This is a genomic window from Micromonospora sp. NPDC049275, assembly GCF_043197115.1.
GTDB lineage: Bacteria > Actinomycetota > Actinomycetes > Mycobacteriales > Micromonosporaceae > Micromonospora.
In genome coordinates this window covers 1-56,049 of record NZ_JBICSN010000015.1, presented here as the reverse complement: position 1 = coordinate 56,049, position 56,049 = coordinate 1, and the positions used below count along the sequence as shown (strand labels likewise).

The following is a 56,049-nucleotide window of genomic DNA, read 5'->3' as shown; positions in this document are numbered from 1 at the left end:
ATTGCGCTCGCGGCTTCCGGCGCGATCGCGAGCCCGGTCGCCGATCGGCGCTACGTGTTCAAGCTGGGCCCGAACGCGGCGGACAGCGCCGCCGCGCTCACCACCGAACTGCGTCGTAAGAACGTCCGCAAGGTGGGCCTGCTCGCCAGCAACGACGACTACGGCCGCGAGGGTGTGCTCGCGTTGCGCCGCGAGTTGACCAAGGCCAACATCAAGGTCGCCGGAGAGGAGTCGGTGAAGACCACCGACACCGAGGTCGCCCAACAGGTCGGCAAGCTCACCAAGCTCAAGCTCGACGCGCTTGTCGTCTGGACCCCGCCGGAGCAGGCCGCGCTGGCCGCGACCAGCGCCCAGCAGGCCGCGTTCCGGGGATCGCTCTTCTTCGACGCGGGAGCGGCCGGCGATCTCTTCCTCGGCGCCGCCGCCCGGGCCACCGAAAAGGCCACGATGATCTTCACCCAGACCATGGTGATCGATGACGTGATCGCCACCACGCCGGCGAAGGCGGCCCGACGGCAGTGGTTCCAGGACTACACGGCGCGCTTCGGCGGCTACAACGGATCCTCGTCCTTCGCCGCCGACGCCATCCAACTGATCGCCGACGCCGAACTGCGTGCCGGCGGGCCGGCCGGGAAGGTCGACCGGGACGGCATCCGCGACGTGCTGGAGACGTCCCAGATCGACGGCCTCTCCGGCCCGATCCGCATGACGCCCGACAACCACTCCGGCCTCATGCCGCAGGCGCTCACCACGCTCGTCGCCCGCAACGGTCGTTGGCGTCTGGCGGGCTGACGGCTCCTTCCGTCGTGCTCCCGGTTGGGGGTTGTGGCCTACCGTGCCCGGCTCCGGGCGGTCAGGCTTGATCCCTCCGCCGGGCACGGTAGGCCACAACCCCTCGGCGTCACTGTCAGTGGAAAGGGCCGGCCTCCTTGTGGGGGCCGGCCCTTTGCGTTGCCTTTGTTCGCTCTGCTCTGCCGATCGGGTTAGCGGCTGCTTGTGGTTTCGCGCACCCAGGGCAGTGCGATCCGCTCGATGAGCACGAGCGTGGAGTAGAGCAGGATGCTCACAAGCGCCACCAGCATGATCGCCGCCCAGGCCGTGGCGGTGTCGCCGACGCCCGCGTACTGGGTGATCACGTAGCCCAGGCCGCTCTCCCCGGCCTGGAACTCACCGATCACCGCGCCGATGGCCGCCAGCGGCATGGCCACCTTGAGCCCCACGAAGATCTGCGGCAACGCCGCCGGGAAGCGCACCTTGCGGAACGCCTGCCAACGGGAGGCGTTCCACGATCGGACCAGCTCGGCCAGGTCGGCAGGCGTGGTGGTCAACCCCGTCGCAGTGGACAGCACGATGGGGAAGAAGCAGAGCAGGAACACCATCGTCAGGATCGGCTTCTGGCCCCAGCCCAGCGCCACCACCAGCAGCGGGCCCAGGGTGATCTTCGGCACGGCGTTCACCGCGACCAGCAGCGGGGTGAACATCCGCTCGACCGTGTGGGAGCTCGCCAGAGACAGTCCGATCAGGACACCGGCGGCGACTGACAGGACGAAGCCGACCAGGATCTCCAGCAGGGTGGCCCAGGTGTGCTCCAGCATCTGGGCGGGCTTGTCGACGAACGCGGTGAGCACGTCACCCGGCGGCGGCAGGGCGGCCGGGTGGACCAGCTCCAGCCGGGCGATCAGCCACCAGGCGGCCAGGGCCACCACGAGGCCGGCCGCGGGCAGCAGCGCCGCCCCGGTCCCCGCGCGCAGGCCGGCGCCCCGACCCGCCCGACGCGCCTCCCGGCCGGCGCCCGGGGGTGGGGGCGCCGTCACCGCCGGCTCGGCTGAGCGGACGTCGGTCATCTTGTCCTCCTCGTGATTCGCCGGCCGCGGGGGCCGACGAGCGACGGGGGTACGCCCCACCGGATCCGGCGGGACGTACCCCCTGGTGACGACCGGACGATCAGGCCTTCGGCGCGAGGCTGAAGTCGATGATCTGCTCGGGGGTGATGTTCTGCTTGAGCGCGCCCGCGCCCTGCAGGATCGCGATGCTCTTCGCGACCCGGCCGCTGTCCAGAGTGCCGATGGCGGTGCCGGAGTTGCCGGAACGCACGTACGCGGCCATCAGGTCCAGCTCGGCGGCAGCAGCAACCGGGTTGGCGGCGTCGACGTTCTTCTTCAGGATCTCGCCGGCCTCCTTGGAGTTCGCCAGGCTGTACTCCAGGCCCTTGAGCAGCGCCGCGGTGAACCGCTTCACCATCTCGGGCTTCTCCTTGGCGGTCTTCGAGGAGGTGATCAGCACGTTGCCGTAGAGGTCCTGCATCACGTTGCTGTACGGCAGCATGACGGCCTTCTTCTGGGCCACGGCCTCGATGGTCGGCTGGCCGACGACGAACTGGCCGATGCCGTCCACCGACCCGCTGGCCAGGGTGCCGATCAGCGCCTGCGCCTCACCGTTTACCCAGGTCACCTTGCTGGCGTCCACACCGGCGAGCCGGGCGTACGTCGGGAACAGGTTGCGGACCACGGAGCCGGGGGTGTCGGCGAGCTTCTTGCCCTCCAGGTCCTTGGGCGAGTTGATGTTCTTGCCCTCGACCGTGGCGATGCCGGCCATCGTGCGCTGCTGGATCGCGGCCACGGCCGTGAAGTCCTTGGCCTGGCCGTTGCCGAGCTGGAGCAGACCACCGGTGAGGTCGATCGGCCCGAAGTCCGCCTTGCCGCCGACGACGGTCTGGATCACACCACCGGTGCCCTGACCGGCCTTGATGTCGACCTCGAAGCCGGCCTCCTTGAAGAAGCCCTTGTCCTTCGCCACCCAGGCGTAGGAGTCACGGCCGAAGTTGCCGAAGGAGGTGAGGTAGGTCACCTTCTCCATCTTCTTGCCGTCGCCGCCCTTGGCATCGTCGGCCGAGTCCGACCCGCTGCTGCAGGCGGAAACAAGGGCGAGGGCAGTGGCCAGCGCGGCCGTAGCGACCGTACGGGTCAGCCTTCTCATCAGTAGCACCATGTCCTTTCCGACCGGGGCCGCAGGCCACCGGAGGGGGTTGTCGCGACGGGACCGGCGGGAGGGGTCGAAGCCGGGCACCGCCATCGTGAGGGGACTCTTCGCGGGCACAGCGTACGAGAAACCCACAGTTGCGACGCCAGGCGTATCGGGTTGCGGAACGGAAACAACCTGACGACCACCCCGGACGGTGCGAGATGTCAACGGTGCAGCTAGCCTTTGTCGGATTCCTGACCGTCCACTCAGCGGAGGTACGCCGCAGATGATCCGACTGTCCGGGGTGTCGCGTACCTTCGAGGGCCGATCCGGCCAGGTCGAGGCCCTCCGCGGCCTCGACCTCGACGTCACCGAGGGCGAGTTCGTCGCCGTGCTCGGGCGCTCCGGTTGCGGCAAGTCGACCCTGCTGCGGTTGATCGCCGGGCTGCTTCCGCTGACGTCCGGCGAGATCACCGTGGCCGGTACGCCGATCACCCGGCCCCGCCGCGACATCGCCATGCTGTTCCAGAAGCCTGCGCTGCTGCCGTGGCGCAGCGTGCTGGACAACGTGTTGCTGCCGGTGGAGATCTTCGGCTGGAGCCGCGCCAAGCACCGCGAGCGGGCCCGGCAACTCCTCGACGTGGCCGGGCTGGCCGGGTTCGAGAAGCGGCTGCCGCACGAACTCTCCGGCGGCATGCAGCAGCGGGTGTCGCTGTGCCGGTCGCTCATCGGCGAACCCCGGGTGATGCTGATGGACGAGCCGTTCTCCGCGCTCGACGCGCTCACCCGCGAGGAACTCTCCGGCGAACTGCAGCGCGTGCACATGGAGAACAAGCCGACAATCGTCTTCGTCACCCACTCGATCGACGAGGCGGTGCTGCTCGCCGACCGGGTGGTCGTGCTGAGCCCTCGCCCCGGGCGGATCCGCAAGGTCGTCGAGGTGGCCATCCCCCGACCCCGCACCCTGGGCCGCAACGCGCACCTCGCCGACGTCGCCCGGGTCAGCGCCGACCTGCACGAGCTGTTGATGGAACGCGACCAGCCGGCCGTGGCCGGCATGGAGGGACGATGACCATGCGGGTGTCGGTCTTCACCGAGCCGCACCGGGGCGCCGACTACGACACGCAACTCCGGTTCGCCCGACTGGTCGAGGATGGCGGTTACGAGGGCTTCCTCCGCGCCGACCACTACCAGTCGATGGGCGCCGACCCGGGCCTGCCCGGCCCGACGGACGCCTGGCTGACCCTCGCCGCGCTGGCCCGCGAGACCCGACGGATCCGGCTCGGCACCCTGGTCACGTCGGCGACCTTCCGACTGCCCGGCCCGCTCGCCGTGCTCGTCGCGCAGGTCGACCAGATGAGCGGCGGTCGGGTCGACCTCGGCATCGGCGCCGGCTGGTACGAGCGTGAGCACACCTCGTACGGCATCCCGTTCCCGGCCGTCGGCGAGCGCTTCGACCGACTGGCCGAGCAGCTTGAGGTGATCACCGGGCTGTGGGCCACCCCGGTGGGTGAGACGTACAGCTTCACCGGTGACCACTACCGACTGGTGGACGCGCCCGCGCTGCCCAAGCCGGCGCAGGTGCCCGGACCGCCGATCATCGTCGGCGGGCGCGGTCCCAAGCGGACCCCCGAACTGGCCGCCCGCTACGCCGACGAGTTCAACATGCCGTTCAAGTCCGTGGCCGAGACCGCTGCGGCGTACGACCGGGTGCGGGAGGCGTGCGACCGCGTGGGTCGGACCGAGGCCGGCCGGGCGCCGCTGGTCCTCTCCGCCGGGATCGTGGTGGCCATCGGCCGTACCGACGCCGAGGCGCAGCTCCGGGCCGCGCCCCTGCACGAGAAGAGCGCGCTGCCACCGGAGGACCCGGTGGTCGGTTCGCCCGCGCAGCTCGTGCAGCGGATCGGCGAGTTCGCCGAGATCGGCGCCACCCGGGTGCACCTGCGCATGACCGACCTCGACGACCTCGACCACCTCGAACTGATCGCCGCAGAGGTGCTCCCCCAACTGGAGGCTGGACGATGACCGACGTGATCGACGGCACCGAGCTCGGGCCGGTGGGCCAGGAGATCGTGTACGAGAACGACCGGGTCCGGGTCTGGCACATCCGGCTCGAACCGGGCGAGCGGCAGCCCCTGCACCGGCACGACCACCCCTACCTGGTGGTGGCGATCCAGGGCGCGAAGAACGTCGTACAGACCATCGACGGCACCCGGATCGACGCCGACGAGCCAACCGGTGGGGTCGTCTACCGGGACCCCGGTGCAGTACACATGCTCACCAATGTCGGGGACACGACATACCTGGCCCGGCTGGTCGAACTCAAGTAGACGCGCCGGGGGCCGGCCACCGCGCCGCGCGGCGCGCCGGTGGCGATCGGGTGTACCAGGTGCGTAACGTGCCGGACATGGCCTTTCGGACCTGGGGCAGACTACTGCTCACGGCGCTCGGGGTGAGCGTGCTGGCCGGAGCCGGCCAGCTCGGTGTCGCGTACGGCTTCGGCATCGTCCGACTCACCGGCGCCTTCACCGGCACGACAGTCAACCAGTGGCCCGCCCAGCTCGTCTGGGTGGGCTGGTTCGCCGCGAACGCCGCCGTCGCCGGCGCCGTCCTGACCGGGCGCCTGGCCCGCCGGGACACCCCGCCGGCCAGCACCGGCCGGCAACTGGCCATCGGCGGCGCGGCCGCGCTCGGCGCCACCGCCGTGGCCCCCCTCTGCATGCAGCCAGCCCGCGCCGCCGAGTTGATCTCGGTGGACCCGGTCTGGGCGGTCGGTATCTGCGCCATCCTCGGGGCGGTCATCGGAGCGGGCGCGGCCATCGCCGTGCTGTTCCGACCGGAACTGGGCTGGAACATGGCGGCCGTGGCCGGGGCGGTCTGGCTACTGGCGCTGATCTCCGTCCTGCCGTCGCTCGGCACGGCCGGCCCGCTGCCCACCGTCCGACTCGGCGTACTCGAACCGAACTGGCTGGACGACGCCGCCGCCCAGCGCCTGGCGCTGCTCCTGCTGCCCATGGTGGCGCTGCTCGCGGGCGCGGCTACCGCCGGGCTTGCCCGCTGGCGCGGCCAGATCCCGCTGGTCAGCGCAGCGACCGGGGTGGCCGGTCCGGTGCTGCTGGCATTCGCCTACCTGACCGCCGGCCCCGGCGACGCGGTGGACCGCTACCAGACCACCCCCTACTACGGCGCGCTGATCGCGATCCTCGCCGGCGCCCTCGGCGCCGCTGCCGCCGCCCTGCTGCGCTGGCCCGTCAGCGCGCGCAGCGCCGATTCCCAGGCGATCGAGCCGAGCGACATCCTGCGCCCGCTGCCGGCCGGCCCGCCGCTGCCGGGCACCGAAGCGGCAGCGTCGACGGGTGACGACCACCGCGACACCGAGCCCACCACCGACGCGACCCGCACCGGAGGGCAACTGGCGACGACCGGTCCGGGTCCGCGCGCCGCCGACGACACCGCCACCGTACGCACCGTCCCCGCCCACTGGGACTGGCCGGCGACCACGGCGAGCGGCCAGCACGGCCCGGTCCCCGCCGACGCGGCGCGCCCGCGCGAGGCTTCCCGTCCGACCGGCCGCCGCCAGCACGCCGACACCACCGGGGCCCTGCCGACGACGGTTGCCCCGACCCAGGACGCGCTTCTCCCGAGCGGGCAGGACGACCGCGCGGCCAACCCGCCGGCCCCCGCCTCCTGGCTGACCGACCCGACGGGCGAGTTCACCGCCGGGCGACAGTCGGCCCCGTCGAGCCGGGACGGGGACACCATCGGTGCCGCCAACCCGCCACCCGTCGCGCAGGCCGACGACCCGACCGGCAGCACGACGACGACCACGGCCGGTGGCGACAAGCCGGGCAGCGACGACACGACAAGCGGCCCGACGGCCCAGGTCACCCCCGAAACGGTCACGGACACGCCGAGCACTGGCAGCGCGGGCACGCCGAGCGCGAGCACGCCGGTCGCGTTCGGCGCGGACACGCCGAGCGCGAGCACGCCGAGCGCGAGCACGCCGAGCGCGAGCACGCCGAGCGCGAGCACGCCGAGCGCGAGCACGCCGAGCGCGAGCACGCCGAGCGCGAGCAGCGCACGCAGCGCGGGCACGTCGAGCACGGACAGCGCGGGCACGTCGAGCACGGACAGCGCGAGCACGTCGAGCACGGACAGCGCGGGCACGTCGAGCACGGGCAGCGCGGGTGACGGCACGGCCGACGCACCCGCACCCAAGCCACGCCGTACGCGCAAATCGAAGTCCACGCCGGTCGAGCCGAGCACGCCGGGACCGCAGGCGCCCGCGACCGGCGCGGGCCTTCCGATCCCCGTCGGCTCGGAACCGAACCTCGCCGACGGCGGCGCCCACGCCCCGGCTGAGGCCACCGCTGACGGTGCGCCAACACCCGGACCGACCGCCGACCGCACAGCAGCAGCCGCCGGGCCGACCGGTGGGCGCACCAGGCGGCCGGCCCGCTCCGGCACGGCCAACGACGTCACCGGCGTTGACTTCGCAGGACCCGTCGACCAGGATGCTGCACTGCCCGGCCAGGGCACCGAGCCCGGCCAGAAGCAGACCGGCGGGAAAGATCCGCAGGATCAGGCCATCGGACGCGGCGGGGCCGCCAGCGCGGAGCCGGCGGCAGAGCCGGAGGAAACCGTCGTCCCGGCCGCTGATCCCGCACCTGTCGACGCGTTCGGGACGGGCCGCGCCGAACCGGCCGCGACCGAGGGCGATGGCGACGCTTCGTTGTTCGGCGAGGCGACTGCCGACGGCCCGGCGACCGACCGGTGGACTCCAGCGGCACCGGCCTGGCCGGTCACCTCGGCGTGGACCACCGCACCGGCGACGGGGACTACCGAACCCGAACCGGCCGCTCCCGTCGTCGCGGAGGAGTCGGACTGGACGCCCCGCTTCCGGCACCGGGCGCCGCTGCCGGACCTGAGCCGCGCCAGCACCTGGGACGCCTTCAACACCAGTCGGCGCGCCGAATCGGATCGGACCACCAGCACGCCGGAACAGAGCGCCAGCACACCGGACCAGAGCGGGCCGACAGGTCAGCCCATCAGCGGGGCAGACCGGGGCGGGCCGACCGACCAGGTTGCCAGCATGCCGGACCAGGGCAGCCCGACCGCCGCCAAACTCGGCCGGGGCCGGTGGAGAGACCGCGCCTCAAGCACGACCGACCGGGACAATGGCACGACCGACCAGGGCGTCGGCACGACCGACCAGGGCGTCGGCACGACCGACCAGGGCGTCGGCACGACCGACCAAGGCGTCGGCACGACCGACCGGGGCGTCGGCCGGCGCGGTCGGGTCGGCGAGGCTACCGGCGCGTCCGCCGTGGTGGGATCTGTCCTGCCGGCGTCGGCTGGTCCGGGCATACCTGAGCAGGGCGGCGCATCGGGCACCACCGACAGGGGCGCGTCCGGCGCCGCCGACAGTGACGGGACGGACAGCGCTGCTCGACGGGCCGCGCCGGCGTCCATGGACGACGCGGAGCAGTCCTCCCGGCGGGGACGACTCGGTGGCCTGTTCCGGCGTAACAGGGCTCGGGCCGACGAGGAGAAGCGGCCCGCAGCGGATGAGACGGAGCCGCTGCCCACGCAGGACGAGGAGTTCGTCGACTGGGTCGCCGGGCTCGGCAAGCCGATCGCGGACAACGAGCCGGAGCAGGAGAACGGCCGTCGCTCGCTGCGCTCCACCGGCCGTCACCACCGCGACTGACCACCCGATCCCGGATGATCGACTCGGGTTCCTGGAACCCGGGCTGTCCACCGCTCCCGGACACCCCGACTTCCGTGAACCCGAGTCGATCATGCTGCTCGAGGTCAGGCGAGCGGCAGATAGACCTTGCCGCCCCCGGAGACGAACTCCTCCGACTTGTCCTTCATGCCGCGGGCCGCGTACTCCTTGAGCTCTTGGGTGATCTTCATGGAGCAGAACTTCGGGCCGCACATCGAGCAGAAGTGCGCCGTCTTCGCCGGCTCGGCGGGCAGCGTCGCGTCGTGGTACGACCGCGCCGTCTCCGGGTCCAGCGAGAGGTTGAACTGGTCCTCCCAGCGGAACTCGAACCGCGCCTTCGACAGCGCGTCGTCCCACTCCTGCGCGCCGGGGTGGCCCTTGGCCAGGTCCGCCGCGTGCGCCGCGATCTTGTACGCGATCACGCCCGCCTTCACGTCGTCCCGGTCCGGCAGGCCGAGGTGCTCCTTCGGCGTGACGTAGCAGAGCATCGCGGTGCCGAACATGCCGATCATCGCGGCGCCGATCGCCGACGTGATGTGGTCGTACGCGGGCGCGATGTCGGTGGTCAGCGGACCGAGCGTGTAGAACGGCGCCTCGTGGCACCACTCCTGCTGGAGGTCCACGTTCTCCTTGATCTTGTGCATGGGCACGTGGCCGGGGCCCTCGATCATCACCTGGACGTCGTACTCCCAGGCGATCTTCGTCAGTTCGCCGAGCGTACGCAGCTCGGCGAACTGCGCCTCGTCGTTGGCGTCCGCGATGGAGCCGGGGCGCAGCCCGTCACCCAGGGAGAACGTCACGTCGTACTTCGCCAGCAGTGCACACAGCTCGGCGAAGTTGGTGTAGAGGAAGTTCTCCTCGTGATGCGCCAGGCACCACGCCGCCATGATCGAGCCGCCCCGGGAGACGATCCCGGTGACCCGGTCCACGGCCAGCGGCACGTACGGCAGCAGCACCCCCGCGTGCACAGTCATGTAGTCGACGCCCTGCTCGGCCTGCTCGATCACGGTCTCCCGGAAGACCTCCCAGCTCAGCTTCACCGGGTCGCCGCCGACCTTCTCCAGGGCCTGGTAGATGGGCACCGTACCGATCGGGACCGGCGAGTTCCGCACGATCGACTCGCGGGTCTCGTGGATCCGCTTGCCGGTGGACAGGTCCATCACGGTGTCGGCGCCCCAGCGGGTGGCCCAGGTGAGCTTCTCCACCTCCTCGGCGACCGACGAGCTGACCGCCGACGTGCCGATGTTGGCGTTCACCTTGACCAGGAACGCCTTGCCGATGATCGCCGGCTCGCACTCCGGGTGGTTGACGTTGAGCGGCAGCACCGCCCGACCGGCGGCGATCTCGGTCCGCACGAGTTCCGGGTCGACGTTCTCCCGGATCGCCACGAACTCCATCTCCGGCGTCACCACGCCGGCCCGCGCGTACGCGAGCTGCGTCGGACGACGTCCCTCCACACCGGCGAGCGGCGTACCCGCGCCCCGCACCGGCGCCACGTCACCCCGCTCGGCGATCCACGGGCCCCGCAGCGCGGGTAACCCCACCGACGGGTCCGATCCCGGGCCGGACGTGTCGTAGAGCCGCACCGGCGGATGGTCGCCGGTCAGCGCCACCTCGGCGAACGGCACCCGCACATCCGGCCGTGACCCCTCGACGTACACCTTGCCTCGTGCCTGCATGACAACCTCCCTGGTGATCAGGCGGACCAGCCGAAGTGATCCAGCGGCCCGCGCCCCGCGCCCAGCTCCCAACCCCGCGCACCGGACAGCGCGCCGAGCACGTACTCCTTGGCGGCCGCGACCGCCGCCGGCACCGGATCGCCCAGCGCGAGCCGCACCGCGATCGCCGCCGAGAACGAGCACCCGGTGCCGTGGGTGTGCCGGGTGTCCACCCGTGGCCCGCGCAGCACGGTCGTGACGCCGTCCCCGTGCAGCACGTCGACCGCTTCGTCCCCACCGAGGTCACCGCCGGTGACCACCACGTACTCCGGGCCGCCGGCGGCAAGCGCCTCCGCGGCGACGACCATCCCCGCCACGTCGTCCACTCCGCGTCCGGTGATGGCCGCGGCCTCCGCGCAGTTCGGCGTCGCCACCCGGGCGTACGGAAGCAGCCGCTCCACCGCGCCCACCACGCCGAGCCGGTGGCCGCTCGTGGCGACCAGCACCGGATCGACGACGAGGTGGGGCAGCCGGCCGTCCCGGGCGGCCTGGGCCACCGCGTCGGCGACGGCGGGAGTGCCGAGCATTCCCGTCTTGACCGCGCTCACTGTGAAGTCGGCGAGGACGCTGTCCAACTGCTCGGTGACCGTGCGCGGCGGCAGCGGCAGGACGGCGTCGACGCCCCGGGTGTTCTGCGCGGTGACCGCCGTGAGGACGCTGGTGCCGTACGCCCCGAGCGCCGCGAAGACCTTCAGGTCGGCCTGGATGCCAGCGCCGCCGCCGGAGTCGGAGCCGGCGATGGTGAGGATGGTCTTTGGGGTCACGGGCTTTCCTCGGTTGCGGCTGAGGGCTGCGAGACATTCATGCGCCCGTGCCAGCTTTCGGGCGGCTTCGGGGTGACCGACTCTTGGAAAGCGCTGCGTAGTTTGGCTGCTGTTTCGGCGGGATCGGTGGCTCGCATGAGTGCGCCCAGTACTGCTACTCCGGTGGCTCCCGCCCCTACACAGGCGGTTACGTGGTGCGGGGTTTCTATGCCGCCGAGCGCCAGGACGGGCACGGGGCTACGCCGGATCAGGCTCGCGAGACCGTCGGGTCGCAGGGGTGGGCCATAGCCGGGTTTGCTGCGGCTCGGGAAGACGGGCGACAGGGTCGCGTAGTCCTCGCTGGTGAGTCGGAGCAACTCCGCCTCGTCGTGGCAGGAGCGGCCGACGAGGCCGCATCGCGGTGGCGGGTAGGGGCCGGCGGCCGGCAGGTGCACGGCGTCGCCGTCGAGCGGATCCGGCCCGGCCACGATCAACGTCCCGCCCGCCTCCGTGAGGATCGGGCGCAGGTCGGCGGCGAGGGCGGCACGCTCCGCTCGGGGCAGGTCCTTCTCGCGCAGCAGAACGGCGCGCACTCCCCCGGCCACGGCGGCCGCCACGACGTCCACAAGTGGTCGCCGTGCCTGCCGGCGGCCGGTCAGCACGACGATCCCCCGGATCGCCGAGATCTTGGTGAGAAAGCGCCCCTCCGAGGGCCGTTTCGTACCAAGATCTGGAGTCACTGAGCCCGTCGGCGCCGCCGAGCCCGTCCGCCCGGTCACAGGTCTGGTCTTCCCTCGTCGGGGGTGGATCCGAGGGCGTGGAAGCGACGGGCGATCCGACCCGCACCGGCGGCCAGCCGACCGGCCTCGACCGCGTACCGCATCGCCGTCGCCATCGCCACCGGGTCAGCGGCCCGGGTCACCGCGCTGGCCAGCAGGACCGCGTCGCAGCCCAGCTCCATGGCCAGGGCCGCGTCGGAAGCCGTGCCGATGCCGGCGTCCAGGATCACGGGCACGTCCACGCCCTGACGGATCAGCCGGATGTGGTGCGGGTTGCCGATGCCGAGCCCCGAGCCGATCGGCGCGCCGGCCGGCATCACCGCGGCGCAGCCCACATCGGCGAGGCGGCGGGCGAGCACCGGGTCGTCACTTGTGTACGGCAAAACGGTGAAGCCGTCGGCGACCAGCTCCTCGGCGGCGCGGAGCAGTTCCACGCCATCGGGCAGCAGCGTCCGTTCGTCGCCGATCACCTCCAGCTTGACCCAGTCGGTGTCGAACGCGTCGCGCGCCAGCCGGGCCACCTTCACCGCCTCGGTGGCGGTGTGGCAGCCGGCGGTGTTCGGCAGCAGCCGCACCCCGCACCGGTCCAGCAGGTCGAGCAGCCCTCCGGCGGTGCCCGGAGCGGTGTCCACCCGGCGCAGCGCGAGCGTGACCAGCTCCGTGCCGGACGCCCGGATCGCCTGTTCCAGAACGTGCAGGTTCGCGGCGCCGCCGGTGCCGAGGATCAGCCGCGACGTGAAGGCCACCCCACCCAGGTCGAACGACACGCCGCTCACCCGCCCTGCGCGGCGGTGAGCACCTCGACGCGGTCGCCGTCGCGCAGCACAGTGACCGGCCAGCCGGCCCGGGGCACCACCTCGCCGTTGACCGCGACCGCGACGCCACGCTGGTGCGGGGCGACGTCACTGACGACGTCGGCCACCGACGCGCCGCCGGGGAAGCTGCGCCCGGTCCCGTTCACCGTCAACTCCACAGGTCCTCCTCGGTCGTCCGTCCAGTTCCGCCCAACGCGGCAGCGCCGAAACGGTCGGCGCGAAAGGGTGCGAGCAGCGGGTCGGGCACGCCTGTGGTCACCAGGTCGGCGATCGTCTCGGCGGTGATCGGGGTGAGCACGATGCCGTGCCGGTGGTGACCGGTGGCGACCAGCACATCCAGCCGACCGGGCAGCGGCCCGAGGATCGGCGCGTTGTCCGGAGTGCCGGGCCGCAGACCGGCGACCGCCTCGACCAGGTCGTACTCGCTCAGCTCGGGCAGCAGGTCGACGCCGGCACGCAGCAGCCGCTGCACGGCGCCGGCGGTGACAGTGGTGTCGGAGCGCTCCTCGACGGTCGCGCCGAGGACCACCTCGCCGTCGGCGCGGGGCACCAGGTACACGTGCTCGCCGTCGGCGTACCCCCGGATCACGTGCCGGAAGCCCGGCGCGACGCCGTCGGGCGCGCGCAGCCGCAGGATCTGGCCCTTCACCGGCCGCACGGGCAGGCCGGTGAGGGCGGCGGCCCCGCAACCGGCGGCGACCACGGTGCGTCGCGCATCCACATCGGACAGCCTCCGGACCGGCCGCGGCACGAACGCCGCGCCGGCCCGCTGTGCGGCCGTGCGCAGTGCCGGCACCAGCAGCCGGGGGTCGACCTGGTGGTCGGTGGGCGCGAACGCGCCGCCGCGCACCCGAGGGGCGAGCGCCGGTTCGCGGTCGCGCAGCTCGCTGGGGCGCAGCGGGGTCACCGGCAGACCCAACCCCTGTTGGTACGCCCACAGCCGGCGCGCCTCGGCCAGGTCGTCGCCGGTCAGCCCAACCATCAGGGTGCCCTCGGTCCGGTAGCCGATCTCGGTGCCGCTCGCCTCGGTCAGTTCGGCGGCGAACCCGGGCCAGCGGGCGGCGGACGCCACCAGCAGCTCGGTCAGCCGCCGCTCACCGAAGTACGCCTCGGCGACCGGGGAGAGCATTCCGGCGGCGACTGCCGACGCCCCCGACCCGGGGGCCGGGTCGTGCACCGCCACCCGTAGTCCGCGCGTGGCGCAGCGCCAGGCGATCGCGAGCCCGATCGGCCCCGCGCCCACCACCGCCACGTCGACGGCGGGGGCGGCCGATCCCGTCACGCCAGGGCCCGGAGCAGTTCGGCGGTGGCGCCGGCCGGGTCGGCGGCGGCGGAGAGCGCACCGACCACCGCCACCCCGTACGCCCCGGCGGCCCGCAGCGCCGGCACCCGGTCGGCGGTCACCCCGCCGATCGCGATGACCGGCACGTCGACGGCGTCGGCGACGGCGCGTACACCGGTGGGCCCGATGGGATCCGGCAGACCGTCCTTGGTGGTGGTGGCGTGGCACGGGCCGACGCCCAGGTAGGTGGCCCCGGCGGCGACAGCCGCGACCGCCGTCTGCGGTGCGCGTGCGGTGGCGCCGAGCACGCCGGTCGGGCCGAGCACGTGCCGGGCGGCGGCGACCGGCAGGTCGTCCGCTCCGACGTGCCCGCCGGCGGCGCCCACCGCGAGCGCCACGTGCAGCCGGTCGTTGACCAGGCAGGTCGCTCCGTACGGGGCGCAGAGCGCCAGCACCCGGCCGGCCAGGTCGTACGCCTCGCGGTCGGTCGCGGAGTCCTCCACCCGGACCTGCACGACGAGGTCGGCGCGGGCCGTCGCGAGGGCGGCCCGGACCACTGTGAGTGGATCGCGCCCGGGTCGGGTGTCGGTGATCAGATGCAGTCGTCCAAGGGACGGCACGGCAACGCTCCTCCCTGCGCCGGCATTACCCGGATCAGGTTCGACGGTCGGGGGCTGTCAGCCCCCCTCTCAGCCCGGTACACCGGGCTCCCGTGGGTTACTTGCGTGTCACCGTACGACAGTTCCGTGGGTCTGCCAAGGGAGGGGGACGCGGCGGAATCAGTTGGGCACTTTCTCCGGTCCTGTTCGGAATGTCGCCCGCCGTTGCAGAACCGTTACCCGCCGGCATCTTGCCCGACATCGATACACCAGAATTAATTTGTTCAGCGATTCGACAAAATGCCGGCGTGGACGCCCTGGCACGGCGTCCCCACCGGCTCCATCCGGGACGGTCTTCGGCGAGCCGGCCCCCGCGATTCCTGTCCACCGCGACATTGGAGGCGGCGTGTCCCGTTCTCGTCGTGCCCGTTTACCCCTCACCGCTACCCTGCTCTCCCTAGCACTCGCCTCGACGACCCTGCTCGGGTCGCCGGCGCAGGCCGCTCCGGCCGGAGCGCAGATCCCCGCGCGAGACGTGCCTGTCGCGGCTCCGCTCTCCCAAGTGGCGCCGAAGGCGCCGAAGGCCGCAGCGGCCGACCCCTACTCCGTCCTGGTCTTCTCGAAGACCGCCGGCTTCCGGCACGACGCCATCCCCACCGGCATCGCCGCCATCCAGCAACTCGGCGCGGCCAACGGATTCACTGTGGACACCACCGAGGACGGCGCCGCGTTCAACGACGCCAACCTCGCCAAGTACAAGGCCGTGATCTGGCTCTCCACCACCGGTGACGTCCTCGACGCCGACCAGCAGGCGGCCTTCGAGCGGTACGTGAAGGCCGGCGGCGGTTACGCAGGCGTCCACGCCGCCTCGGACACCGAGTACAGCTGGGCCTGGTACGGCGACCTGGTCGGCGCGTACTTCGCCAACCACCCCCAGAACCAGCAGGCCACCGTCAAGGTGGAGGACCACGCCCACCCGTCCACCGCCGGACTGCCGGACCGCTGGTCCCGGTTCGACGAGTGGTACAACTTCCAGACCAACCCCCGGCCGGACGTGCACGTGCTGGCCAGCCTGGACGAGAAGAGCTACACCCCGGGCGCCGGCGCGATGGGCGCCGACCACCCGACCGCGTGGTGCCAGGACTTCGACGGTGGCCGCTCCTGGTACACGGGCGGCGGGCACACCCGGGAGTCGTACGCCGAGCCCGAGTTCCTCAAGCACCTGCTCGGCGGCATCCAGACGGCGGCCGGCGTGGTCGACGCCGACTGCGGCGCCTCGAAGACCTCCAGCTTCGAGAAGATCACCCTGGACAGCAACACCAGTAATCCGATGGAGCTGGACATCGCGCCCGACGGCCGGGTCTTCTACATCGAGCGCGACGGCCGGGTGCAGATCATCAAGCCGGACACCGGTAGCACCGTCACCGCCGTCGACCTGGACGTCTTCACCGGCAACGAGGACGGCCTCATCGGCATCCGGCTCGACCCGGACTTCGCCACCAACAAGTGGGTGTATCTCTACTACGCCCCGAACGACGGCGTCACGCGCAACCTGCTGTCCCGGTTCACGGTGACCGGCGACACCATCGACCCGGCGAGCGAGAAGCAGGTGCTGCGGGTCGACACCCAGCGCAACACCTGCTGCCACGCGGGCGGCAGCATGACCTTCGACAGCGCCGGCAACCTCTACCTGGCCACCGGCGACAACACCAACCCGTTCGAGTCGAACGCGTACGCGCCGCTGGACGAGCGGGCGGGCCGTCAGGACTACGACTCGCAGCGCACCTCCGCGAACACGAACGACCTGCGCGGCAAGGTGATCCGGATCCACCCGGAGGACGACGGGACGTACTCCGTTCCGACGGGCAACCTCTTCGCGCCGGGCACCGCGAAGACCCGTCCCGAGATCTACGCGATGGGCTTCCGCAACCCGTTCCGCATCGGCACCGACCCGAAGACCGACACGCTGTACGTCGGGGACTACGGGCCGGACGCCAACGCGAACAACCCGGACCGGGGCCCCCGTGGCCTGGTCGAGTGGAACGTCGTCACCCCCGGCAACTACGGCTGGCCGTACTGCACCGGGACGAACGAGGCGTACAACGACTACACGTTCCCGTCCGGCCCGAGCGGCCCGAAGTTCGACTGCGCCGCGCCGGTGAACAACTCGCCCAACAACACGGGCCTGACCAACCTCCCGCCTGTCGTCCCGGCCACCGTCGACTACGGCTACGCCGGTGACGCGCGGTACCCGGAGATCGGTGGCGGTGGCGCCCCGATGGGCGGCCCGGCCTACCGCTACGACGCCGACCTCGACTCCCCCCGCAAGTGGCCGGCCTACTACGACGGCAAGGCGCTGCTCGGCGAGTGGAACCAGAACAAGATGTACACGATGCAGATGACCGCCGACGGCAAGTCGTTGGTGGACATCAACCAGCTGCTCACCGGCATGAAGATGATCCGGCCGATGGACTTCGAGTTCGGTCCGGACGGCGCGCTCTACCTGATCGAGTGGGGCACCGGGTTCGGCGGCAACAACGACGACTCCGGCATCTACCGGATCGACTACACCGCCGGTGACCTCGCACCGATCGCCGCGGCGGCCGCCAACCCGACCTCGGGGCCGGCGCCGCTGACTGTCACCTTCTCCAGCGCCGGCTCCCGGGACCCGGACGGCGGCGCGCTCACCTACTCCTGGACCTTCGGCGACGGGCAGACCTCCACCGAGGCCAACCCGACGCACACGTACGCCACGGCGGGGAACTACACCGCCCAGCTCACCGTGACCAACCCGAAGGGCCGTACCGCGGTGGCCAACGTGCCGGTCACCGTGGGCAACACCGCACCGACGGTGAGCATCGAGTTCCCGCCGGACGGTGGTTTCTTCAACTGGGGTGACCAGGTCCGCTACACGGTCAAGGTGACCGACCCCGAGGACGGGCAGATCGACTGCGACCGGGTGAACCTCCAGGTGCTGCTCGGTCACGACGAGCACGCCCACCCGCTGGAGCAGCACACCGGCTGCACCGGCACGGTCCAGACGTCGCTCGCCTCCGGGCACGGCGCCGAGGCGAACGTCTTCGCGGTCTTCGAGGCCACCTACACCGACGACGGTGGTGCCGGCGGCGCGGGCGCGCTCACCGGCCGGGACATCGAGATCCTGCAGCCCAAGCAGAAGCAGGCCGAGTACTTCACGGCCACCGGGCGGGTGCCGGGCGGCACCGGCGGCGGAGACGCAGGCGTGCAGCGCGAGGCCGGGGCCGACACCGCCGGTGGCGGCCAGAGCATCGCGTTCATCGAGGACGGCGACTGGTGGTCGGTCGTCCCGGCGGACCTGACGAACATCACCGAGATCCGGTTCCGGGCCGCCTCGGCTGCCGCCGGCGGTCGGATCGAGGTCCACGCGGGCGCAGTCGACGGACCGGTAGTGGCCACGGCCACCGTTCCGACGACCGGCGCGTGGCAGACGTACACCGACGTGAGCGCGCCTGTGACGGGTGCCGCGAGCGGATCGCTGTACTTCGTGGCCCGCGATCCGAACGGCGGAACGGGTTCGCTGTTCAACGTCAACTGGATGGACTTCGTCGGCCGCGGCGTCACCGAGAACGGGCCGCCGGTGGTCACCGCCACCGCGACCCCGGCCACCGGCACCGCGCCGGTCACCGTCGAGTTCGACGGCACGGCCACCGACGCCGAGGGCGACACCCCGCTGACGTACGCCTGGGACTTTGGTGACGGCGGCACGGCGTCCACCCTGGACGCCAGCCACACGTACACGAGCGTGGGTGCCTTCACGGCCACCCTCACGGTGACCGACGGCAAGGGCGCCAAGTCGTACGCCACGGTGCCGGTGCGGGTGAACGCACCGGACACGTCCTGCTTCGGGGCGCGTTCGGACGACTTCAACGGCACCAGCCTCGACAAGGGCCGGTGGACCAGCGTGGTCCGGGAGAACCAGCTCTACTCGGTGTCGGATGGCGCGCTGCGGCTGCCCACCGGGGTGGGCGACCTCTACGGCGCACGCAACGACGCCACCAACCTGGTGCTCCAGGCGGCGCCGACCGGCGCCTGGGAGATGACCACCAAGGTCACTCTGCCGGTGACGGCCAACTACCAGCAGGCGGGCCTGCTGGTGTACGGCGACGACGACAACTACGCCAAGGTGGACCTGCTCTACAACGGCAGCCGCCGGGTGGAGTTCATCCGGGAGACGGCCGCCACGCCGCGCAACGACGCCGCCGACGCCACCAACGCACCGGCGGGTGACACCGTGTACCTGCGGATCACCAGCGACGGGACGAACCTGACCGCGTCCGCCTCGGGCGACGGCCAGACGTTCACCCCGGTCGGCCGTTCGGCCGCGCTCGCCGGCATCACCAACCCGCGGATCGGGGTCTTCGCGCTCAACGGAGGCACCGAGGCGCCAGTGGTCGACGCCGCGTTCGACTCGTTCGTGGTCACGCCGGACGCACCGGCCGGCCCGGTCGACCCGTCGGACGAGTTCACGGGTGACTCGCTGGACAAGTGCCGGTGGGACGCCGTGACCCGGGAGGACCCGAACGGTTACCGGGTCACCGGTGGCGCGTTGCGGATCGACGTGCCGAACGGTGACATCTACGGCACCGACAACACCGGGCCGAAGAACTTCATCCTCCAGACCGCGCCCTCGGGCGACTGGACCCTGGAGACGAAGGTCGACGGCAGCCTGCTGAACGAGCAGTATCAGCAGGCGGGTCTGCTCGTGCAGGCGGACGACGACAACTACCTGAAGTTCGACTTCATCGCGGACAACCAGGCCGGCCAGACGGTGACGCGGCGGATCGAGTTCCGCAGCGAGGTCGGCGGCGTCGTCCAGAACCCGCAGCCGGAGGCGACGAGCCTCACCTCGGCGGTGTGGCACCTGCGGCTGGCCCGTACGGGCGACACCTTCACGGCGTCGTACTCGGCCGACGGGACGACCTGGACCACGCTGGAGGCGCTCACCAACAGCGCGGTCGGGGCCACCCCGAAGGTCGGTCTGTTCACCCTCGGCGCCAACCAGACGGCGTCGAAGACCGCCTCGTTCGACTACTTCCGGCTGAGCACCGAGGTGGTCACTGACGAGACCGCTCCGGTCACGACGGCTGCGGTGTCCGGCACCCCGACCGAGGGTTGGTACACCGGTCCGGTGACTGTCACCCTGACCGCCGCCGACGAGGCCGGCGGCAGCGGTCTGGCCGGTACGGAGTACCAGCTCGACGGGGCGACCACCTGGACGGCGTACACCGCCCCGGTGGCGGTGAGCGGCGACGGCGAGCACGAGCTGCGGTACCGCTCGAGCGACAAGGCCGGCAACGTGGAGTCGACGAAGACCGTCTCGGTCAAGATCGACGCCACCGCTCCGGTCACCACGGCGACGTTCGCTCCGGCGAACGACGCGGGCTGGCACAACGGGACCATCCCGGTGGTGCTGACCTCGACCGACGCCGGTTCCGGCGTCAAGACGGTCGAGTGGTCGCTGGATGGCGGCGCGTGGACGCCGTACACGGCGCCGGTCTCCGTGACCGGTGACGGGCAGCACGAGCTGCTGTTCCGTTCGACCGACAAGGCGGGCAACGCCGAGACGCTCAAGTCGGCGGTGCTGCGCATCGACGGCACCAAGCCGACGCTGCTGGTGTCCGGGATCGCCGACGGCCAGCTCTACGGGGACAGCCAGGACGTTCGGGTGTCCTGGCAGGCCGTCGACCCGACCTCGGGCATCGCGTCAGTGGTCGGCGACCTGGACGGCAAGGCGTACGCCAGCGGCACCCTGCAGGCCATGTACGAGCTCCCGCTCGGCCTGCACGAGCTGACCGTCACCGCGACCGACAAGGCGGGCAACACGACGACCTCGGCGGTCCGGTTCTTCGTCACCACCTCGTTCCGGGACATGCAGAACCTGCTGGACCGGTTCAAGGCGACGGGGCGGCTCTCGGCCAAGGCGCACAAGCAGTTGACGGCGAAGCTCGACGCGGCCCGTCAGGCCGAGGCTGCCGGCAACGACAACAAGGCGATCAAGCAGTTGACCGCATTCCGTGACCTCGCCGCCGACGCCACGCTGGTGCCGGAGGCCGAGGTTCGGGACGTCCTGATCCGGGACGCCGACGCCATGATCGTTCGGCTCGGCGGCACGGCCAGCAAGGCCGGGGTCAAGGCGAACGACGGCGAACCGGTCAAGGGCACCGGACGGCTCGGTGGCGACGCCACCCGGCTGGCACCCGGTCGCCAGCTCTGATCCGATCGAGGCCCCTCCCCGACGCTCAGGTGTCGGGGAGGGGCCTCCCTCATCAGTAGTGAGGAGATGTCCGTGACGGGTATCCGCAAGGTGGTGGCCGCCGTGTTCGCCGGACTGGTCCTGACCCTGCTCTCCGCTGCTCCGGCGGCCGCCCAGGCCGACAAGATCAAACTGACGGTGGCCGGTGACGGCGCGCAGGGGGTCACCATCCAGGCCACCTACGCCGATGGTCGCCGGCTGGACCAGGTGGTGCGGCTGGTGCTCACCGCCACCGGCCCGGACGGGCAGCGGGTCGGGCCGGTGCAGTTGGAGCCGCAGCCCGAGGGGCAGGGCTTCTACAGCAGCGGCCCGGTGCTCTCCACCGGCACGTGGAAGGTGACTGTGAACTCCCCCGCTCCCCTGGCGGGCAAGGCCACCGCCACGGTGCAGGCGAAGGCCGCACAGTCTCCCCCGGCGCCCAGGCCGGTCGCGGTGACCCGGCCCGCGGACGAGGGCGGGGCGGGCGGCTGGTGGCCGTTCGCGGCGGCCGGCCTCGTGGTCGTCGCCGCGGCGATGGGCGTGGCCATGCTGTGGGGCCGCCGCCGCCCCTCGACGCCTAACGACTGACCGACCGGCGCTTCGGCGCCATCCACCGACCGACCGGCGCTTCGGCGCCATCGACGATCGGGCCGGGCCGCCACGAGCGGCCCGGCCCGTTTGTCGTCCGGCCGGCTGGTGATCGACTCGCGTTCCTTGAAGTCGGGGCATCCCCGACCGCAGGTCACCCCGCTTTCAGGAAACGCGAGTGGATCACCACGCGGCCGACCGGCCACCGCGCCCACCGGCCGGCGCGCTCAGAGGACGGCGCGCAGCGCCGCCAGATCCTCGTCGCTGGGCTCCCAGGTGCCGGCTGCGGCGTTGGCGCGTACCTGCTCGGGCGTGGTGGCACCGGCGATCACCGAGGTCACCGCCGGCTGGGCGGCCAGCCCACCGATCGCCACCTGGAGCATGCTCACACCCCGCTCGGCCGCGTACGCCTCGATCGCCTCGATGGTGTCCCAGTCGGCCGCCGCGAGCCGCTCCGCGTACCGGCCACCGCCGGAGAGCCGGCTGCCGGCCGGCGGCTGACCGTCACGCTTGTACTTCCCGGTGAGCAGGCCGTTGGCGAGCGGGAAGAACGGCAGCATGCCGAGACCGAACCGCTCGCAGGCCGGGATGATCTCGGTCTCCACGGACCGCTCCAGCAGGCTGTAGTGGTTCTGCGCGCTGATGAAACGGGACCGGCCGTTGGACGAGGCGACCCAGTCGGCGTCGGCGATCTGCCAGCCGGCGAAGTTGGAGTTGCCCAGGTAGCGAACCTTGCCGTCGCGGACCAGGTCGTCCAGGGCGGCGAGGGTCTCGTCGATCGGGGTGCCCGGGTCGGGCTCGTGCATCTGGTACAGGTCGATGTGGTCGGTACCGAGCCGGCGCAGCGACGCCTCCACCGCGCGGGCGATGTAGCGCCGCGCACCCCGCGCGCCGTAGTCCGGCCCGTTCAGGCCGTTCATGTCCATCCCGAACTTGGTGGCCACCACCACGTCGTCCCGGCGGCCCTTGAGCGCCTGCCCGAGCAGCTCCTCGGAGCCGCCCTGCGGCTCGCCGTAGATGTCGGCGGTGTCGAACAGGTTGATCCCGGCGTCCAGGGCGGCGTCCACCACCGCGCGGGTGCCGTCGAGGTCGAGCTTGCGGCCGAAGTTGTTGCAGCCGATTCCGACGACGGACACCACGAGCCCGGAGTCGCCCAGCCGGCGATAGGTCATCTCAGTCACGAGATCCACCCTATGCCGGCCGGGCGCACCGCTGCCCGGTGACGGCTCAGCCCACGTCCCAGACCGGCTCCGGGGTCTCCACCACCTCGCTGTCGCCGCGGAAGAGCACGAACCGGTCGAACGATCGGGTGAACCAACGGTCGTGGGTGACGGCGATGACCGTCCCCTCGAACGCGTTCAGGCCCGCTTCGAGGGCCTCCGCGCTGGCCAGGTCGAGGTTGTCGGTGGGCTCGTCGAGCAGCAGCAGCGTCGCCCCGGACAGTTCCAGCAGCAGCACCAGGAAACGGGCCTGCTGCCCACCGGAGAGGGTGCCGAAGCGCTGGTCGCCCTGCGCGGCCAGCTCGTAGCGGCTGAGCACCCCCATCGCCGCGTGCCGGTCCATCCCCTGGCGATGTTCGTCACCCCGCCACAGGATCTCGACGAGCGTCTTCGCCATCAGCTCCGGCCGGTCGTGGGTCTGCGAGAAGTGCCCGGGTCGGACCCGGGCGCCGAGCCGGGCCGTGCCGTCGTGCGTCACCGGCGCTAGCGCGCCCGCTCCGTCGACAGGCCCGTTGGCCGGGTCGGGGTCGGTGCCACCCCGGGCCAGCAGCCGCAGGAAGTGCGACTTGCCGGTGCCGTTGGCACCGAGCACCGCCACCCGATCGCCGTACCAGATCTCCAGGTCGAAGGGGAATGTCAGGCCGTCGAGCTCCAGCTGCTCGCAGACGACCGAGCGCTTGCCGGTCCGCCCGCCACTGAGCCGCATCCGGATGTCCTGGTCCTTCGGGGGTACGGGCGGCGGCCCGGCCTCCTCGAACTTGCGCAACCGGGTCTGCGCGGCCTGGTAACGCGACGCCAACCCATCGTTGTACGCGGCCTTCTGCTTGTACATCAGCATCAGCTCGCGCAGCTTCTGGTGCTCCTCGTCCCAGCGTCGGCGCAGCTCGTCCAGGCGGGCGTGCCGGGTCACCCGCGCGGAGTGCCAGCTCGCGAAGCCGCCCGGGTGCACCCAGGCGCTGCCACCTTCGACGGCCACCACCCGGTCGGCGCTCTGGGCCAGCAACTCCCGGTCGTGCGAGACGTAGAGCACCGACTTCGTCGACTCGCGCAGTCGCGCCTCCAGCCAGCGTTTGCCGGGCACGTCGAGGAAGTTGTCCGGCTCGTCGAGCAGCAGCACCTCGTCCGGGCCGCGCAGCAGCAACTCCAACGCGAAGCGCTTCTGCTGGCCGCCGGAGAGGGTCCGCACCGGCCGGTCCCGGACGGCGTCCCAGGGCTGGTGGAGCACGATCGTGGCGACGGTGTCGAAGAGCACCTCGGCGTCGTACCCGCCGGCCTCGCCCCAGGCGCCGAGCGCGTCGGCGTACGCCAGTTGGGCCTTGCCGGCGGCGCTGCTGAACTTGCCGCGGACCTCGGCGGCCCGCATGGCCGTCTCGGTCTCGGCGAGCCGGCTGCCGGCCGCGCGCAGCGGCGGTGGGGCCAGTGACAGCGCCAGGTCGGCCAGTGTCGTCTCGTCGCCGATCATGCCGATGAACTGGCGCATCACGCCCAGCCCGCCGGCCCGAGCGACGGTGCCGGTACGCACCGGCAGGTCACCGGCGACCATCCGCAGCAGTGTCGTCTTTCCCGCGCCGTTCGGCCCGACCAGGGCGACCTTGCTGCCCTCCCCGACCCGGAACGACACGTCGGCGAAGAGTTCCCGACCGTCGGGCAGAATGTGCCCGACCGCTGCCACGTCCACGTATCCCACGCGGGGATCCTGCCCCAGCGAGGGCCGGGAGGGACATCCAATTACCGGGTGACCCGCAGCACCCGGAAGCCCTTCTGGCTGGCGTGCCGCTCGACCTGCCACCCCTTGTCGATGATCCAGCGCTGCAGCGAGTCGCCGCCGAGGTGGCGGGCGACGACGAGCCAGCCGACGCCGTCCGGGGCGAGTCGGGGCAGCCACCGCAGCAACAGCTCGTGCAGCTCGTCCTTGCCGATGCGGATCGGTGGGTTGGACCAGAGCTGGGCGAACCGGAGGTCCGCCGGCACGTCGTCCGGCGCGCTCACCCGGACCCGGTCGGCGGCGCCGATCCGCCTGGCGTTGGCGGCGGTCAGCTCGCGGGCGCGGGCGTTGACGTCGACCGCCCAGACCGTGCTCGTCGGCGCCACGTCGGCCAGCACGCAGGTGATCGGGCCGAACCCGCAGCCGAGGTCGAGGAGGTCACCGACGGTGTCGGCGGCGGGCAGCTCGGCCTTGCGCAGGAGTACGGCCGTGCCGGCGTCGAGGCGGCTGGCGGAGAAGACGCCGCCGGCCGAGACGAGCTGGTAGTCGCGGTCGGCGACGGAGAACTCGACCTCGCGCGCCGGTGCGTCGCTGGCGGGTTGAGCGGTGAAGTAGTGGTCGCCGGTCACGCCGGCAATTCTCGCACCGGCCGGGTCAGGCCACGACACGGCCCGTAGCCGCATTTCCCAATATTACCCCCTAAAGGGACAACGGCTCCTACTCTGGGCGACATGGTGTATCGGTACGAGTCCGATGAGGACGATTTCGAGGACCCGGAGCCCGGGTCCGACCTGGCCGTGCTCGGCGCCGGTCCGCCTCCGCCGGCCGGCCCCTCACCGTCACGCTTCCCCGCCCCGTCGCTACCCCGGCCCAACCAGCTGCTGCTGCCGTCGACCCAGGCGCCACGGAACCAGCAGTCACGGAACCAGGCGCCACCGACCCAGGTGCCACCGGTCACCCGCGTCAGCACCCCGGTCGCGGCCCCGCGCAGCCAGGTCTACACGACGGCTGAAGCCGTAACGTCGCCCACACGGCGCGGCGGCGGTCGGCTCTGGCAGGTGCTGATCGGCGGCGCTGCCGTCCTCGTCCTACTGGCGCTCTGCGGCCTGGGCGCGGCCGCGCTGCTCGTGGACGACGACCCGGCGCCACAGGCCACCGCCACGAGCCAGCCCAACGTCGGCGCGTCCGCTCCCGCGCAACGGCAGGACCTCGACTCGCGGGACACCGACCAGGCGCCGCTCACCGCGAAGGAGCTCTTTCCCGGCAAGGAGTTGAAGCTCGCCGACGGCCAGCCCGCCTACCAGGTGCTCAAGACGCACTCCAGCGGCAGTTGCGCCGTCGCCGCCACCGACGAGGTGGCCGACCTGCTCCTCCGGCTCGGCTGCAACCAGGTCGTCCGGGCGACGCTTCGGGCACCCGGCGGCGACTACCTGGTCACTGCCGGCCTGTTCAACCTCACCGACAAGGTCAGCGCCGAACGGGTCCGGGACCAGATCCGGCACATCCTCGACGACCGGCAGGGCCGGTTCCGGGGTCTGAGCGCCGGTGACGACGCTGACGTCCTGACCAGCGCCCCGGCTCGGGTCGGCTGGCAGGCCCGGGGCCACTACCTGGCGTACGCGCTTGTGGTCCGCGCGGACGGCGCCGCGGTCAAGTCCGGCGACGCGAAGATCCGGGACGTCCTGTACGACATGATCGAGATACACCTCAGTCGAGGCGTGCTGCAACGGCGGGCCGACACCGCCACGGCTGGACAACCAACGGCGGCGCCGACCAAGGGCAGCGGCACCCAGAACGACAGCACCGACGACGGCGACCTGCCGGGCGACTGATCCGCGACTCTGCCCGCCGGGTGTGCCGCCGAAGGGTGGCACACCCGTCGTCGTCCGCGACCGCCGCCGTCAGCCCACGACGAGGCCGCCGCCGTCAGCCCACGACGGGGCCGCCATCGTCAGCCCTCGACGGGGCCGCCATCGTCAGCCCTCGACGGGCACGCGCAGGCGGCGCGTCAGGTCCGCGCGGCGGGCGTAGTCGGCCGGGTCGTCCGGATAGCCGACCGCGACCAGGGTGAGGCCGTGCGCCGGGGCCACAGTCACCTCACTGGAGCGTTCCTGCCGGTCGAGCAGGCTGCCCGGCCACTCGACCGGCCGGCGACCGTCGCCGGCCGCCAGCAACGCTCCTACGAGGCTGCGGACCATCGCCTGGCAGAACGCGTCCGCCTGCACGGTGGCGACCAGGATGCCGTCCGGGTCGCGTCGCCAGTCCAGCCGGGTCACCTCGCGCAGCGTCGTCGCGTTCTCCTTGCGCCGGCAGTACGCGGCGAAGTCGTGCTCCCCCACCAGACCCGCCGCGGCGGCGTCCAGGGCGGCCAGGTCCAGCGGTCGCGGCCAGGCCAGCACCTCGTGTCGGCGCAACGGCTCGGCGCCGTACGGGGCGTCGGTCACCCGGTACTCGTAGCGCCGGAACGTGGCCGAGAAGCGGGCGTCGAAGTCGGCAGGCACCTCGGACATCGCCCGTACCCGCACGTCGGTGGGGAGCAGCCGCGCGAGACGGCGCAGCAACCGTCCCTCGTGCTCGCGCCACACCTCGGCGGGAAGGTCCAGGTGGCAGACCTGCCCGGTGGCGTGCACCCCCGCGTCGGTGCGACCCGCGACGGTCAGACCGGTCGCCGTACCCGCGCCGAGCACCAGGTCCAGGGTCTCGACGAGCACCCCGGCGACGGTCCGCCGGGTCGGCTGGGGCGCCCAGCCGGAGAAACCGGCGCCGTCGTACGAGACGTCCAGCCGCAGCCGGATCCGCTCGTCCACCTCGTACCTCCTGTCACGGGTCGGGCCCGACACCCCGTGAGGGGTGCCGGGCCCGGAAACGATGCCCGAGGTCAGGCCTTGTTCTCCTCGGTGGCGAGGTCGCTGTCCTCGCGCGCCTCGGCGGTGTCACCGGATGCCGACACCGGCGCCTCGGAGTCCTGGTCGGCCGGGGCCGACTGCGGGGTCTCGTCGGCCGGGGCGAGCGCCTCGACCTTGTCCTGCTGCGCGGCCTTGCGGGCGGCGGTCTTCTTGTTCACCTTGGGCTCGGCGACCTGAAGCTCTTCCACCAGCTCGATGATGGCCATCGGCGCGTTGTCGCCCTTGCGCGGACCGGTCTTCACGATCCGGGTGTAACCGCCGGGGCGGTTCGAGTACCGGGGCGCGATCTGGTCGAACAGGGCGTACACCACGTCCTTGTCCTTGACGACACCCAGCACCCGCCGCCGCGAGGCGAGGTCACCGCGCTTGGCCTTGGTGATGAGCTGCTCGGCCAGCGGACGCAGCCGACGGGCCTTCGTCTCGGTGGTCTGGATCTTGCCGTGCTGGAACAGCGCGGTCGCCAGGTTGGCGAGCATCAGCCGCTCGTGCGAGGGGCTGCCGCCGAGGCGGGGGCCCTTGGTGGGCGTGGGCATTTTTGGTGCTCCTCAGTTGTGGCGGCAGCGCGGACTAGAGCTGCTCGGTCTCGCGGTAGTCGTCGGTGTCGTAGTCGGCCTCGCCGAAGGTGTCCACGACGTGCGCCGGGTCGAAGTTCGGAGCCGAGTCCTTCAGCCCGAGACCCATCCCGGCGAGCTTCATCTTGACCTCGTCGATCGACTTCTGACCGAAGTTGCGGATGTCGAGGAGGTCGGCCTCGGTACGCCCGATGAGCTCACCAACGGAGTTGATGCCCTCGCGCTTGAGGCAGTTGTAGGAGCGGACGGTGAGGTCCAGCTCCTCGATCGGCAGAGCGAGGTCCGCCGCCAGCTGGGCGTCCTGCGGGGACGGCCCGATGTCGATGCCCTCGGCGGTCTCGTCCAGCTCACGAGCCAGCCCGAACAGCTCCACAAGCGTCGAACCGGCGGAGGCCAGCGCGGTACGCGGGCCCATCGACGGCTTGGTCTCGACGTCGATGATGAGCCGGTCGAAGTCGGTGCGCTGCTCGACGCGGGTCGCCTCGACGCGGTACGTCACCTTCAGCACCGGCGAGTAGATCGAGTCGACCGGGATGCGGCCGATCTCGGCGCCGGACTGCTTGTTCTGTGCGGCCGTCACGTAGCCCCGGCCCCGCTCGACGGTCAGCTCCATGTCGAGCCGGCCCTTGCCGTTGAGGGTCGCGAGCTTGAGGTCCGGGTTGTGCACCGAGACGCCGGCCGGGGGCTGGATGTCGCCCGCCGTCACGTCGCCCGGGCCCTGCTTGCGCAGGTACATGCTGACCGGCTCGTCGTGCTCGGAGCTGACGCACAGCTCCTTGATGTTCATGACGAGCTCGACCACGTCCTCCTTGACACCGGGGATCGTGGTGAACTCGTGCAGCACGCCGTCGATCTTGATCGAGGTGACCGCCGCACCCGGGATCGACGACAGCAGCGTGCGCCGCAGCGAGTTGCCCAGGGTGTAGCCGAAGCCCGGCTCGAGCGGCTCGATGGCGAACCGCGACCGGGTCTCGTTGATCGACTCCTCGGAGAGGGAGGGTCGCTGGCTGATGAGCATGTTGTCTCTTCTCTTCCGGGACGCCCGCTATTTGACGTCCACGACACAAACTGTTCCGGTGGCCCGCCCCGGAGGGCGGGCCACCGCAACGAGCCCGACTACTTGGAGTAGAGCTCGACGATCAGCTGCTCCTGGACCTGCGTGTCAATGACCTGCCGGGCCGGGAGGGAGTGCACGAGCACCTTCATCTGGCTGGGGATTGCCTCCAGCCAGGCCGGCACCGTCTTCGAACCGGCCTGAGCCTGCGCCACCACGAACGGGGTGAGCTCCTTGCTCTTGCCCCGGACCTCGATGATGTCGTGCTCCTTGACGCGGTACGACGGGATGTCGACCTTCTTGCCGTTCACCGTGAAGTGACCGTGCTTGACCAGCTGGCGGGCCATGTCCCGCGAGTGGGCGTAGCCGGCCCGGTAAACGACGTTGTCCAGCCGCGACTCGAGGATCTGCAGGAGGACCTCACCGGTCTTGGCCTGCTTGCCAACGGCTTCCTCGTAGTAGCCACGGAACTGCTTCTCCAGCACGCCGTAGACGCGGCGGGCCTTCTGCTTCTCGCGGAGCTGGAGCAGGTACTCCGTCTCCTTGGTGCGGCCGCGGCCGTGCTGCCCGGGCGGGAACGGCCGGGACTCGAACGGGCACTTCGGACCATCGCACTTGCTGCCCTTGAGGAACAGCTTCATCTTCTCCCGCCGGCAACGGCGGCAGTCTGCACCGGTGTAACGAGCCATCTCTCTCTACCTCTCAGACCCGGCGACGCTTCGGCGGACGGCACCCGTTGTGCGGCTGCGGGGTGACGTCGGCGATCTGCCCGACCTCGAGGCCCACGGCCTGCAGCGAACGGATGGCGGTTTCCCGGCCGGAGCCGGGGCCCTTGACGAACACGTCGACCTTGCGCATGCCGTGCTCCATGGCGCGACGCGCGGCAGCCTCGGCGGCCAGCTGCGCGGCGAACGGAGTCGACTTGCGGGAGCCCTTGAAGCCCACCTGGCCAGCGGAGGCCCAGGAGATGACCGCACCGGTCGGGTCCGTGATGGACACGATGGTGTTGTTGAAGGTGCTCTTGATGTGCGCCTGCCCGTGGGCGACGTTCTTGCGTTCCTTGCGCCGGACCTTCTTGACAGCGGCTCCGGCACGAGCCTTCGGTGGCATAAGTCTTCTGCGCTCCTATTACTTCTTGCCGGGCTTCTTCTTGCCGGCGACGGTCCGCTTCGGGCCCTTGCGGGTCCGTGCGTTGGTCTTGGTCCGCTGGCCACGCACGGGCAGGCCCCGGCGGTGCCGGATGCCGGCGTAGCAGCCGATCTCGACCTTGCGGCGGATGTCAGCGGCGACCTCGCGGCGCAGGTCGCCTTCAACCTTGTAGTTGCCCTCGATGTGGTCGCGGAGCTGCACGAGCTCCTCGTCCGTGAGGTCCCGAGCGCGCTTGTCCGGCGAGATGCCGGTGGCGGCGAGTGTCTCCAGGGCGCGGGTGCGACCGACCCCGAAGATGTAGGTGAGCGCGATCTCCATCCGCTTCTCGCGGGGGAGATCCACGCCGACTAGACGTGCCATGTGCGGGCGTACTCCTCGTGATGTGTGGCGGAGGTGTGGACCCGTCCCACCCCGCTACCGGCCGCCCCGTCTTTCCGACGCTGTCAGCGCCGGCGACCGGGATCGGTCGCTGCCCAAGCGGGCCCCGGCCTCCGACCGGGGGTCAGCCACGCAGGAGTACGTCTCGCGTACCGCTCGCGGCTGGGACGAGCATGTGTGATGTGTGTGTCGCAGGAGATCTGCCTGGACCAACGCCACCCGGCCGTTGTCACGGCCGAACGGGCTGAGTCAGCCCTGGCGCTGCTTGTGGCGCGGGTCGCTGCAGATGACCATGACCCGGCCGTGCCGGCGGATAACCCGGCACTTCTGGCAGATCCTCTTGACGCTCGGCTTGACCTTCACGGTTGCCTTACTTCCCATCTGGCCCGGGGACGCGCGTTGCACGACACCGGACGTCGAAGACGGACACGGGACTTCCCGGCCGCCGTCAGGACTACTTGTAGCGGTAGACGATGCGCCCGCGGGTCAGGTCGTACGGCGAGAGTTCGACGACGACCCGGTCCTCCGGCAGGATGCGGATGTAGTGCTGCCGCATCTTGCCGCTGATGTGAGCCAACACCTTGTGGCCGTTCGCGAGCTCCACCCGGAACATGGCGTTCGGCAGGGGCTCGATGACCCGACCCTCGATCTCAATGGCTCCGTCTTTTTTCGGCATGTCCTCCGCTGTCCTGACGTCGATTGCTCCGGGCGGCCCACAACGTCTTACACGGGGAACTGACCAAGATCAGAAGCCCGCGCCAGCCGCGGCTCCAGGTCCCACCGAAGCGCAGGGTGGGCATGCCGGAGTGGACGCTGTGCGCCGAACAGAAAGTGTACGCCGACCTGCGCGCCGTCGCCAAACCGGCCACCCACCGCGTCGCCGCGCCGCCCTCAGCTCCCCGCCCAACCCTCCGGTGATCTCCGCAAACGCCGCCCCACATCGACCGGTGATCATGGGGTTGACGAGGCGACACACGGCCGTCGGCCTCGCCAACCCCATGATCACCGGTGGTTGGGTGGGTGGGTGGGTCGGATGGGGTCGGTGGGTCAGGTTTCGGGTTTGGGGTCTTCTGGGTCGTTGGCGTGCAGTTCGCGGCGGCGCTCGCGCTTGGCCCGCCTGCGCTCACGCCGGCGCTCCCGCTCGATCGCCTGGCGGCGGGGCTCTCCCCCGGCCAGCCCGCCGACCGTCCGGAGCACCAGCACCGCGCCCCACGGGCCGGCCACCCAGCCCGGCCAGAAATAGAGCAGTTGCTGACTCAGCAGCGAGGTCACGCCCCAGATCGTCACCACGATGGCTACCACCTTCAGGTACGGCAGCCACACCTCGGCCAGCCAACGACCGACGTGGCCGTGCACGACCGGGACGGGCCGACCGACGGGCGGCTCGACCGACGCGCTGGCCGGCCGCAGGGCCGAATGCTCCGGGGGCGCCACCGGTGGCAGATCGCTGAGCAGGGCGTCCAGCTCGGCGTACGTGCGCGCCGCGTAGGCCCGTTGCACCCGCTCGTCGTACTCGTGCAGGTCCAACCGGCCCTCGCCGAGTGCGACACGCAGCCGGTCGGCAACCACCTCACGGTCCGCGTCCGCGGCCCGCATCCCGTCGCGCCCGTCCATGCCGGCAAGCATGCCACCGCCACGCCAGTCCCGTCCCGCCCGCCGGTCCCGCCCGCCGGTCCCGCCCGCCCTCCCACCCCTCGGCACGGTTGATCATGAAGTTATTGCCAGCCTCACCGGCGTGTCAGGGCAATAACTTCATGATCGACGAGCGGGGGGTGGGGGGGTGGGGTTGGGGTGGGGGCGGGTTTGGGGGGTTAGGGGGTGGGGGCGGGTTGGCGTGCGGTTACCAGGTCGCCCAGGCGGGCACGGCCGCCGTCGAAGGCCGTGAGCACCCACACGCCATCAGGCAACAGCGCCATCGAGTGCTCGACGTGCGCGGCGACCGACCCGTCCCGGGTGACCACCGTCCAACCGTCGGCCAGTTCGACGGTACGCGGCGACGCCATGGTGATCATCGGCTCGATCGCCAGCGCCATGCCGGGGACCAGACGCGGCCCCTTGCCCGGCCTACCGTGGTTGAGCACGTGCGGGTCCTGGTGCATCTCGGTGCCGATGCCGTGGCCACCGTAGCCGTCGACGATGCCGTACCGGCCGCCCTTGCGGACCGCGGTCTCCACCGCGTGCGAGATGTCGGTGAGCCGCCCCTTGCCGCTGGCCGCACCGCGTGCCGCCGCGGCGATGCCCGCCCACATCGCGTCCTCGGCGACCTCGGCCATCTTGAGCAGTGCCGGGTCGACGTCGCCGACCCCGACGGTGATCGCGGAGTCGCCGTGCCACCCGTTGAGCACCGCACCGCAGTCGATCGAGATGAGGTCGCCCTCGGAGAGCACCTGCTGCGGCGACGGGATGGCGTGCACGATCTGCTCATTGACCGAGGAGCAGATCGACGCCGGGAAGCCGTGGTAGCCCTTGAAGGACGGGACGGCGCCCGCCTCGCGGATCGTCGACTCGGCGATGGCGTCCAGATCGGCAGTGCTCACGCCGGGGGCCACAGCCTCGCGCATCCGGCGCAGGGCCTCGGCGACCACGAGCCCGGCCGCGCGCATCTTGTCGATCTGGTCAGGGGTCTTCAGCTGGATATCCAGCTGGGGACGACGCATGGAGCGGTTACCTTTCGTTGCCGAAGAGCGGGGCACGTCTCGCGTACCCCGCTCTTCGCACTCTATCCGCCGCGGTGCGGCGAGGACCTCAGCCGCCGTACGACCGCAGAGCGTCGATGGCCCTGGTGGTGACGTCCTCCACCGGGCCGGTGGCGTCGATCCCCACCAGCTTGCCCTGGGCGCCGTAGTAGTCGACCAGCGGCGCGGTCTTCTCGCTGTATTCCCGCAGCCGGGTGGCGATGGTCTCCGGCTTGTCGTCGTCGCGCTGGAACAGCTCGGCGCCACACCTGTCACAGATGCCCGGCCGGGTGGTGGCGTCGAACTCGACGTGCCAGATCTTGCCGCAACCCCGACAGGTACGCCGGCCGGAGAGCCGCCGGATCACCTCGTCGTCGTCGACCACCAGCTCCAGCACCAGATCCAGGGCGGTGCCCAGATCGGCGAGGAGCTTGTCCAGAGCGGCGGCCTGCGGAGTGGTCCGCGGGAAGCCGTCGAGCAGGAAGCCCTCGCTGGCGTCGGGCTCGGCCAGCCGGTCCCGGACCATGTTGATGGTGACCTCGTCCGGAACCAGCTCGCCTGCGTCCATGTAGCGCTTGGCCTCGACGCCGAGCGGCGTGCCCTGGGTGACGTTCGAGCGGAAGATGTCTCCGGTCGAAATCTTGGGTACCGACAGGTGCGCGGCGACGAACTCTGCCTGCGTGCCCTTACCCGCACCCGGCGGGCCAACCAGAACGAGTCTCATCTACCGCAGGAACCCTTCGTAGTTCCGCTGCATGAGTTGGCTCTCGATCTGCTTCACGGTCTCCAGACCGACGCCGACCATGATGAGCACAGCGGTGCCACCGAACGGGAAGTTCTGGTACTGCTGGCTGTCCAGCCAGATGAAGAAGAAGTTCGGCAGGATCGAGATGATGCCGAGGTAGAGCGCGCCCGGCAGGGTGATCCGGCTGAGGATGAAGTCCAGGTAGTCGGCGGTCGGCTTGCCCGGCCGGATACCCGGCACGAACCCGCCGTACTTCTTCATGTTGTCCGCGACCTCGGTCGGGTTGAACGTGATCGAGACGTAGAAGTACGTGAAGAAGATGATCAGCAGGAAGTAGACCGAGATGTAGATCGGGCTGTTCGGTGCGACCAGGTTGTTCTGGATCCACGCCTGGACCTTGCCCGGATCGTTCTGGTCGAAGAACTGCAGGGCCAACTGCGGGAGGTAGAGCAGCGACGAGCCGAAGATGACCGGGATGACACCCGCCTGGTTGACCTTCAGCGGGATGTAGGTCGAGGTGCCGCCGTACATCCGCCGGCCGATCATCCGCTTGGCGTACTGCACCGGGATCCGGCGCTGCGCCTGCTCGATGAACGTGACCGCGGTGATGACCACCAGAACCAGCGCGATGACGAGAGCGAACTTGCCCCAGCCCTGTTGGGTCTTGATCTGCCAGCCCTCGCCGGGCAGCCGGGCCGCGATCGAGGTGAAGATCAGCACGGACATGCCGTTGCCGACGCCCCGGTCGGTGATCAGCTCACCGAGCCACATGACCATGCCGGTGCCGGCGGTCATGGTGATCACCAGGACGGCCAGGGTCAGCCAGTCCGGGATGCCGGTGTTCTCGGGGATGATCGGGAACTGGTCGCAGCGGTTCTGGAACAGCTGACCCGAGCGGGCCAGCGCCACGAACGCCGAGGCCTGCAGCACGCCGAGACCGAGGGTCAGGTAGCGGGTGTACTGCGTGATCTTCGCCTGACCGGCCTGGCCCTCCTTGCGGAGCTGCTCCAGGCGCGGAATCACGACGGTCAGCAGCTGCAGGATGATCGACGCGGTGATGTAGGGCATGATGCCCAGCGCGAAGACCGAGAGCTGTAGCAGCGCCCCGCCGGAGAAGAGGTTGAGCAGATTCAGCGGGCCCGTCGTGTCACCCGAGATGGAGTCGAGGCACTTCTGCACGTTGCCGTACGAGACGCCCGGGCTGGGGAGCGTGGCACCCAGCCGGTAGACCGCGATGATGCCTACTGTGAACAGCAGCTTCTTGCGCAGGTCAGGCGTACGGAACGCACTGAGAAAGGCGGACAGCAACTTCTTCCTCCTGCGCGAGGCGGGCCGCCGGTGATCCCTGGCGGGTGGGGGTGGATCACGGGCGAGTGCCCGCAATCCATGGCTGGGATGGGACTCTAACAGCCCTGTCCCGCTCCGGGCAGGTGTGCCCGGCTACATAAACCGAATCCGATATTACCGGGCGCGCACGGCCCAGGCAGACCTAGGCGCCCGCCAGTTGCTCACAACCGACGGGCGCCGAGGTCGTACGCCTTACAGCTCGGTGGCGGAGCCACCGGCGGCAGCGATCTTCTCCTTGGCCGACGCGCTGAACGCGTGCGCCGACACCTGGAGCGCCACCCCGCCAAGGTCCCCGGTGCCGAGGACCTTGACCGGCTGGCCCTTGCGGACCGCGCCGGCCTCGACCAGCTCGAGCGGGCCAACCTGGCCACCGTTCGGGAACAGCTCGGCGAGCCGGTCCAGGTTGACAACCTGGAAGACCACCTTGAACTTGTTCTTGAAGCCCTTCATCTTCGGAAGGCGCATGTGGATGGGCATCTGCCCACCCTCGAACGCCGCCGAGATGTTCTTGCGGGCCTTGGAGCCCTTCGTACCGCGACCAGCGGTCTTGCCCTTGGAACCCTCACCACGACCCACACGGGTCTTCGCGGTCTTGGAACCGGGTGCCGGGCGCAGGTGGTGCACCTTGATCGTCATTACTCGACCTCCTCGACCTTCACGAGGTGGCTCACAGTGAAGATCATGCCGCGGATCTCGGGCCGGTCCTCCTTGACCACCACGTCGTTGATCCGCTTGAGACCGAGCGAACGCAGCGACTCACGCTGGTTGTGCTTGGTCCCGATACCGGACCGGAGCTGGGTGACCTTCAGGCGTGCCATCAGCGCGCCACCCCCGCACGCGACGCCAGCATGGCGGCCGGCGCGACGTCCTCCACCGGCAGGCCACGACGCGCCGCGACCTGCTCGGGGGACTCAAGCCCCTTCAGGGCCGCCACGGTGGCGTGCACGATGTTGATCGGGTTCGACGAGCCGAGGCTCTTGGAGAGCACGTCGTGGATCCCGGCGCACTCCAGCACGGCGCGCACCGGACCACCGGCGATGACACCCGTACCGGCCGAGGCCGGCTTGAGCAGCACGACGCCAGCGGCGTCCTCACCCGTCACCGGGTGCGGGATCGACTGACCGATCCGCGGAACCTTGAAGAAGTGCTTCTTGGCCTCCTCGACACCCTTGGCGATGGCCGCGGGCACCTCCTTGGCCTTTCCGTAGCCCACGCCGACCGTGCCGTCGCCGTCGCCCACGATCACCAGGGCGGTGAAGCTGAAGCGACGACCACCCTTCACGACCTTGGCGACGCGGTTGATCGCGACGACCCGCTCAAGGTGCGGGGTCTTCTCGACGGGCGCGTTTCCGCGGCCGCCCTCACGGCGGTTGTCGCGGCGACCACCCTCGTTGCCACCGGACCCGCCGCCACGGCGCTGTTGACCTGGCATCAGCAGCCTTCCTTATCTCTCGTGACGGGGTTTGTTAGAACTCGAGCCCGGCTTCGCGGGCGGCGTCGGCAAGCGCGGCGACTCGCCCCGCGTACCGGTTGCCACCGCGGTCGAAGACGACCTTGGAGACGCCGGCGGCCTTCGCCCGCTCGGCGAGCAGGGCGCCCACCTTGCCGGCGAGGGCGCTCTTGTCGCCCTCCGTACCGCGCAGCGAGGAGTCCAGGGTCGACGCCGACGCCAGGGTGTGACCCTTGGTGTCGTCGACGATCTGGGCAACCATGTGCCGCAGCGAACGGGTGACGACCAGGCGCGGACGCTCGGCCGTACCGCTGACGTTCTTGCGGACGCGGAAGTGCCGACGCGCACGCCCAACGGCGCGCTTGGCGGCGACGCCGCGGCGGCGCTTGAGCAGCGTGGCGCTCACTTCTTACCTGCCTTTCCAGCCTTGCGGCGGATGACCTCGCCCTGGTACTTCACGCCCTTGCCCTTGTAGGGCTCCGGCGGACGGATCTTCCGGATGTTGGCGGCGACCTCACCGACCTGCTGCTTGTCGATGCCGGCCACGTGGAACAGGGTCGGCCGCTCCACCGTGAAGGTGATGCCCGCCGGCGCGGGAACGACCACCGGGTGCGAGAACCCGAGCGCGAACTCGAGGTCCGAACCCTTGGCGGTGACCCGGTAACCGGTGCCGGCGATCTCCAGGCTCTTGCGGTAGCCCTCGGTCACGCCGACGATCATGTTGGCGACCAGGGTACGGCTCAGGCCGTGCAGCTCCTTGGCCTTGCGCTCGTCGTTCGGGCGGTTGACGTTCAGCTGCCCGTCCTCCGCGCGCTCGACCGTGATCGGGTCGGCGATCGTGTGCTGCAGCTCGCCCTTCGGGCCCTTGACCTTGACGGTCTGCCCGTCGATCGTGATGTCGACGCCGGCTGGTACCGGGATCGACTTACGTCCAATTCGCGACATTTCTACCAGTCTCCCGTTACCAGACGAAGGCGAGGACTTCCCCGCCAACACTCCGCTTGCGGGCCTGCCGGTCGGTCAGCAGCCCCTGGGACGTCGAAATGATCGCCACGCCCAGCCCACCGAGCACCCGCGGGAGCCCGTCCGACTTGGCGTACACCCGGAGACCGGGCTTGGACACGCGCTTGATGCCGGCCAGGCTCCGCTCGCGGTTCTGGCCGTACTTCAGCTCGACGACCAGTCGCTTGCCGACGGCACCCTCCTCGGGCTCCTCGACCGACCAGGTGGCGATGTAACCCTCGGCCTTCAGGACCTCGGCGATGTTCGCCTTGATCTTGGAGTAGGGCATCTTCACCTGATCGTGGTACGCCTGGTTGGCGTTACGCAGACGCGTGAGCATGTCTGCGATCGGGTCGGTCATCGTCATGGATTTCGTCAGCCTTTCTCGCCGGGGTTCCCGGGGCATCAGCCCCGGGCCTACGGCGAAGAGCAATACCTAATCGGTGCAGGAGTTCCCGGCTGACAGCCGGGACGCGGTCGCCCTTACCAGGAAGCCTTGGACACACCCGGCAGCTCACCGCGGTGGGCCATCTCCCGGATGCAGACCCGGCAGAGCCCGAACTTGCGGTAGACCGCCTTCGGACGCCCGCACCGCTGGCAGCGGGTGTACGCGCGAACCGAGAACTTCGGCTTCGCGGCCGCCTTGATGATCAGCGCCTTCTTGGCCATCTCAGTTCTCCTTGAACGGGAAGCCCAGGAGCTTGAGCAGCGCCCGGCCCTCGTCGTCGGTCGTAGCGGTGGTGACCACCGTGATGTCCATGCCCCGCTGGCGATCGATCCGGTCCTGGTCGATCTCGTGGAACACCGACTGCTCGGTCAGACCGAACGTGTAGTTGCCGTGCCCGTCGAGCTTGCGCCCGTCCAGACCGCGGAAGTCGCGGATACGCGGCAGCGCGATGGACAGCAGCCGGTCCAGGAACTCCCACATACGGTCGCCGCGGAGGGTCACCTTCGCGCCGATCGGCATGCCCTCGCGGAGCTTGAACTGCGCGATGGACTTGGTCGCCCGCCGCACCTGCGGCTTCTGGCCGGTGATCGTGGCGAGGTCGCGGACCGCGCCGTCGATCAGCTTGGCGTCGCGAGCAGCCTCGCCGACACCCATGTTGACGACGATCTTGACCAGCCGCGGCACCTGCATAGGGTTGCCGTAGCTGTTCTGCTCACGCAGCTGGGCCACGATCTCGTTGCGGTACCGCTCCTTGAGGCGCGGCAGGGTCTTTTCGGTAGCCGTGGTCATCACAGGTCCTTACCGGTGCTACGCGCGATGCGGACCTTCTGGCCGTTGTCGTCGAAGCGGTAACCGACGCGGGTCGGCTTGCCGTCGGAGTCCAGGACCTGCACGTTCGAGACGTGGATCGGGGCCTCCTGGGTGACGATGCCGCCGGTCTTGGCGCCACGCTGGGTGGTGCTGATGCGGGTGTGCTTCTTGACCCGGTTCACGCCCTCGACCAGGACCTTGTCCTGCCGCGGGTAGGCCGCGATGACCTTACCCTTGGCACCCTTGTCCTTGCCGGCGATGACGACGACCGTGTCGCCCTTCTTGACCTTCACGGTCACAACACCTCCGGCGCGAGGGAAATGATCTTCATGAACCGCTTGTCCCGCAGCTCCCGGCCCACCGGGCCGAAGATGCGGGTTCCACGCGGGTCCCCACCGTCCTTGATGATGACGGCGGCGTTCTCGTCGAAGCGGATGTACGAGCCGTCCGGCCGACGCTTCTCCTTGGCCGTGCGAACGATGACCGCCTTCACGACGTCGCCCTTCTTCACACCGGCACCCGGGATCGCGTCCTTGACCGTGGCCACGATGACGTCGCCGATGCTCGCGTAGCGCCGACCGGAGCCACCGAGAACCCGGATGCACAGGATCTCCCGAGCACCCGTGTTGTCGGCGACGCGCAGTCGCGACTCCTGCTGAATCACGTCTATCTCCTATGTCTGCCGGTTCTCCGGCCGCCGTCGCGGCCGGCCGGAGCCTGGCGGAACCTACGCCCGACGCATCGCCGGGCGAGCTCGAGCCTTCGCTACTTGGCCTTTTCCAGGATCTCCACGATCCGCCAACGCTTGGTGGCGCTCAGCGGCCGGGTCTCCATGATGAGAACCCGGTCACCGGTGCCAGCGGCGTTCTGCTCGTCGTGCACCTTCAGCTTGGCCGTACGGCGCATGATCTTGCCGTACAGCGCGTGCCGAACCCGGTCCTCGACCTCGACGACGACGGTCTTGTCCATCTTGTCGCTGATCACCAGGCCCTCGCGGACCTTGCGGCGCGACCGCGCGGCGGCGGTGGCGGTCTCTTCGGTCATGATGCAGTCACCTCAGTCGGCGCGGCCGAGAGCCCCAGCTCGCGCTCACGCATGATCGTGTAGATCCGGGCGATCTCCCGACGGATGACCTGCAGCCGCCGGTTGTTGTCCAGCTGCCCGGTTGCGGCCTGCACGCGGAGGTTGAACAGCTCCGCCTTGGCCTCCCGCAGCTTCGTGACCAGCTCCTCTTCGGAGAGCTCACGCAGCTCGGTCGCCTTAACGCCCGCTGCCATCAGGATTCACCCACTTCGCGCGTAACAATGCGGCACTTCATCGGGAGCTTGTGAATCGCGCGACGCATAGCCTCTCGCGCGGTCTGCTCGTTGGGGAAGGACATCTCGAAGAGAACCCGCCCCGGCTTGACGTTGGCGACCCACCACTCGGGCGAACCCTTACCGGAACCCATCCGGGTCTCGGCAGGCTTCTTGGTGAGGGCCTGGTCCGGGAAGATCGTGATCCAGACCTTGCCACCACGCTTGATGTGGCGAGTCATCGCGATACGTGCCGACTCGATCTGCCGGTTCGTCACGTACGCCGGCTCGAGAGCCTGGATCCCGAACTCGCCGAACACCACCCGGTTACCACCCTTGGACGCGCCACTGCGGTCCGGGTGGTGCGGCTTGCGGAAGCCCTTCGGGGGCTTGCGCGGCATCAGCATCTGTCAGCCCTCCTGCTGCGTTTCTGCCGGAGCAGCCGCGGCCGCGACAGCAGCGCTGTCGACCGGCTCGCCACTCGGCGTCTCGGCCTGCTGCGCGATGGTGGTCGCAGCAGCCCGACCGGCCTCGGTGCCACCAGCGGTCGTGCCGGACGAACCGGACCGGCCACGGCGCGGACGCTCGGGACGGTCGCCGCGCTCACCACGACGCGGGCGCGACGGACCGGCCTCGGCCGGAGCCTCCCGGCCCGGAACCGCGTCACCCTTGTAGATCCAGACCTTCACGCCGATCCGGCCGAAGGTCGTACGGGCCTCGAAGAAGCCGTACTCGATGTTGGCCCGCAGCGTGTGCAGCGGAACCCGGCCCTCGCGGTAGAACTCGGTCCGGCTCATCTCGGCGCCGCCGAGGCGGCCCGAGACCTGAACCCGGATGCCCTTGCAGACCGGGTTCTTCATGGCCGACTGCATGGCCTTGCGCATCGCCCGACGGAAGCTGACCCGGCTGGACAGCTGCTCGGCCACGCCCTGCGCGACGAGCTGAGCGTCCGACTCGGGGTTCTTCACCTCGATGATGTTCAGCTGGACCTGCTTGCCGGTGAGCTTCTCGAGCTCGCCGCGGATCCGGTCGGCCTCCGCACCCTTACGGCCGATGACGATGCCCGGCCGGGCGGTGTGGATGTCGACGCGGACGCGGTCGCGGGTGCGCTCGATGTCGACCTTGGAGATCCCGGCACGCTCGAGGCCCTTGGACATCATGCGGCGGATCTTGACATCCTCGCCGATGTAGTCCTTGTAGAGCTTGTCTGCGAACCAGCGGGACTTCCAGTCGGTCGAGATGCCGAGCCGGAACCCAGTGGGGTGAACCTTCTGACCCATTACTCGGCGTCCTCCGTCTTGCTCTGCGCTTCGGCCGGTGCGGCCTCCGTGGCCGGGGCGGCCTTCTTCGCCGCGGCCTTCCTCGGCGCTGCCGGCGCGACCGCCTCGACTGCCACGGTGATGTGGCAGGTGCGCTTGCGGATCCGGTACGCCCGGCCCTGCGCCCGCGGCTGGAACCGCTTCATCGTCGGGCCCTCGTCCACGAACGCCTCGCTGACGAGCAGCGCGTCAGGGTCCAGCCGCTCGTTGTTCTCCGCGTTCGCGATCGCGCTAGCGAGCACCTTGTACACCTGCTCGCTCGCAGCCTGCGGCGCGAACTGCAGCACCGTGAGAGCCTCCTTCGCGGGCAGGCCGCGGACGAGGTTGACCACCCGGCGCGCCTTCATCGGCGAGATGCGCACGTGCCGCGCAACCGCCCGCGCGCCCGGAAGCACCGGAGCGTCGCCCTTTCCTGGCATCGCTGTAACCCCTTGTTCCCTCTATCCGTATGCCCGCGGCGTCAGCGCCGACGGCTCTTCCGGTCGTCCTTCTCGTGACCCTTGAACGTGCGGGTCAGCGCGAACTCGCCGAGCTTGTGCCCGACCATCGCCTCGGTCACGAACACCGGGACGTGCTTGCGTCCGTCATGCACGGCGATCGTGTGCCCGAGCATCTCCGGGATGATCGTCGAGCGCCGCGACCAGGTCTTGATCACGTTCTTCGAGCCCTTGTCGTTCTGTACTTCCACCTTCTTGAGCAGGTGGTCGTCTACGAACGGGCCCTTCTTGAGGCTGCGAGGCATGTCTTATCTCCCTCAGCCGCGCTTACGCGTGGCGTAGCGGCGGCGGACGATCAGCTTGTCGCTCGGCTGGCCCTTACGGCGGGTGCGGCCCTCGGGCTTACCCTGCGGGTTGACCGGGTGGCGACCACCGGAGGTCTTACCCTCACCACCACCGTGCGGGTGGTCGACCGGGTTCATGGCGACACCACGGACGGTCGGGCGCTTGCCCTTCCACCGCATACGGCCGGCCTTACCCCAGTTGATGTTCGACTGGTCGGCGTTGCCGATCTCGCCGACGCTCGCGCGGCAGCGCACGTCCACCCGCCGGATTTCGCCGGACGGCATACGCAGGGTCGCGTACGCGCCCTCGCGGCCGAGCAGCTGGATGCCGACGCCTGCGGAACGGGCCAGCTTGGCCCCGCCGCCCGGACGCAGCTCCACGTTGTGGATCGTGGTACCGACCGGGATGTTGCGCAGCGGCAGGTTGTTACCCGGCTTGATGTCGGCGCCCGGACCGGACTCGACGCGGTCGCCCTGCTTCATGTCCTTCGGCGCGATGATGTACCGCTTCTCGCCGTCGGCGTAGTGCAGCAGCGCGATGCGCGCCGTGCGGTTCGGGTCGTACTCGATGTGAGCGACCTTCGCCGGCACGCCGTCCTTGTCGACCCGCTTGAAGTCGATCAGACGGTACTGGCGCTTGTGACCGCCACCGTGGTGCCGCGTGGTGATCCGGCCGTGGGCGTTACGCCCGCCCTTCTTCGGCAACGGAGCCAGCAGCGACTTTTCCGGCGTGGACCGGGTGATCTCGGCGAAGTCGGCAACGCTGGAGCCACGTCGGCCCGGCGTCGTCGGCTTGTACTTACGGATAGCCATTGTCTACACCCCTCAGCTGACCGGGCCGCCGAAGGCCTCGATACGGTCACCGTCAGCCAGCTTCACGATCGCCCGCTTGGTCGCCTTGCGCTGACCGAAGCCGGTCTTGGTGCGCTTGCGCTTACCCTGGCGGTTGAGCGTGTTGACCGTCAGGACGCGGACGTCGAAGATCTGCTGGATAGCGATCTTGATCTCGGTCTTGTTCGCGTCCGGGTGCACCAGGAAGGTGTACCAGTTCCGGTTCAGCTCGCTGTAGCTCTTCTCCGAGACGACCGGCGCCACGATGATGTCGCGCGGGTCGGCGATCGTGCTCACTTGCCACCCTCCTCGGTGGTCTCGGCGGGCACGCCCAGGAACTCGTCCAGGGCGTCCTTGGTGAAGACCACGTCGTCGGCCACCAGCACGTCGTACGTGTTCAGCTGGCCGGACTCGATCAGGTGCACGCGCGGCTCGTTGCGCAGCGACACCCAGTTCAGCTCGTCGGTGCTGCTCAGCACGACGAGAACCCGACGGGCCTCGGTGAGCTTGGTCAGCGTGGCCAGCGCGGCCTTGGTCGACGGCTTCTCGCCCGAGACGAATGCCTCGACGACGTGCACCTGCCCGGCGCGTGCCCGGTCCGAGAGGGCACCGCGGAGCGCGGCGGCCTTCATCTTCTTCGGGGTCCGCTGGCTGTAGTCGCGCGGCACGGGACCGTGCACCACGCCACCGCCGGCGAACTGCGGCGCGCGGATCGAGCCCTGCCGGGCGCGACCGGTGCCCTTCTGCTTGTACGGCTTCTTGCCGCCACCGGCGACCTCGCCGCGGGTCTTGGCCTTGTGCGTGCCCTGTCGGGCCGCCGCGAGCTGGGCCACCACGACCTGGTGCATCAGCGCGACGTTGGCCTGCACGTCGAAGATGTCCGCCGGCAGCTCGACCGAGCTGCTGGTGGTGCCTTCGACGGTGCGTACGTCAACGGTGGTCACTTGGCCGCACCGCCCTTCTTCACCTTGCTCTTGGCCGCGGTACGGACCAGAACCAACGCGCCCTTGGGGCCAGGAATGGCACCCCGGACGAGCAGCAGGTTGTTCTCGGTGTCGACCGCCTGGACGGTGAGGTTCTGCACGGTGTAGCGCACGCCACCCATGCGGCCGGCCATCCGGGTGCCCTTGAAGACACGACCCGGGGTGGCGCAGGCGCCGATGGAACCGGGCGAGCGGTGCTTGCGCTCGACACCGTGGCTGGCGCGCAGACCGTGGAAGCCGTGCCGCTTCATCGGGCCGGCGTAGCCCTTGCCCTTGGTCTTGCCGGTGACGTCGATCGTGAGGCCGGCCGGGAACTCCTCGACCGTGACCTCCTGGCCGAGCGAGTATTCCCCAGCGTCCGTGGTGCGCAGCTCGACGATGTGCCGGCGCGGCGCCACGTCCGCCTTCGCGTAGTGCCCGCTGACCGGCTTCTTGACCTTGCGCGGGTCGATCGTGCCGTACGCGAGCTGGACCGCGGAGTAACCGTCCTTCTCGGCGCTACGAACCTGGCTGATGACGCACGGGCCGGCCTCGACCACGGTCACGGGAACAACGCGGTTGTTGTCCCAGACCTGGGTCATGCCGAGCTTGGCGCCCAGGATCCCCTTGACTTGCCTGTCCATTTGTCCGGTCCCTACAGCTTGATCTCGATGTCGACGCCAGCCGGCAGGTCGAGGCGCATGAGCGAGTCGACCGTCTTCGGGGTCGGGTCGATGATGTCGATCAGCCGCTTGTGCGTGCGCATCTCGAAGTGCTCGCGCGAGTCCTTGTACTTGTGCGGCGAGCGGATAACGCAGAAACGGTTGATCTCCGTGGGCAGCGGCACCGGGCCCGCGACCTGCGCCCCGGTGCGCGTCACCGTCTCGACGATCTTCCGAGCCGAGGAGTCGACGACCTCGTGGTCATAGGCCTTGAGCCGGATGCGGATCTTCTGTCCCGCCATGGTGGCTTCTGTTCCTTCTCTCGATGCCGCTGTGTTGCGGGCGCCTGTACCGGCTGGCACAGGCCCACTTCGCCGACCCCCGCGGTCGGGCGTGTCGCGCCCTCGGGCCGGGCTCCGCCCCGTGGTTCCGGAGTGGTGCTGACCGCGCGGTGGGTCAAGGCGCCGATCGCGTTACCGCGACCTGAACGCCGTGCGAGGGTGGTTGGCGACTGGGCCGCCAACCACCCTACGCTCGACTGTCTCGCCACCCGGAGGTTCAGCGAAAGCCGAACACAGGCGACGAACTGTCGTTACGCAACCTGACTAGTATGCCGCACGACCGGCGGCGGGTCTAATCGGGGTTACCTAGCTCACTTGATGATCTTGGTGACGAACCCGGCGCCGACGGTGCGGCCACCCTCGCGGATCGCGAACTTGAGGTTCTCCTCCATGGCGATGGGCTGGATCAGCTTCACCGACATGGTGGTGTTGTCGCCCGGCATGACCATCTCGGTGCCCTCGGGAAGGGTGACGACACCGGTGACGTCCGTGGTCCGGAAGTAGAACTGCGGGCGGTAGTTCTGGAAGAACGGGGTGTGCCGGCCGCCCTCCTCCTTGGAGAGGATGTAGACCGTCGCCTCGAACTCCGTGTGCGGGGTGTTCGAGCCCGGCTTCACGACGACCATGCCGCGCTCGACCTCGTCGCGCTTGGTGCCGCGCAGCAGCAGACCGACGTTCTCGCCTGCGCGGGCGTCGTCCAGGGTCTTCCGGAACATCTCGATCGCGGTGACCTTGGTCTTGAAGCTCTTCTCCTTGATACCAACGAGCTCAACATCCTCGTTCGGCAGGAGAACGCCACGCTCCACACGACCGGTGACGACGGTGCCACGACCGGTGATCGTGAAGACGTCCTCAACCGGCATCAGGAACGGCTTGTCAACCTCGCGGTCCGGCTGCGGGATCGAGGTGTCGACCGCGTTCATCAGGTCCAGCAGCTTGCCGGTCCACTCGGGGTCACCCTCGAGGGCCTTCAGCGCCGAAACCCGAACGACCGGCAGGTCGTCACCCGGGTACTCCTGCGAGGAGAGCAGCTCACGGACCTCGAGCTCGACGAGCTCCAGGAGCTCCTCGTCGTCGACCATGTCGCTCTTGTTGAGCGCCACGACGATGTACGGCACGCCAACCTGACGCGCGAGCAGCACGTGCTCACGGGTCTGCGGCATCGGGCCGTCGGTCGCCGCGACCACCAGGATCGCGCCGTCCATCTGCGCGGCACCGGTGATCATGTTCTTGATGTAGTCGGCGTGCCCAGGGCAGTCGACGTGCGCGTAGTGCCGCGACTCGGTCTGGTACTCGACGTGCGCGATCGAGATCGTGATGCCGCGGGCCTTCTCCTCCGGCGCCTTGTCGATCTCGTCGAACGGCGTGTAAGGGTTCAGGTCCGGGTACTGGTCGTGCAGGACCTTGGTGATGGCCGCCGTCAGCGTCGTCTTACCGTGGTCGATGTGACCAATGGTGCCGATGTTGACGTGCGGCTTAGTCCGCTCGAACTTAGCCTTCGCCACTGGTGTCCTCCTGTGGACTTCTTGGTTCGTACGCCCGGCGCGCCGGTCGGCGCTTAGGACTCTGTCGACAGCCTTTCCGGCCGAACGGCCGGAGAGCCTTTGTGGGTTCTGCGGCGATGAAGCCTACAGGCCCGGTCTCACGCGATCCGATCGTGGTGGCCGCGGGCGGGTGAAACCACCCACGACCGACCACGAATCACCTGCTCGGGGCGTTACTCGCCCGTTGCCTTGGCGATGATCTCCTTCGCGACGCTCTGCGGAACCTCGGCGTAGGAGTCGAACTGCATGCTGTAGCTAGCCCGGCCCTGGGTCTTCGACCGCAGGTCGCCGACGTAGCCGAACATCTCCGACAACGGCACCAGAGCCCTGACGATGCGGGCGCCGCTGCGCTCCTCCATCGCCTGGATGATGCCGCGGCGGGAGTTGAGGTCACCGATGACGTCACCCATGTTCTCCTCAGGAGTGGTGACTTCAACGGCCATCATCGGCTCGAGCAACGCCGGATCGGCCTTGCGGGCCGCGTCCTTCATCACCATGGAGCCGGCGATCTTGAATGCCATTTCCGACGAGTCGACCTCGTGGTACTGGCCGTCCAGCAGGGTCAGCTTCACGCCGACCAGCGGGAAGCCCGCCAGGATGCCGTACTGCAGCGCGTCCTGCGCACCGGCATCCACCGAGGGGATGAACTCCCGGGGGATGCGGCCGCCGCTGACGGCATTGGCGAACTCGTAGGTCGGCGAGTCGTTGTCCAGAGGCAGCGGCTCGACGCTCACGATGACGCGGGCGTACTGGCCGGAACCACCGGTCTGCTTCTTGTGGGTGTACTCGACCTTGTCCACCTTGCGGCGGATGGTCTCGCGGTACGCCACCTGAGGCTTGCCGACGTTCGCCTCGACGTTGAACTCGCGGCGCATCCGGTCGACCAGGATGTCCAGGTGCAGCTCACCCATGCCGGAGATGACCGTCTGACCGGTCTCCTCGTCCAACTGGACGCGGAAGGTCGGGTCCTCCTCGGCCAGGCGCTGGATGGCCGTACCCAGCTTCTCCTGGTCGGACTTGGTCTTCGGCTCGATCGCCACCGAGATGACCGGCTCCGGGAAGGTCATCGACTCCAGGATGACCGGGTTCGCCGGGTCGGAGAGCGTGTCGCCGGTGGTGGTCTGCTTGAGACCCTGGACGGCGATGATGTCGCCGGCCCGCGCCGACGGACGCTCTTCCCGCTTGTTGGCGTGCATCTGGTAGATCTTGCCGATCCGCTCCTTGCGGTCCTTGGTGGAGTTGACCACCTGGGAACCGGAATCGAGCGTGCCGGAGTAGACCCGCACGTAGGTGAGCTTGCCGAGGTGCTTGTCCGTCTGGATCTTGAAGGCCAGGCCGGAGAAGGGCTCCGAGTTCGACGGCTTCCGCAGCAGCGGAGTCTCGCCGTCGGGGGCCGTACCCTCGATCGCCGGAACGTCCAGCGGCGACGGCAGGAAGTCGACCACGGCGTCGAGCATGGGCTGGACGCCCTTGTTCTTGAACGCCGAGCCGCACAGCACCGGGTTGGCCTTGCCGGCGATCGTGGCACGCCGGATGGCGGCCTTGATCTCCTCGGGGGAGACCTCCTCGCCCTCCAGGTACTTCTCCATCACCGAGTCGTCGACGTCGGCGAGGGTCTCCATCAGCTTCTCGCGCCACTCGGCCGCGGAGTCGGCCAGCTCGGCCGGGATCTCCTCGATCGCGTAGTCGTCACCCTTCTGGGTCTCCCCACGCCAGGTGAGAGCGCGCATGCCGATCAGGTCGACGACACCGATGTGGTCACCCTCGAGACCGATCGGGATCTGGAGCACCAGCGGGGTGGCGTTCAGCCGGTCGATCATCATCTGCACGCAGCGGAAGAAGTCGGCGCCGGTCCGGTCGAGCTTGTTGACGAAGCACATCCGCGGGACGTTGTACTTGTCGGCCTGCCGCCAGACGTTCTCGGTCTGCGGCTCCACGCCGGCGACACCGTCGTAGACCGCGACCGCACCATCCAGCACACGCAGCGACCGCTCGACCTCGACCGTGAAGTCGACGTGACCGGGCGTGTCGATGATCTGGATCGTGTGGCCCTTCCACTCACACTTGGTAGCAGCGGAGGTGATGGTGATACCACGCTCCTGCTCCTGCTCCATCCAGTCCATGACGGCAGCGCCCTCGTGGACCTCACCGATCTTGTACGTGATGCCGGTGTAGAACAGGATTCGCTCGGTGGTCGTGGTCTTACCGGCATCGATGTGCGCCATGATGCCGATGTTGCGTACGTTGGCGAGCGCGTCTGCGGCGGCCACTTCAATCCCTACTTATCGTCGTCTCGACTCAACTGGTGGCGGTTCCGGCGCCCGGTGGGGCGCCGGAACCAGGGTGTTACCAGCGGTAGTGCGCGAAGGCCTTGTTGGACTCGGCCATCTTGTGCGTGTCCTCGCGCCGCTTGACGGCGGCACCGAGGCCGTTGCTCGCGTCCAGCAGCTCGTTCATCAGCCGCTCGACCATGGTCTTCTCACGCCGGGCGCGGGAGTAGGTGACCAGCCAACGCAGGCCCAGAGTGGTCGCCCGGGTGGGGCGAACCTCGACCGGAACCTGGTAGGTGGCGCCACCGACACGACGGCTGCGCACCTCGAGGGTCGGCTTGACGTTGTCCATCGCCCGCTTGAGGGTGACGACCGGGTCGGTGCCGGACTTCTCGCGGCAGCCCTCGAGGGCCGCGTACACGATCGACTCGGCGAGCTGACGCTTGCCGCGCAGCAGGATCTTGTTCACCAGCTGGGTGACCAGCGGCGAGTTGTACACCGGGTCAGCGACCAGTGGCCGCCGCGGAGCGGGTCCCTTACGCGGCATGTCAGCTCTTCTCCTTCTTCGCGCCGTAACGGCTGCGCGCCTGCTTGCGGTTGCGGACACCCTGGGTGTCCAGCGAGCCGCGGACGATCTTGTAACGCACGCCGGGGAGGTCCTTCACCCGGCCGCCGCGAACGAGCACGATCGAGTGCTCCTGCAGGTTGTGACCGACGCCCGGGATGTAGGCGGTCACCTCGATCTGGCTGCTGAGCTTCACACGAGCGACCTTGCGCAGCGCGGAGTTCGGCTTCTTGGGGGTGGTGGTGTACACGCGGGTGCACACGCCGCGCCGCTGGGGGGACCCCTTGAGCGCCGGGGTCTTGGTCTTGGTCGTCTTGGCCTGACGGCCCTTTCGGACCAGCTGCTGAATGGTGGGCACCGGGTTTCTCCGCTCCCTTCGGCCGCTCTACGCGGCCGCGCCGTCTGCTCGTTAGCCGGCCTGATGACCGGCTCTCCTACATTCCGACCAGGGCCACCTTGCGGAGGTCCCGGCACCCGCGGTCGGGCGTGTCGCCCAGCTCACGGTCCCGGTGCGGACGCTTTCGCAGGCGTACCGGGGTTTTCTGTCACCGGCACGCGGATCGCCCCGCCCCGGATCTCTGGCTTGTCGTGCCGCCGTCCGGACTCCGGAACCAGCGCACGCACGAGTTGCCCGGGCACGCCCGGGCACAAGGGGAAAGAGTACCTACCACAGCCGTCCAGGTCAAAACGGAATGGGTCGGCGATCGTCTCACACCCGCCGGCCGGATCTCGTCCCGCCTCGTCGCCCGCGATGGGCACCTACAGACACAAGTGTACCGGCTTCCCCGCCGGACCACCCGTCGCCCCCATGCTGGCACCGCGGATCCGGCGCCCCGGCACCGCCGAAGCGGTGCGCGGTGTCACGTCAGGATGATCAGCAACGCCAGGCCCAGACCCAACAGGCTGAGCAGCGCACCCGCCGCGCCGCAACTGATGCCGGCCACCGCCAGTCCGCGCCCGGTGAACCGGACCGCCGACGGCGCGGCCGGCCGGCCGATCTGCCGCCTGCCGAGCAGACCGGTGACGATCGCCGCCACTCCCGCCAGCACCCCCAGCACGGTGAAGGCGCCGGAGGCCCAGACGCCGCCGTCGTCCCCGAACGCCACCCCGAAGCAGATCACCAGGAGCGAGACCAGGATCGACGCGATGCCCGCCACCAGCGCCCCGGTCGCCAGGCCGGAGGTGACCGGCGCCACATCCAGGTGCACCACGCCGAACGGCGTGCCCGGGACCGCCTCCACCCGCTTCGGCGGCCGCCGCTTGTCGTCGGTGGGCGGCGGCACCGGCCGAGCGGGAGCCACACCCCACCCGGGCGACGCCGACTGACCCCAGCCCGGCGGCGCACCGGGCCCCGCCGGCTGACCCCAAGCGCCCGGCGCGGCGGGCCCCGAAACAGGCTGCCCCCAGCCCGCCGGCGCACCGGGCCCGGACGGGGGCTGACCCCAACCCTGTGGAACCCCGGGCCCCGCCGGCGGCTGACCCCAACCGTGCGGAACCCCGGGCCCCTGCTGCGGCTGACCCCAGCCGGGGGCACTTCCGGGCCCCGATGGTGGCTCGCTCCAGCCAGGGGCAGCCGCGGGTCCCGACGCCGGATGATCCCAGGCGGGGGCAGGGCCCGACGGTGGCTGGCCCCAGCCGTGCGGCAGCGGCGCACCGGACGCGGGATGAGGCTGGCCGGGGCCGGGCGGAACGACCCCGCCCCACTCGGCCGTGGGCGGACCCCACCCGGGGGGCGGCGCACCCCACGCCGAAGGCGGCGTACCCGGATCGGGGGCCTCGGCGGGTGCGGTCGGCTGCCCGCCCGGATCGGGTCGCGCCCAGTCGTTCGAGGCGGAGGGGGCCTGGCCCGGGGCCGGCGCGCCAGGATTCCCGGCCGGTTCGTCCGCCGGGGGCCGCGCCGGTTCCGTCACGAGGTCCTCCTGTCGACAGGGCCGCCGCCGCCGAGCGGCGGACACCGGCCAGGCTACCGCCGAAAGCAGCGCCGTCCGCGCCGGGCGTGGCCGACGGAACGGTCAGTCCATGTTCGCCGGGTAGTCGTGGCCGAACGGCACGCCGGCCAGCCGGACCACGCCGATCACCACGGCGACGACCACGCTGACCGCGACCAGCACCAGGCCGGTCCAGGCCAACCGTTCGCCCCTGCGCAACCAGACACCGCCGGTCAGAAAACCCCCCGAGGCGTACGCCTCCCGGCGGGCCTGCCGCGCCAGGTGCAACGCGACAGTCGCCGGCACCACCCCGCCGATGAACAGCCCGGTCAGCATGCCGAGCAGCCCCAGCGCGAAGACCGCCCGCGCCTTCGTGGCACGGGCCGGGTCCGGGTCCAGCGGGTGGCGAAGTCCCTGGGACGCGACGGACACCTGTCCGGGTGCGATCGTCATGCCTCCATCATGCCCAACCCGGTCGACCGCCGGGTCGGTCCGGACACGACGAGGCCCCCGGCAGGTGCCGGGGGCCTCGTCGGTGTCGGTGCTTAGCGGTACGACCCGAAGTCGAAGTCGTCCAGCGGAACAGCCTGCCCGCTGGCCGGCCCGAACCCGTAGTCGGTCTCCGGGTAGCCGGTCATCGAGTAGACCTTGGCCTTGGCCTCCTCGGTCGGCTCGACCCGGACGTTGCGGTACTTGCTGATGCCCGTACCGGCCGGGATGAGCTTACCGATGATCACGTTCTCCTTGAGGCCGACCAGCGAGTCGCTGCGCGAGTTGATCGCAGCGTCGGTCAGCACCCGGGTGGTCTCCTGGAAGGAGGCCGCGGAGAGCCAGGAGTCGGTGGCCAGCGAGGCCTTGGTGATACCCATCAGCACCGGACGGCCGGCGGCGGGCTCGCCACCCTCCGACACGAGTCGGCGGTTCTCCGACTCGAACAGCGCCCGGTCGACGAGCACACCCGGCAGGAACTCGGTCGAGCCGGAGTCGATGACCGTCACCCGCTTGAGCATCTGGCGGATGATGATCTCGATGTGCTTGTCGTGGATGAGCACACCCTGCGAGCGGTAGACCTCCTGGACCTCACTGGTCAGGTGGACCTGGACCGCCCGCGGACCCATGATCCGCAGCAGCTCGTGCGGGTCGATGGTGCCCTCGGTCAGCTTCTCGCCGACCGCGACGTGACCGCCGTCGTGGGTACGGAGCTTGACGCGCTTCGAGATCTTGTCGTAGACGATCTCTTCGCTGCCGTCGTCCGGCACCACGATGATCTTCCGCGAGCGCTCGCCGTCCTCGATCCGGATCCGACCCGGGGTGTCGGCGATGGGCGCCTTACCCTTCGGGACCCGAGCCTCGAAGATTTCCTGGACACGCGGCAGACCCTGGGTGATGTCCTCACCCGCGACACCACCGGTGTGGAAGGTACGCATCGTCAGCTGCGTACCGGGCTCACCGATGGACTGGGCGGCGATGATGCCGACGGCCTCACCGATGTCGACCGACTTGCCGGTCGGCAGCGAGCGGCCGTAGCAGGCAGCGCAGACGCCCAGCTTCGACTCGCAGGTGAGCACGCTGCGCACCCGGACCGTCTCCACCCCGGCGGCGACGATCTTGTCGACACCGATGGAGTTGATGTCCTGGCCACGCTCGGCGACCACGGTGCCGTCCGGCCCCTTGATGTCGTCGGCCAGGGTCCGGGCGTGCACGCTGGTCTCGGCGTGGGTGTGGACGACGAGCTTGCCGTCCAGCTTCTCGCCGATCTGCATCGGGATCGCGCGGTCGGTGCCGCAGTCCTCCTCGCGGATGATCACGTCCTGGGAGACGTCCACCAGACGACGGGTCAGGTAACCCGAGTCGGCGGTCCGCAGCGCGGTGTCGGCGAGACCCTTACGGGCACCGTGCGTGGAGATGAAGTACTCCAGCACGGACAGACCCTCCCGGTAGCTGGCCTTGATCGGCCGCGGGATGATCTCGCCCTTCGGGTTGGCCACCAGACCACGGATCGCCGCGATCTGCCGGAGCTGGAGCAGGTTACCGCGGGCACCCGAGTTGATCATCACCCACAGTGGGTTCTCCTGCGGAAGCGCGGTGTCCATCTCCTTGGCGACCTCGTTGGTCGCCTTGGTCCAGATCTCGATGAGCTCGCCGCGACGCTCCTCGGCGGTCATCAGACCACGCTGGTACTGCTTGTCGATCCGGTCGGCTTCCTTCTCGTACTTCGCCAGGATCTCCGCCTTGCGCGGCGGAGCGATGACGTCCTCCATGCCGATCGTCACTCCGGACCAGGTGGCCCAGTGGAAACCGGCCTCCTTGAGCCCGTCCAGGGTGGCGGCCAGCGCCACCTTGGGGAAGCGCTCGGCGAGGTCGTTGACGATCGCGGAGAGCTGACCCTTGCGGATCTCGTAGTTCACGAAGCGGTAGCCCTGCGGCAGCGTCTCGTTGAACAGCACCCGGCCCAGGGTGGTCTCCACGGTCAGCGGGTCACCCTCGACCCAGCCTTCCGGAGCGGTCCACGCCTCGGCGCCGGCGCCGTTGTCGACACCGACCACGTTGCGCAGGCGGATCCGCACCGGCGCCTGCAGGCCCAGCTCGCCGTTGTCGAACGCCATCTGCGCCTCGGCGTCCGAGCTGAACACCCGGCCCTCGCCCTTCTCACCGGGGGTGAGGTGGGTGAGGTAGTACAGACCGATGACCATGTCCTGCGTGGGCATGGTGACCGGCTTGCCGTCGGCCGGCTTGAGGATGTTGTTCGACGACAGCATCAGGATCCGCGCCTCGGCCTGGGCCTCGGCGGACAGCGGCACGTGCACCGCCATCTGGTCACCGTCGAAGTCGGCGTTGAACGCGGTGCAGACCAGCGGGTGGATCTGGATCGCCTTGCCCTCGACCAGCTGCGGCTCGAAGGCCTGGATGCCCAGACGGTGCAGGGTCGGCGCCCGGTTGAGCAGCACCGGGTGCTCGCCGATGACCTCCTCCAGCACGTCCCACACGACCGGGCGCTGACGCTCGACCATCCGCTTGGCGGACTTGATGTTCTGCGCGTGGTTGAGGTCCACCAGCCGCTTCATCACGAACGGCTTGAACAGCTCCAGCGCCATCTGCTTGGGCAGACCACACTGGTGCAGCTTGAGCTTCGGGCCGACCACGATGACCGAACGGCCGGAGTAGTCGACGCGCTTGCCCAGCAGGTTCTGGCGGAACCGACCCTGCTTGCCCTTGAGCATGTCGGAAAGCGACTTGAGCGGGCGGTTACCCGGACCGGTGACCGGCCGGCCGCGACGGCCGTTGTCGAACAGCGCGTCGACGGCCTCCTGGAGCATCCGCTTCTCGTTGTTGACGATGATCTCGGGAGCACCGAGGTCGATCAGCCGCTTGAGGCGGTTGTTCCGGTTGATCACGCGGCGGTACAGGTCGTTCAGGTCCGAGGTCGCGAAGCGGCCACCGTCGAGCTGCACCATCGGGCGCAGGTCCGGCGGGATGACCGGGACGCAGTCCAGCACCATGCCGAGCGGCGAGTTGCGGGTGTTCAGGAACGCCGCCACGACCTTGAGCCGCTTGAGCGCCCGGATCTTCCGCTGGCCCTTGCCGGACCGGATGGTCTCCCGCAGGCTCTCGGCCTCGGCGTCGAGGTCCATGTTCTGGACCAGCGCCTTGATCGCCTCCGCGCCCATGGAACCGGTGAAGTACTCACCGAACCGGTCGCGCAGCTCGCGGTAGAGCAGCTCGTCGGTGACCAGCTGCTTCGGCTCCAGCTTGCGGAAGGTGTCCAGCACCTCGTCCAGGCGGTCGATCTCGCGCTGGGCCCGGTCGCGGATCTGGCGCATCTCGCGCTCTCCGCCCTCCTTGACCTTGCGCCGGACGTCCGCCTTGGCACCCTCGGCCTCCAGCTCGGCCAGGTCGGCCTCGAGCTTGGCGGCCCGCTTCTCGATCTCCGAGTCGCGGCTGTTCTCGGACTGCCGCTTCTCGGCCAGGATCTCGTTCTCGATCGTCGAGAGGTCACGGTGACGCGACTCGGCGTCCACGCTCGTCACGACGTACGAGGCGAAGTAGATGATCTTTTCGAGGTCCTTGGGGGCGAGGTCCAGCAGGTAACCCAGCCGGCTCGGAACGCCCTTGAAGTACCAGATGTGGGTCACCGGAGCGGCGAGCTCGATGTGCCCCATCCGCTCACGACGGACCTTGGAGCGAGTCACCTCGACGCCGCAGCGCTCACAGATGATGCCCTTGAACCGGACGCGCTTGTACTTACCGCAGTAGCACTCCCAGTCCCGCTGCGGACCGAAGATCTTCTCGCAGAAGAGTCCGTCCTTCTCCGGCTTCAGGGTGCGGTAGTTGATCGTCTCAGGCTTCTTGACCTCGCCGTGCGACCACTGACGGATGTCGTCGGCGGTGGCGAGACCAATGCGCAGCTCGTCGAAGAAGTTGACGTCGAGCACTCTGTCCCCTATGTCGTCGTCTGTACTGCTAATTCTCGGGTGGGGTCGGGGGGCGGCGGGGCCGCCCCCCCCCCCCCCCCCCCCACCCCCCCGCCCCCCCCCCGGGCCCCCCCGGGCCCGTGGGATGCCCCCCACCCCGCCGGCCCGCAACCCCCCCCCGCCGGTGCCGCCCA

At 70.1% G+C, this 56,049-nt stretch carries 60 protein-coding genes and 1 riboswitch (1 of these 61 only partly in view); of the genes, 8 read left to right on the top strand and 52 right to left on the bottom strand.

All coding sequences use genetic code 11. From position 1 onward, the window contains the following. Window positions 1-792, top strand: partial view of an ABC transporter substrate-binding protein gene (locus tag ACGFIE_RS29285; protein WP_393300608.1) — the 3' portion only. The gene continues 390 nt to the left of window position 1, outside the view; only the last 792 of its 1,182 coding nucleotides appear in the window; its start codon lies off the left edge, out of view; it ends in the stop codon at window positions 790-792. A gap of 191 nt (window positions 793-983) precedes the next feature. Here the strand turns inward: ACGFIE_RS29285 and ACGFIE_RS29280 are convergent, their stop codons facing one another. After that, window positions 984-1,844 carry an ABC transporter permease gene (locus ACGFIE_RS29280; protein ID WP_393300604.1) on the bottom strand — a complete coding sequence of 287 codons (861 nt, stop codon included), beginning with the start codon at window positions 1,842-1,844 and terminating at the stop codon, window positions 984-986. A gap of 100 nt (window positions 1,845-1,944) precedes the next feature. Continuing rightward, a complete protein-coding gene (locus tag ACGFIE_RS29275; protein ID WP_393300601.1) occupies window positions 1,945-2,976 on the bottom strand; it encodes an ABC transporter substrate-binding protein in 1,032 nt (343 codons plus the stop codon). A 271-nt stretch (window positions 2,977-3,247) separates the two neighbouring features. Between ACGFIE_RS29275 and ACGFIE_RS29270 the strand changes: the two genes are divergently transcribed. The 4 genes from ACGFIE_RS29270 to ACGFIE_RS29255 all read left to right on the top strand — a co-directional run bounded on the left by ACGFIE_RS29270 (window position 3,248) and on the right by ACGFIE_RS29255 (window position 8,671). Continuing rightward, a complete protein-coding gene (locus ACGFIE_RS29270; RefSeq protein ID WP_393300598.1) occupies window positions 3,248-4,033 on the top strand; it encodes an ABC transporter ATP-binding protein in 786 nt (261 codons plus the stop codon). A 2-nt stretch (window positions 4,034-4,035) separates the two neighbouring features. After that, window positions 4,036-4,986, top strand: coding sequence for an LLM class F420-dependent oxidoreductase (locus tag ACGFIE_RS29265; protein WP_393300777.1), 951 nt, complete (start codon window positions 4,036-4,038; stop codon window positions 4,984-4,986). Further along, window positions 4,983-5,291 (top strand): cupin, encoded by a 309-nt coding sequence (locus ACGFIE_RS29260; protein ID WP_266246239.1) that lies wholly within the window; start codon window positions 4,983-4,985, stop codon window positions 5,289-5,291. The genes ACGFIE_RS29265 and ACGFIE_RS29260 overlap by 4 nt, the downstream gene beginning before the upstream one ends. Before the next feature lie 77 nt (window positions 5,292-5,368). After that, window positions 5,369-8,671, top strand: a complete 3,303-nt coding sequence (locus ACGFIE_RS29255; protein ID WP_393300595.1) for a hypothetical protein — start codon at window positions 5,369-5,371, stop codon at window positions 8,669-8,671. A gap of 104 nt (window positions 8,672-8,775) precedes the next feature. Here ACGFIE_RS29255 and thiC read toward each other — a convergent pair whose 3' ends face one another. The 7 genes from thiC to thiE form a co-directional block, all read right to left on the bottom strand. After that, a complete protein-coding gene (thiC, locus tag ACGFIE_RS29250; RefSeq protein WP_393300592.1) occupies window positions 8,776-10,368 on the bottom strand; it encodes a phosphomethylpyrimidine synthase ThiC in 1,593 nt (530 codons plus the stop codon). Between the two features lie 17 nt (window positions 10,369-10,385). After that, a complete protein-coding gene (gene thiD, locus ACGFIE_RS29245; protein ID WP_393300589.1) occupies window positions 10,386-11,171 on the bottom strand; it encodes a bifunctional hydroxymethylpyrimidine kinase/phosphomethylpyrimidine kinase in 786 nt (261 codons plus the stop codon). Then, window positions 11,168-11,836 carry a thiamine phosphate synthase gene (locus tag ACGFIE_RS29240; RefSeq protein WP_393300774.1) on the bottom strand — a complete coding sequence of 223 codons (669 nt, stop codon included), beginning with the start codon at window positions 11,834-11,836 and terminating at the stop codon, window positions 11,168-11,170. The genes thiD and ACGFIE_RS29240 overlap by 4 nt, the downstream gene beginning before the upstream one ends. Window positions 11,837-11,925: 89 nt before the next feature. Then, the gene (locus ACGFIE_RS29235) at window positions 11,926-12,705 is read right to left on the bottom strand and encodes a thiazole synthase (protein ID WP_393300586.1); all 780 of its coding nucleotides are present in this window, start codon (window positions 12,703-12,705) and stop codon (window positions 11,926-11,928) included. Further along, on the bottom strand, window positions 12,702-12,902 hold the full coding sequence (gene thiS, locus ACGFIE_RS29230) for a sulfur carrier protein ThiS (protein WP_393300583.1): 201 nt from the start codon (window positions 12,900-12,902) through the stop codon (window positions 12,702-12,704). Before thiS ends, ACGFIE_RS29235 begins: the two co-directional genes overlap by 4 nt. Next, a complete protein-coding gene (thiO, locus tag ACGFIE_RS29225; RefSeq protein WP_393300580.1) occupies window positions 12,893-14,026 on the bottom strand; it encodes a glycine oxidase ThiO in 1,134 nt (377 codons plus the stop codon). Before thiO ends, thiS begins: the two co-directional genes overlap by 10 nt. After that, window positions 14,023-14,646 (bottom strand): thiamine phosphate synthase, encoded by a 624-nt coding sequence (thiE, locus tag ACGFIE_RS29220; RefSeq protein WP_393300577.1) that lies wholly within the window; start codon window positions 14,644-14,646, stop codon window positions 14,023-14,025. Before thiE ends, thiO begins: the two co-directional genes overlap by 4 nt. Continuing rightward, window positions 14,641-14,750, bottom strand: a riboswitch (TPP riboswitch). Its footprint overlaps the gene before it by 6 nt. Before the next feature lie 281 nt (window positions 14,751-15,031). Here thiE and ACGFIE_RS29215 point away from each other — a divergent pair. Together ACGFIE_RS29215 and ACGFIE_RS29210 are read left to right on the top strand one after the other, a co-directional pair. Then, entirely contained in the window at window positions 15,032-20,878 is a 5,847-nt protein-coding gene (locus ACGFIE_RS29215; protein WP_393300574.1) for a ThuA domain-containing protein, read from the top strand. A gap of 72 nt (window positions 20,879-20,950) precedes the next feature. Further along, window positions 20,951-21,484: a hypothetical protein gene (locus ACGFIE_RS29210; RefSeq protein WP_393300571.1), complete on the top strand. Its 534-nt coding sequence runs from the start codon at window positions 20,951-20,953 to the stop codon at window positions 21,482-21,484. A 227-nt stretch (window positions 21,485-21,711) separates the two neighbouring features. Here ACGFIE_RS29210 and ACGFIE_RS29205 read toward each other — a convergent pair whose 3' ends face one another. Genes ACGFIE_RS29205 through ACGFIE_RS29195 form a run of 3 tightly spaced genes read right to left on the bottom strand, consistent with a single transcriptional unit; the run spans window position 21,712 to window position 25,038 of the window. Beyond that, window positions 21,712-22,674, bottom strand: coding sequence for an aldo/keto reductase (locus ACGFIE_RS29205; RefSeq protein WP_393300568.1), 963 nt, complete (start codon window positions 22,672-22,674; stop codon window positions 21,712-21,714). 37 nt (window positions 22,675-22,711) lie between these two features. Then, on the bottom strand, window positions 22,712-24,391 hold the full coding sequence (locus ACGFIE_RS29200) for an ABC-F family ATP-binding cassette domain-containing protein (protein ID WP_393300566.1): 1,680 nt from the start codon (window positions 24,389-24,391) through the stop codon (window positions 22,712-22,714). Between the two features lie 41 nt (window positions 24,392-24,432). Further along, window positions 24,433-25,038, bottom strand: a complete 606-nt coding sequence (locus tag ACGFIE_RS29195) for a class I SAM-dependent methyltransferase (RefSeq protein ID WP_393300563.1) — start codon at window positions 25,036-25,038, stop codon at window positions 24,433-24,435. 102 nt (window positions 25,039-25,140) lie between these two features. Between ACGFIE_RS29195 and ACGFIE_RS29190 the strand changes: the two genes are divergently transcribed. Further along, complete coding sequence (locus tag ACGFIE_RS29190; RefSeq protein ID WP_393300561.1) at window positions 25,141-26,241, top strand: hypothetical protein; 1,101 nt, start codon at window positions 25,141-25,143, stop codon at window positions 26,239-26,241. 144 nt (window positions 26,242-26,385) lie between these two features. Here the strand turns inward: ACGFIE_RS29190 and truA are convergent, their stop codons facing one another. From truA to ACGFIE_RS28990, 40 genes are all read right to left on the bottom strand, one after another. After that, window positions 26,386-27,216: a tRNA pseudouridine(38-40) synthase TruA gene (gene truA, locus ACGFIE_RS29185; RefSeq protein ID WP_393300559.1), complete on the bottom strand. Its 831-nt coding sequence runs from the start codon at window positions 27,214-27,216 to the stop codon at window positions 26,386-26,388. 71 nt (window positions 27,217-27,287) lie between these two features. Then, complete coding sequence (rplQ, locus tag ACGFIE_RS29180) at window positions 27,288-27,848, bottom strand: 50S ribosomal protein L17 (protein WP_363680449.1); 561 nt, start codon at window positions 27,846-27,848, stop codon at window positions 27,288-27,290. Between the two features lie 34 nt (window positions 27,849-27,882). Beyond that, a complete protein-coding gene (locus ACGFIE_RS29175) occupies window positions 27,883-28,905 on the bottom strand; it encodes a DNA-directed RNA polymerase subunit alpha (protein WP_007465227.1) in 1,023 nt (340 codons plus the stop codon). 98 nt (window positions 28,906-29,003) lie between these two features. Continuing rightward, window positions 29,004-29,630: a 30S ribosomal protein S4 gene (gene rpsD / locus ACGFIE_RS29170; RefSeq protein ID WP_007465229.1), complete on the bottom strand. Its 627-nt coding sequence runs from the start codon at window positions 29,628-29,630 to the stop codon at window positions 29,004-29,006. 13 nt (window positions 29,631-29,643) lie between these two features. Next, window positions 29,644-30,051 (bottom strand): 30S ribosomal protein S11, encoded by a 408-nt coding sequence (rpsK, locus tag ACGFIE_RS29165; RefSeq protein WP_030329919.1) that lies wholly within the window; start codon window positions 30,049-30,051, stop codon window positions 29,644-29,646. Between the two features lie 18 nt (window positions 30,052-30,069). Beyond that, window positions 30,070-30,450 (bottom strand): 30S ribosomal protein S13, encoded by a 381-nt coding sequence (rpsM, locus tag ACGFIE_RS29160; protein WP_007465236.1) that lies wholly within the window; start codon window positions 30,448-30,450, stop codon window positions 30,070-30,072. 267 nt (window positions 30,451-30,717) lie between these two features. After that, entirely contained in the window at window positions 30,718-30,831 is a 114-nt protein-coding gene (gene rpmJ, locus ACGFIE_RS29155; protein WP_088952025.1) for a 50S ribosomal protein L36, read from the bottom strand. Window positions 30,832-30,922: 91 nt separating this feature from the next. Next, the gene (gene infA, locus ACGFIE_RS29150; RefSeq protein WP_007073013.1) at window positions 30,923-31,144 is read right to left on the bottom strand and encodes a translation initiation factor IF-1; all 222 of its coding nucleotides are present in this window, start codon (window positions 31,142-31,144) and stop codon (window positions 30,923-30,925) included. A 371-nt stretch (window positions 31,145-31,515) separates the two neighbouring features. Next, window positions 31,516-32,082, bottom strand: a complete 567-nt coding sequence (locus ACGFIE_RS29145; RefSeq protein WP_393300555.1) for a DUF1707 domain-containing protein — start codon at window positions 32,080-32,082, stop codon at window positions 31,516-31,518. 197 nt (window positions 32,083-32,279) lie between these two features. Continuing rightward, window positions 32,280-33,125 (bottom strand): type I methionyl aminopeptidase, encoded by an 846-nt coding sequence (gene map, locus ACGFIE_RS29140; RefSeq protein WP_393300552.1) that lies wholly within the window; start codon window positions 33,123-33,125, stop codon window positions 32,280-32,282. Window positions 33,126-33,213: 88 nt separating this feature from the next. Next, window positions 33,214-33,867, bottom strand: a complete 654-nt coding sequence (locus ACGFIE_RS29135) for an adenylate kinase (RefSeq protein WP_007465256.1) — start codon at window positions 33,865-33,867, stop codon at window positions 33,214-33,216. Beyond that, window positions 33,868-35,196, bottom strand: a complete 1,329-nt coding sequence (secY, locus tag ACGFIE_RS29130; RefSeq protein ID WP_363680453.1) for a preprotein translocase subunit SecY — start codon at window positions 35,194-35,196, stop codon at window positions 33,868-33,870. A 231-nt stretch (window positions 35,197-35,427) separates the two neighbouring features. Beyond that, window positions 35,428-35,871: a 50S ribosomal protein L15 gene (rplO, locus tag ACGFIE_RS29125; protein ID WP_007465260.1), complete on the bottom strand. Its 444-nt coding sequence runs from the start codon at window positions 35,869-35,871 to the stop codon at window positions 35,428-35,430. Continuing rightward, window positions 35,871-36,053: a 50S ribosomal protein L30 gene (gene rpmD, locus ACGFIE_RS29120; protein WP_007465262.1), complete on the bottom strand. Its 183-nt coding sequence runs from the start codon at window positions 36,051-36,053 to the stop codon at window positions 35,871-35,873. The genes rplO and rpmD overlap by 1 nt, the downstream gene beginning before the upstream one ends. Continuing rightward, on the bottom strand, window positions 36,053-36,667 hold the full coding sequence (gene rpsE / locus ACGFIE_RS29115; RefSeq protein WP_007465263.1) for a 30S ribosomal protein S5: 615 nt from the start codon (window positions 36,665-36,667) through the stop codon (window positions 36,053-36,055). Before rpsE ends, rpmD begins: the two co-directional genes overlap by 1 nt. A gap of 34 nt (window positions 36,668-36,701) precedes the next feature. After that, window positions 36,702-37,079 carry a 50S ribosomal protein L18 gene (rplR, locus tag ACGFIE_RS29110; protein WP_344355683.1) on the bottom strand — a complete coding sequence of 126 codons (378 nt, stop codon included), beginning with the start codon at window positions 37,077-37,079 and terminating at the stop codon, window positions 36,702-36,704. 8 nt (window positions 37,080-37,087) lie between these two features. Beyond that, a complete protein-coding gene (gene rplF / locus ACGFIE_RS29105) occupies window positions 37,088-37,630 on the bottom strand; it encodes a 50S ribosomal protein L6 (protein ID WP_007465267.1) in 543 nt (180 codons plus the stop codon). A gap of 16 nt (window positions 37,631-37,646) precedes the next feature. Next, on the bottom strand, window positions 37,647-38,054 hold the full coding sequence (gene rpsH / locus ACGFIE_RS29100) for a 30S ribosomal protein S8 (RefSeq protein WP_007465270.1): 408 nt from the start codon (window positions 38,052-38,054) through the stop codon (window positions 37,647-37,649). A 116-nt stretch (window positions 38,055-38,170) separates the two neighbouring features. Next, on the bottom strand, window positions 38,171-38,356 hold the full coding sequence (locus tag ACGFIE_RS29095) for a type Z 30S ribosomal protein S14 (protein WP_007465272.1): 186 nt from the start codon (window positions 38,354-38,356) through the stop codon (window positions 38,171-38,173). A 1-nt stretch (window position 38,357) separates the two neighbouring features. Beyond that, window positions 38,358-38,924, bottom strand: coding sequence for a 50S ribosomal protein L5 (rplE, locus tag ACGFIE_RS29090; RefSeq protein WP_124776994.1), 567 nt, complete (start codon window positions 38,922-38,924; stop codon window positions 38,358-38,360). Next, on the bottom strand, window positions 38,924-39,244 hold the full coding sequence (rplX, locus tag ACGFIE_RS29085; RefSeq protein ID WP_355242147.1) for a 50S ribosomal protein L24: 321 nt from the start codon (window positions 39,242-39,244) through the stop codon (window positions 38,924-38,926). The genes rplE and rplX overlap by 1 nt, the downstream gene beginning before the upstream one ends. Then, entirely contained in the window at window positions 39,241-39,609 is a 369-nt protein-coding gene (rplN, locus tag ACGFIE_RS29080; protein WP_015619002.1) for a 50S ribosomal protein L14, read from the bottom strand. The genes rplX and rplN overlap by 4 nt, the downstream gene beginning before the upstream one ends. A gap of 101 nt (window positions 39,610-39,710) precedes the next feature. Next, window positions 39,711-39,989 carry a 30S ribosomal protein S17 gene (gene rpsQ, locus ACGFIE_RS29075; RefSeq protein ID WP_030489590.1) on the bottom strand — a complete coding sequence of 93 codons (279 nt, stop codon included), beginning with the start codon at window positions 39,987-39,989 and terminating at the stop codon, window positions 39,711-39,713. Next, complete coding sequence (rpmC, locus tag ACGFIE_RS29070; protein WP_007465283.1) at window positions 39,986-40,222, bottom strand: 50S ribosomal protein L29; 237 nt, start codon at window positions 40,220-40,222, stop codon at window positions 39,986-39,988. The genes rpsQ and rpmC overlap by 4 nt, the downstream gene beginning before the upstream one ends. Next, entirely contained in the window at window positions 40,222-40,647 is a 426-nt protein-coding gene (gene rplP / locus ACGFIE_RS29065; protein WP_053653940.1) for a 50S ribosomal protein L16, read from the bottom strand. Before rplP ends, rpmC begins: the two co-directional genes overlap by 1 nt. 3 nt (window positions 40,648-40,650) lie before the next feature. Beyond that, the gene (gene rpsC, locus ACGFIE_RS29060) at window positions 40,651-41,520 is read right to left on the bottom strand and encodes a 30S ribosomal protein S3 (RefSeq protein ID WP_007465294.1); all 870 of its coding nucleotides are present in this window, start codon (window positions 41,518-41,520) and stop codon (window positions 40,651-40,653) included. Continuing rightward, on the bottom strand, window positions 41,520-41,978 hold the full coding sequence (gene rplV / locus ACGFIE_RS29055; protein WP_007465297.1) for a 50S ribosomal protein L22: 459 nt from the start codon (window positions 41,976-41,978) through the stop codon (window positions 41,520-41,522). Before rplV ends, rpsC begins: the two co-directional genes overlap by 1 nt. A 41-nt stretch (window positions 41,979-42,019) precedes the next feature. Next, the gene (gene rpsS / locus ACGFIE_RS29050; protein WP_007465299.1) at window positions 42,020-42,301 is read right to left on the bottom strand and encodes a 30S ribosomal protein S19; all 282 of its coding nucleotides are present in this window, start codon (window positions 42,299-42,301) and stop codon (window positions 42,020-42,022) included. A 12-nt stretch (window positions 42,302-42,313) separates the two neighbouring features. After that, window positions 42,314-43,153, bottom strand: a complete 840-nt coding sequence (rplB, locus tag ACGFIE_RS29045) for a 50S ribosomal protein L2 (RefSeq protein ID WP_007465301.1) — start codon at window positions 43,151-43,153, stop codon at window positions 42,314-42,316. Window positions 43,154-43,165: 12 nt separating this feature from the next. Continuing rightward, window positions 43,166-43,468 carry a 50S ribosomal protein L23 gene (rplW, locus tag ACGFIE_RS29040; protein WP_088998352.1) on the bottom strand — a complete coding sequence of 101 codons (303 nt, stop codon included), beginning with the start codon at window positions 43,466-43,468 and terminating at the stop codon, window positions 43,166-43,168. Then, window positions 43,465-44,115 carry a 50S ribosomal protein L4 gene (rplD, locus tag ACGFIE_RS29035; RefSeq protein ID WP_007465305.1) on the bottom strand — a complete coding sequence of 217 codons (651 nt, stop codon included), beginning with the start codon at window positions 44,113-44,115 and terminating at the stop codon, window positions 43,465-43,467. Before rplD ends, rplW begins: the two co-directional genes overlap by 4 nt. Continuing rightward, on the bottom strand, window positions 44,112-44,777 hold the full coding sequence (rplC, locus tag ACGFIE_RS29030; protein ID WP_266246328.1) for a 50S ribosomal protein L3: 666 nt from the start codon (window positions 44,775-44,777) through the stop codon (window positions 44,112-44,114). The genes rplD and rplC overlap by 4 nt, the downstream gene beginning before the upstream one ends. Before the next feature lie 11 nt (window positions 44,778-44,788). Further along, window positions 44,789-45,097: a 30S ribosomal protein S10 gene (gene rpsJ, locus ACGFIE_RS29025; protein WP_007073037.1), complete on the bottom strand. Its 309-nt coding sequence runs from the start codon at window positions 45,095-45,097 to the stop codon at window positions 44,789-44,791. A 350-nt stretch (window positions 45,098-45,447) separates the two neighbouring features. Next, the gene (gene tuf, locus ACGFIE_RS29020) at window positions 45,448-46,641 is read right to left on the bottom strand and encodes an elongation factor Tu (protein ID WP_393300542.1); all 1,194 of its coding nucleotides are present in this window, start codon (window positions 46,639-46,641) and stop codon (window positions 45,448-45,450) included. Window positions 46,642-46,853: 212 nt separating this feature from the next. Beyond that, entirely contained in the window at window positions 46,854-48,950 is a 2,097-nt protein-coding gene (gene fusA, locus ACGFIE_RS29015) for an elongation factor G (protein WP_363680461.1), read from the bottom strand. Window positions 48,951-49,026: 76 nt separating this feature from the next. Beyond that, complete coding sequence (gene rpsG, locus ACGFIE_RS29010) at window positions 49,027-49,497, bottom strand: 30S ribosomal protein S7 (RefSeq protein ID WP_007465317.1); 471 nt, start codon at window positions 49,495-49,497, stop codon at window positions 49,027-49,029. Window position 49,498: 1 nt separating this feature from the next. Beyond that, on the bottom strand, window positions 49,499-49,873 hold the full coding sequence (gene rpsL, locus ACGFIE_RS29005) for a 30S ribosomal protein S12 (RefSeq protein ID WP_007465318.1): 375 nt from the start codon (window positions 49,871-49,873) through the stop codon (window positions 49,499-49,501). A 502-nt stretch (window positions 49,874-50,375) separates the two neighbouring features. Beyond that, on the bottom strand, window positions 50,376-50,756 hold the full coding sequence (locus ACGFIE_RS29000; protein ID WP_393300771.1) for a hypothetical protein: 381 nt from the start codon (window positions 50,754-50,756) through the stop codon (window positions 50,376-50,378). A 771-nt stretch (window positions 50,757-51,527) separates the two neighbouring features. Continuing rightward, window positions 51,528-51,896, bottom strand: a complete 369-nt coding sequence (locus ACGFIE_RS28995) for a hypothetical protein (RefSeq protein ID WP_363680463.1) — start codon at window positions 51,894-51,896, stop codon at window positions 51,528-51,530. A 92-nt stretch (window positions 51,897-51,988) separates the two neighbouring features. Continuing rightward, window positions 51,989-55,876 carry a DNA-directed RNA polymerase subunit beta' gene (locus ACGFIE_RS28990; protein ID WP_393300538.1) on the bottom strand — a complete coding sequence of 1,296 codons (3,888 nt, stop codon included), beginning with the start codon at window positions 55,874-55,876 and terminating at the stop codon, window positions 51,989-51,991. Between the last annotated feature and the right edge of the window lie 173 nt (window positions 55,877-56,049).

Excerpts from the sequence above, each read along its gene's own strand:
- rpsD (WP_007465229.1), bottom strand. The coding sequence starts at position 29,630 with ATGGCTCGTTACACCGGTGCAGACTGCCGCCGTTGCCGGCGGGAGAAG.
- rpmD (WP_007465262.1), bottom strand. The coding sequence starts at position 36,053 with ATGGCACGCCTGAAGGTCACCCAGCTCCGGTCCGGTATCGGGACCAAG.
- rplF (WP_007465267.1), bottom strand. The coding sequence starts at position 37,630 with ATGTCGCGAATTGGACGTAAGTCGATCCCGGTACCAGCCGGCGTCGAC.
- ACGFIE_RS29275 (WP_393300601.1), bottom strand. The coding sequence starts at position 2,976 with ATGAGAAGGCTGACCCGTACGGTCGCTACGGCCGCGCTGGCCACTGCC.
- ACGFIE_RS29270 (WP_393300598.1), top strand. The coding sequence starts at position 3,248 with ATGATCCGACTGTCCGGGGTGTCGCGTACCTTCGAGGGCCGATCCGGC.
- rpsS (WP_007465299.1), bottom strand. The coding sequence starts at position 42,301 with ATGCCTCGCAGCCTCAAGAAGGGCCCGTTCGTAGACGACCACCTGCTC.
- rpsH (WP_007465270.1), bottom strand. The coding sequence starts at position 38,054 with ATGACGATGACCGACCCGATCGCAGACATGCTCACGCGTCTGCGTAAC.
- rplV (WP_007465297.1), bottom strand. The coding sequence starts at position 41,978 with ATGCCAGGAAAGGGCGACGCTCCGGTGCTTCCGGGCGCGCGGGCGGTT.
- rplB (WP_007465301.1), bottom strand. The coding sequence starts at position 43,153 with ATGGCTATCCGTAAGTACAAGCCGACGACGCCGGGCCGACGTGGCTCC.
- rplP (WP_053653940.1), bottom strand. The coding sequence starts at position 40,647 with ATGCTGATGCCGCGCAAGCCCCCGAAGGGCTTCCGCAAGCCGCACCAC.
- rpsM (WP_007465236.1), bottom strand. The coding sequence starts at position 30,450 with ATGGCACGTCTAGTCGGCGTGGATCTCCCCCGCGAGAAGCGGATGGAG.
- ACGFIE_RS29255 (WP_393300595.1), top strand. The coding sequence starts at position 5,369 with ATGGCCTTTCGGACCTGGGGCAGACTACTGCTCACGGCGCTCGGGGTG.
- ACGFIE_RS29145 (WP_393300555.1), bottom strand. The coding sequence starts at position 32,082 with ATGGACGGGCGCGACGGGATGCGGGCCGCGGACGCGGACCGTGAGGTG.
- ACGFIE_RS29190 (WP_393300561.1), top strand. The coding sequence starts at position 25,141 with ATGGTGTATCGGTACGAGTCCGATGAGGACGATTTCGAGGACCCGGAG.
- ACGFIE_RS29280 (WP_393300604.1), bottom strand. The coding sequence starts at position 1,844 with ATGACCGACGTCCGCTCAGCCGAGCCGGCGGTGACGGCGCCCCCACCC.
- rpsE (WP_007465263.1), bottom strand. The coding sequence starts at position 36,667 with ATGCCAGGTCAACAGCGCCGTGGCGGCGGGTCCGGTGGCAACGAGGGT.
- rpmC (WP_007465283.1), bottom strand. The coding sequence starts at position 40,222 with ATGGCAGCGGGCGTTAAGGCGACCGAGCTGCGTGAGCTCTCCGAAGAG.
- rpsK (WP_030329919.1), bottom strand. The coding sequence starts at position 30,051 with ATGCCACCGAAGGCTCGTGCCGGAGCCGCTGTCAAGAAGGTCCGGCGC.
- infA (WP_007073013.1), bottom strand. The coding sequence starts at position 31,144 with ATGCCGAAAAAAGACGGAGCCATTGAGATCGAGGGTCGGGTCATCGAG.
- rplC (WP_266246328.1), bottom strand. The coding sequence starts at position 44,777 with ATGGACAGGCAAGTCAAGGGGATCCTGGGCGCCAAGCTCGGCATGACC.
- ACGFIE_RS29135 (WP_007465256.1), bottom strand. The coding sequence starts at position 33,867 with ATGAGACTCGTTCTGGTTGGCCCGCCGGGTGCGGGTAAGGGCACGCAG.
- ACGFIE_RS29095 (WP_007465272.1), bottom strand. The coding sequence starts at position 38,356 with ATGGCCAAGAAGGCGCTGATCATCAAGGCGGCCGCGAAGCCGAAGTTC.
- rpsG (WP_007465317.1), bottom strand. The coding sequence starts at position 49,497 with ATGCCGCGTAAGGGACCCGCTCCGCGGCGGCCACTGGTCGCTGACCCG.
- rpsJ (WP_007073037.1), bottom strand. The coding sequence starts at position 45,097 with ATGGCGGGACAGAAGATCCGCATCCGGCTCAAGGCCTATGACCACGAG.
- rpsC (WP_007465294.1), bottom strand. The coding sequence starts at position 41,520 with ATGGGTCAGAAGGTTCACCCCACTGGGTTCCGGCTCGGCATCTCGACC.
- ACGFIE_RS29175 (WP_007465227.1), bottom strand. The coding sequence starts at position 28,905 with ATGCTCATCAGCCAGCGACCCTCCCTCTCCGAGGAGTCGATCAACGAG.
- map (WP_393300552.1), bottom strand. The coding sequence starts at position 33,125 with ATGCGTCGTCCCCAGCTGGATATCCAGCTGAAGACCCCTGACCAGATC.
- rplQ (WP_363680449.1), bottom strand. The coding sequence starts at position 27,848 with ATGCCCACGCCCACCAAGGGCCCCCGCCTCGGCGGCAGCCCCTCGCAC.
- rplE (WP_124776994.1), bottom strand. The coding sequence starts at position 38,924 with ATGACCACGGCTACCGAAAAGACCCTGCCGCGCCTCAAGGAGCGGTAC.
- ACGFIE_RS29265 (WP_393300777.1), top strand. The coding sequence starts at position 4,036 with ATGCGGGTGTCGGTCTTCACCGAGCCGCACCGGGGCGCCGACTACGAC.
- ACGFIE_RS29260 (WP_266246239.1), top strand. The coding sequence starts at position 4,983 with ATGACCGACGTGATCGACGGCACCGAGCTCGGGCCGGTGGGCCAGGAG.
- rplO (WP_007465260.1), bottom strand. The coding sequence starts at position 35,871 with ATGACGATCAAGGTGCACCACCTGCGCCCGGCACCCGGTTCCAAGACC.
- rpsQ (WP_030489590.1), bottom strand. The coding sequence starts at position 39,989 with ATGACCGAAGAGACCGCCACCGCCGCCGCGCGGTCGCGCCGCAAGGTC.
- ACGFIE_RS28995 (WP_363680463.1), bottom strand. The coding sequence starts at position 51,896 with ATGACGATCGCACCCGGACAGGTGTCCGTCGCGTCCCAGGGACTTCGC.
- thiC (WP_393300592.1), bottom strand. The coding sequence starts at position 10,368 with ATGCAGGCACGAGGCAAGGTGTACGTCGAGGGGTCACGGCCGGATGTG.